A 55844-nucleotide genomic window follows, 5' to 3' on the forward strand; every position below is an offset into this window, starting at 1 on the left:
CGCCGCCGCTGCCTCGGTCGGCGCGGCAGCGGGCGGCGCCGCTTCCGGGGGCGGCGCGGCGGCGCTCGGCACGGCGACCGTCGCCGGCCTTGGCGCGGCCTCGGCCTCGGCTTCGGCCAACCTCACCCAGGGCAGCGCCGGGGCGCAGGCGCTGGAGGCGCTGGGCCAGGACGCGCTGGCGCAGGCGGAACTGCTCGGCCAGATGCCGCGCAACCCGCTGGATTCCTGCGCACTGTCGGTGTTCAAGGAAATGACGCGCAGCTCCGGCTTCGCGGTGGCGCAGAGCTGGGTCCGCGACCTGACCCGAACGGCGACGGATAGCGGCGACGCGGTGGCGCTGGGCGGGGTCTTCACCCTGGTGGGCCAGATCCGCGGCGGCGTCCGCCGGCTGGAGGATTCGGTACGGACCACGGTGCTGGAGACGCTGGACCTGCCCCGCCAGGTGGAGACGCGGGACGCCTTCACCGCGGCCTCGGACCTGGACAACCTCTGCCCCGCCGGGGTGATGGGAAGGCTGGCGGAGCTGACGCTGGACCAGGGCGCCTGACGCAGCGCTGATTCCCCCCCGGGCTGCCAGGCGGCGGCGGCTCGGGCATGATGGGGGGATGAAGGTCTATCTCGCCGGTCCCGATGTCTTCCTGCCCGACGCCGCCGCCATGGCGGCGGAGAAGAAGCGACTCTGCGCCCGGCACGGGCTGGAGGGCGTCTTTCCCACCGACCCACGGCCGGACCCGGCGGCGGATGCGCAGGCCGACCTCTGGTACGCCATCTACCTGCGGAACGAGGCGCATATCCGCGCCTGCGACGCGCTGGTGGCCAACCTGACGCCCTTCCGCGGCCCCTCCGCCGATGCCGGCACGGTGTATGAGCTCGGCTTCATGCGCGCCCTCGGCCGGCCGGTGGCCGGCTACAGCAACGACGCGCTGGGCTTTTCCGACCGCACGCGCCGCTTCCTCGGCCAGGGGCTGGCCCGGCGCGGCGAGCGGGACGTGGATGCGGAGGGCTTGGCGCTGGAGGATTTCGGCCTGGCCGACAATCTGATGATCGATGGCGGCATCCGCGCCGCCGGCGGGCTGCTGGTGCGCAAACCGGTGGCGCCGGCACGCCGCTGGCAGGACCTGGAAGGCTTCGAGGCCTGCCTGAAGGCGCTGGCCGCCGGTTGAGCCCGGCCGGCGCTTCCCGGTTGACAGGCGCCGCCTGCCGCGCCGAGCCTGGGAGGGCTGGCCTGCAACCTGCCGAAAGCCGCCCATGACCCAGACCCTTCCCGGCCGCCCCACCATCAGCGGCACCCGCCACGCCATCAGCGCCGGGCATTACCTGGCGGCGGCGGCCGGATTTGCGGTGCTGGAGGCCGGCGGCAACGCCGTGGATGCGGGCTGCGCCGCGGGCCTCGCGCTCGGCGTGCTGCAGCCGGACCTGGTTTCCGTGGCCGGCGTGGCGCCGATCCTGATCCGCCTGGCGGATGGGACGGTCGAGAGCATCGCCGGCCTCGGCCACTGGCCGCGCGCCACGCCGCCCGACGTCTTCATGCGCGAGCATGGCGGCAGGATGCCCTCCGGCGTGCGGCGGATGGTGGTGCCGGCAGCGCCCGATGCCTGGATCCAGGCGCTGGCCCGGCATGGCACGATGACCTTCGGCGATATCGCCGCCGCCGCCATCCGCTTCGCGGCGGAAGGCTACGCCATGTACCCGCTGCTGCAGGAGAGCATCACGGCGCATGAGGCCGAGTATCGCCGCTGGCCGCAGAACGCCGCCATCTTTCTGCCCGGCGGCGGCATCCCGGAGATCGGCCGGCGCTTCGTGCAGGCTGATCTGGCGCGCAGCCTGGGCTACATGGTGGACCAGGAACGCGCCGCCGGCGGCGACCGCCTGGCCGGCCTCGAAGCCGCCCGCGCCGCCTTCTACAAGGGCGATCTGGCGCGGGAGGTGGTGCGCTTCGTGCAGGCCGAAGGCGGCTTCCTCTCGGCCGAGGACATGGCGCAGTTCCGCTCCCGCATCGAGCCGGTGGTGGCGCGGGACTGGCGCGGCCACACGCTGCTGACCTGCGGCCCCTGGTGCCAGGGCCCGGCCCTGGCCGAGGCGCTGCTGATCGTGGAGCGGCTGGGCCTGGATGGGCTGGCGCACAATTCGGCCGCCTATATCCACCGGATCGTGGAGGCGCTGAAGGGCGCCCTGGCGGACCGGGAGTACCATTTCGGCGACCCCGCCATGGTGGATGTGCCGCTGGAGGCGCTGCTCTCCCCCGGCCATATCGCCGCCCGCGCCGCGGCCATCGACCTCATCCGCGCCCATCCCGGCCTGCCGGAGCCGATTCTCGGCCGCGGCAACCAGCTGCCGGCGGCCACGCGGGCCGACCTGCCGAAGGTGGAGGCGGATACCAGCTACGTCGCGGTGGTGGATCGCTGGGGCAATGCCTTCTCCGCCACCCCCTCCGACGGGTCCTGGAACGTGCCCGTGGTGCCGGGCACCGGCCTGGTGATCTCCGGCCGCGGCTCGCAGAACCGGCCGGACCCGGCGCACCCGGCCGGCGTCGCGCCCGGCAAACGGCCGCGGCTGACGCCGAACCCGGCCATGGTGGTGACGAAGGACGGCGGCGTGATGCCCTTCGGCACGCCGGGCGGCGACGTGCAGATCCAGGCCATGCTGCAGGTGATGCTCAACATCCTGCATTTCGGCATGGAGGTGCAGGAGGCGATCGAGGCGCCGCGTGTCGCCAGCTATTCCTTCCCCTCCTCCTTCGCGCCCTATGAGTATTTCCCCGGCCGGCTGGCCGTCGAATCCCGCATCCCGGCGGAGACCCGCGCCGAGCTGGCGGCGATGGGGCATGAGGTGAAGGACTGGCCAGGGATGACCTGGCTGGCCGGCAGCGTGGAGGTGGTGCTGCACGATGCGGCGGCCGGCCTCAAGCGCGCCGGCGCCGATCCGCGCCGCCCGGCCTACGCCATCGCCTCATGATCCTGCCGCGTCGCGCCCTGCTGGCTGCGCCTGCCCTGGTCGCCGGGCGCGCGGCCGCGCAGGGGGCGGCCGTCGACCTGCTGCTGGTGTTGGCGGTCGATGCCTCCGGCTCCATCGACGTGGATGAATTCGCCCTGCAGCGGGACGGGCTGGCGGAGGCCATCGCGCACCCCGCCGTGCTGTCGGCCATCCGTTCCCGCCCGCTCGGCGCGATCGGGGTGGCGATGGTGGAATGGGGTTCGCCCGGCGGCGCGGCGACGGTGGTGGACTGGATGCGCGTGGCGGATGCCGAGGGCGCCCGCGCCGCCGGGGCGGCGATGCGCGATGCGCCGCGCTCCCGCCAGTCCTACAACGCCATCGGCGACGCCATCCTGCACGCCACCGCGCTGATCGCCGCGGCCCCCTGGGCGGCGGAGGCGCGCACCATCGACCTGTCCGGCGACGGGCCGGACATCCGCAGCCTGGTGCCGGCCGCGGAGGCGCGGGACCTGGCGGTGGCGCAGGGCATCGTGGTGAACGCGCTGGCGATCGAGGCCAGTTCCGCCTGGTCCGGCGGGCGGCTGGAGGCGGCCTACCGGCGCGATGTCATCGGCGGTGCGGGCGCCTTCGTGATGGTGGCGGAGGACCGGCGCGACTTCGCCCGCGCGCTGCGCGCCAAGCTGGTGCGGGAGTTGGCGCTGCACCCGGCGGCGGCAGGCGCCGCCCATGCGGCGGGCATCCCGGCGCCGGCGGCCGATTCCACGGCCCTCGCCGCCCCTTCCCAGCCGCGCGCAATTCCCCCAAGGTCGTGAACAGGACAGGGGATGCTGGATCAAACAAGGTGACCGAACCCGGCCGCGCCTTCGACGAGATGCATGAGGCGGACCAGGTCCGCCCGGCCTATGCCGGGATCGACGCCTGGCTCAAGGCGCATGGGCGGGAAGCCCTGGCGGCGAAGCGCGCGGAGGCGGAGGCGCTGTTCCGCCGCGTCGGCATCACCTTCGCCGTCTATGGCGAAGGCGGCGACCCGGAACGGCTGATCCCCTTCGACGTGATCCCGCGCATCCTGGCCCGCGCCGAATGGAACCGCCTGGCCACCGGCCTGACCCAGCGGGTGCGGGCGCTGAACATGTTCATGGCCGATGTCTATGGCAAGCAGGAGATCCTGGCCGCCGGCCTGATCCCGCGCGCCCTGGTGCTGGAGAACGAGGCCTATCGCCCGGAGATGGCCGGCTTCCGCCCGCCCGGCGGCATTTACAGCCACATCTCCGGCATCGACCTGGTGCGTACCGGGGCGGATGATTTCTACGTCCTGGAGGATAATTGCCGCACACCCTCCGGGGTCTCCTACATGCTGGAGAACCGGGAGGCGATGCTACGGCTGTTCCCGGGGCTCTGTGCCAACCATCGCCTGGCGCCGGTCGGGCATTATCCGGAAGACCTGCTGGAGACGCTGAAGGAAGCCGCGCCGCCGAACTGCCCGGGGGAGCCCAGCGTCGCCATCCTGACGCCCGGCCATTTCAACAGCGCCTATTACGAGCATTGCTTCCTGGCGGATGAGATGGGCGTGGAGGTGGTGGAGGGCGCCGACCTCTTCGTGCGCGACGACGTGGTCTACATGCGCACCACGGCCGGGCCGCGGCGCGTCGATGTGCTGTACCGGCGGATCGACGACGAATACCTCGACCCGACGGTGTTCCGCCCGGACAGCATGCTGGGCGTGCCGGGCATCTTCGCCGCCTATCGCGCCGGCAACGTCACCCTGGCCAATGCGCCGGGCGCGGGCATCGCCGACGACAAGGCGATCTACCCCTTCGTGCCGGAGATGATCCGCTTCTACCTGGGCGAAACGGCGCTGCTGCAGAACGTGCCGACCTTCCTCTGCGAGCGGGAGGAGGAACGCGCCTATGTGCTGGCCAACATGGCGGAGCTGGTGGTGAAGCTGGCGCGCGGTTCCGGCGGCTACGGCATGCTGATCGGCCCGCACAGCACGCCGGAACAGCGCGAGGAATTCGCCCGCCGCATCCTGGCCCGCCCGGCCGACTACATCGCCCAGCCGACGCTGGCGCTGTCCACCGTGCCGACCCTGGCGGGCGATTCGATCGCCCCGCGCCATGTCGACCTGCGGCCCTATGTGCTGACCGGGAAGGAGGTGCGGATCGTGCCGGGGGGGCTGACGCGCGTGGCGCTGCGGGAGGGTTCGCTGGTGGTCAATTCATCCCAGGGCGGCGGCACCAAGGACACCTGGGTGGTCGATCCCTCGCCGCCCCCGGGCCAGAGCCAGTCGCAATCCCAGCGCGGCGCCGGCCAGTCGCAGTCGCAATCCCAGTCCCAAGGCTGACGCCCGATGCTCTCCCGCACCGCGGACAGCCTGTTCTGGATGGGCCGCTACACCGAACGCGCCGGCAACCTGGCGCGCGGGATGCAGGTGGCGCTGCGCATGTCCGGCCTCGGCAGCAGCCTGGGCGGGCCGGAGGAGGGGCTGCTCAACGAATGGCACAGCCTGCTGGTCGCCGCCGGCGCCGAGCCCGGCTACCGCGAACACCATGCGGCGGTGACGGCGGAAGCGGTGATCCGCTGGCTGGCGCTGGATGCGCGCAACCCGTCCTCCATCGCCGCCTGCATCGAGGCCGCGCGCGGCAATGGCCGCGCCGTCCGCACGGCGCTGACCGTCGACATGTGGGAAGCGCTGAACGACACCTGGCGGGAGATGCGGCTGCTGGCGCCGACCGCTGCGGATGCGGACCGGCTGCCGGGATTCCTCGACTGGGTGCGGGCGCGCGCGCATCTGTTCAACGGCGCTGCGGCGGACACCATGCTGCGCGACGAAGGGTGGCTGTTCGTGCATCTCGGCGTCATGCTGGAACGCGCCGACAACACCGCGCGGCTGCTTGATTCGAAGCATGACGCGCTGGCCGGCCCGGGCAGCGAGGGGGCGGTGGCCTATGCGCAGTGGCAGGCGCTGCTGCGTTCCGTCTCCGCGCTGCGGTCCTTCCAATGGCTGTACCACACGCGGCTGCGGCCGGGGCTGGTGGCGGAGATGCTGGTGGTGCGGCCGGAACTGCCGCGCTCGCTGGTTTCCTGCCATGGGCGCGTGCTGCATGCGCTGGAAGGCATCGCCGAGGCGACGGGCGGCCGCCGCGGCGACCCGCAGCGCATCGCGGCGGAGATCCAGGACCGGCTCGCCAAGGGCCGCATGGAGGACATCCTGGCGCGCGGCCTGCACGACTGGCTGACGGCGCAGATCAACCGCAACATCGAACTCGGCCGCGCCATCCAGGCGCTCTATCTCTCCGGCTGAGAGACCGGTTGAGCACGCCGGCGGCGGAGGGGCGGCAGGCGATTTGTCGGCCCTGCAGGGCGCCGGGCGCCGCCGATGCTGGTTGCATCGGCAAGGTCGGCGACGCCGCAGGGGCGCAAAGGCGCCGCCGAACCGACCCGCCGGTATTCTCACACCCGGCGCAGGAAGGTTTCGCCTTCGTGCGCCTCAACCGCCGGGCGGTCCGCGTCCGCGGCCCTTGGCTTCGCGGCACTGGCCGCGGCGCCCGCTCGGCCCCTCGGGCCGCAGGTCGGGACTTCCTGCGCGAGGCATCAAACGGCCTCTGAGCGGCGCTGTTCCCCCGGGAACAGGGGCCGCGGTGCCGCCGCGGCATACTGGGCGCATCACGAACCCTGGTGAGGAGCAGCCCCGATGTCCAGCAACAGTGTCACCGTCACCTACAGGCGCGGCAGGAGCTACGTGCAGAACCGCTACCAGGTGAAGGGCCCGGACAAGCAGCCGCTGGTGAAGGATGGCCGGCCGGTGATGCAGACTGCGCATGGCCTGGTGGGCGAGCTGTGGGTCCACGGCCTGATGTTCGAGACGATCGAGCGCATGGACGGCTACATGCACATGAAGGGCGGCCAGACCTACCGCAACTCCACCATCTACTGGAACGGCCATTACGGTTCCTATGTGATCAACCCCTGGCTCGGCCGCAAGGCGGAGGAGAAGCAGGGCAACATCCTGATGCACCCCGCCAACCATGCCTCCCACCTCGAGGGCTGCGTCTCGGTCGGCTTCCTGAACCCGCAGGGCAGGCTGGAGGACAGCAAGTACAGTTTCGACGTGCTGTGGGACCAGTGCGGCGGCGCGGCAGGGGCGCAGCAGGGCCAGGTGGTGCTGAACCTGGTGGTGGAGGGCGACATGCCCGCGCGGTCCGCCTGCACGGCGTGGTGCTATACCGGCTGAAACGCGCATGACCATTGACCGCGGGCCCGGCGCCGGGCCTTCTTCGCGGCCATGACCTATTGCGTCGGATTGCTGCTGGAGGATGGGCTGGTGATGCTGTCGGACACCCGCACCAATGCGGGCGTCGACAACATCTCGGTCTTCGGCAAGACCTACCTGCACGAACAGGCCGGGGAGCGTGTGCTGGCCCTGCTGACGGCGGGCAACCTCGCCGTGACGCAGGCAGTCTGGAACCGGCTGCAGGAAGGCGTGCGGCTGGATGGTGTGGCGACGACGCTGGCGCAGGTGCCCAGCATGTTCCGCGCCGCCCAGCTGGTCGGCGCCGCGGTGCGGGAGGTGTTCGAGGCCGATGGGCCCGGCCTGCGCGCCCAGGGCATCGGCTTCGATGTCGCCATCCTGCTCGGCGGGCAGATCGGCGCCGCGGCGCCGCGGCTGTTCCTGGTCTATGCCGCCGGCAATTTCATCGAGGCGACGGCGGATACGCCCTTCCTGCAGGTGGGGGAGCACAAATACGGCAAGCCGATCCTGGACCGCGTGCTGAACCCCACGACGCCGCTGGCCGATGGGGTGACGCTGGCGCTGATCAGCATGGACAGCACGCTGCGATCCAACCTGACCGTCGGCCTGCCGATCGACCTGACGGTGATCCGCCGCGATGCGCTGGCCGTCGCGCTGAAGCGGCGGATCACGGAGGATGATCCCTATTTCGCCTTCCTGCGGCAGCGCTGGTCGGAAAGCCTGCGCGAGGCCTACCAGGCGCTGCCGCGGCCGGACTGGCTGGGCTGACTATTCGAGGATTTCCTCCACCTCCGGCGCATCGGCCTGGCCGTACAGGTAGAAACCCTGCTTGCGTTCCGGGGTCCAGTCCGGGTCGTCCCAGGCGATCATCTTGCCGGGGTTCAGCAGGCCGTGCGGGTCCGCCACGCGCTTGAAGTCCAGCTGCTCGGAATCGATCCGCTTCATGCCGCCTTCCTCCAGCGTGAAGGCGTGCGGGTTGAAGATCGGCGCGCCGGCATCCTCATGGATGCGGATGATCTCGCGCAGCCTTTCCTCCGTGGTGTAGCGCACCAGCTGCAGGCCGAAGCAGGACACCACGCCGCCGAGCCGGACGAACTCCAGGTGCTGCATCACCTCCTCGCCGAACAGCGCATCCATCTTCGCCACGAGGTCAAAGTGGTGCGGCGCGGGGAACAGGGTCTGCAGGTAGGTCAGGCCGCGATCCACCTTCAGGGCCTGCAGCGTGGTGTGGTTCCAGGTGAATTCGTACAGCGGCGTCTCCGCCTGCTCGGTCGGCACGGCGTACAGGCGCCGCCCACCGAAGCGGTCCAGCAGTGGCGCCAGCAGGTCCAGGAAGGGCTCCGCCACCATCACCAGCGCGGCGGCGCGGCCCGGCGGCAGCATCTGCATGAAGGGCTTGAAGTAGCGCTGCGCCACGCCGGGCGCGACCACGCCGGCCATCTTCTTGGCGATGCCGTCGCTGGCCACCAGCGCTTCCGCGAACCGCGCCGCGGCGATGGTGTCCGGGAATTCGGCCAGCACATCCACCCAGTCCCAGGCCGGGGCGAGGGGCATCTCCACCTCGGTGATGATGCCGTTGGTGCCGTAGGCGTGGTTGGCCTTGTCGATGTCGGTGCCGCGCAACTCCAGCACGCGCGGCGTGGCTTCCATGGTGATGACGCGCAGGCCCAGGATGTTGCCGGCCTCGCGCAGCTTGCCATAGGTGCAGGACCCGATGCCCGAGGACCCGCCGGCGATGAAGCCGCCGAGGCTCGCGGTGCGCCTGGTGGAGGGGTGGAAGCGCAGTTCGCCCCGCACCTCCCGCCGGGTGATCGCATCCAGCTCGATCAGCTTGATGCCGGCCTGGGCGCGCACCACGCCGGGCTTCACCCAGACCACGCGGTTCAGCCCCATCAGGTCCAGCACCACGCCGCCCTTCAGCGGCATGGCCTGGCCGTAATTGCCGGTACCGGCGCCGCGCGGCGTCAGCGGCACCTGGTGCTTCACGCAGGCGGCCATCACGGCGATGACCTCCGCCTCATCCCTCGGGCAGGCCACCGCTTCCGCCGTCACGCCGTTGAGCTGGCGCTTCAGCACGGGGGAGTACCAGAAGAAGTCGCGCGACCGCTGGCGCACCAGGGCCGGGTCGGTGATCCATTCGATGGCGGGGGTTTCCGCCATCACGGCTTGCACGGTCATGCGGCCTCCACGGGTGCGTCCAGGGGCGTGAAATCGCGCATCTTGCCGGGGTTGAGCAGGCCCAGCGGATCGACGCGCTGCTTGAAGCCGAGCTGGTCGCCCGGCACGCGGCGGTAGTTGCTGCCTTCCTCGATGGTCAGGACATGCGGGTTGGCGATGCCGATGCCCTGCGCCTCGAAGGCGGCCATGATTGCCGCGAGCCGTTCCGCATTGGTCCAGCGGATGACGGGCAGGGCGGACATGGTCAGGCGGCCGCCGAAGCGGACGCATTCGGTGTGCATCCAGACCTCCTCGCGGAAGGGAATGCGCACGGCTTCCAGGGCTTCCAGCGTGCCCTCGAAGGGGAAGCGGCATTGCAGGTAGGTGACGCCGCGATTCTTCTTCAGCACCTGCAGCGTGGTGTGGTTCCAGCAGTATTCGTAGAAGGGCGTGGCATCGCCATCGCGCTCCGCCGCCACGGTGGACTGCTCCGCGACGATGGTACCGCCATGTTCGGACGCCAGTTCGCGCAACGCCAGCAGCGCCCCGGGCGCCACCATCACCAGCGCCAGCGCATGCCCCGCCGGCACCGCATCGGCCAGGCCGCGGAAGAAGGGCGGCAATTGGCTGTCGAAGACGCCGCACATCTTCTTCGGGATGCCATCCGCGAAGGACAGCTCCAGCGCAAAGCGGCTGGCCTGGGTGAAATCCGGGAAGGCGATGGCGACGTCGCGCCAATCCTGCGCCGGCGTCAGCGGCACGCGGATGCGCGTCAGCACGCCGGTGGTGCCGTAGGTGCGGTTCACCGGATTGGCCGCAATGCCCTCCAGGTCCAGGATGCAGGGCGGGTCCGTCATCGTGGCGATCCGTGCGCCGCAAAAGTTGCCGCGCTCGCGCATCGTGCCGTGGTGGATGCCGCCCACCCCGGCGCCGCCGCCGGCGACGAAGCCGCCGATGGTCGCGGTGCGCTTGGTGGAGGGCCAGAGCTTCAGCTCCCACCCCCGCTCCCGCGCCCAGAGGTCGAGGTCGATCATCTTCGCCCCGGCCTCCACTTCCACCACCCCATCGGTGATGCCGATCGGCGCGGCCATGGCGGTCATGTCCAGCACGATGCCGCCTTCCAGCGGCACGCATTGCCCGTAATTGCCGGTGCCGCCGCCGCGTACCGTCACCGGCACGCGGGCCGTGCGGGCGGCGACAAGGATGCGCAGCACCTCCGCCTCGTCGCGCGGCCGGGCGAACAGCTCCGCCGCCTTGCCGTCCAGCTGCGCCTTCAGGATCGGGCTGTACCAGTAGAAGTCGCGCGATTTCTGCCGCAGCAGGGCGCGGTCGGTGGACAGCTCAATCCCCGAAAGCGTTGCGGCCAGCGCCGCCATGTCAGCCATGGGCGGAGGGCTCGTTGGCCAGGAAACCTTCCGCATCGAAGGCGGCAACCTGTGCCCAGAGCGTCGCCATCTTCTCCGCCGCAAAATCCAGCAGCTGCTCGCCGATCTCGGCAGTGGCCAGCGACGCATCGCCGACGGCACCGGCCGGGTTGAGGTCCTGCGCCTGCCAGGCGAGAGGCGCGCCGGCATCGGGGGCCATGTTGGGCGCGCTGTTCGCCACGCCCTGCCAGCGGCTGACGAAGTTCCTGGCGTTGTCCATGTGGACCAGGTGCGGTGTCAGGGCGAGCATCACGCTGGTCTCGTCACGGCCGGCATGGATGCCGTATCTGCCCTCCACCGGGTCGCGCAGCGCCTCCGGTTTGCCCATGCGCGCCCACATGGCGTTGATCGCCAGGATGCCGTGCTGGATGCGGATGCGTCGGGCCGCGATGTCGAGCACGGAGACATTGCCGCCATGGCTGTTGACGATCACCAGCCGCTTCACGCCGGCGCGTGCCACGCTGGCGCCGATATCCGTCACCAGGGACAGCAGCGTCTCCGGGCTGGTGGTGACGGTGCCGGGGAAGCGCAGATGCTCCACCGAACAGCCCACGCATTGCGTCGGCAGCACCAGCACCGGCAGATCGGCGGCCGCGACCTTCAGCGTGCGGGCGATGACGCCCTGGTTGATCGTGGTGTCCACGGAGACCGGCAGGTGCGGCCCGTGCTGCTCGATGCTCGCCACCGGCAGCACGGCCACGGTGTTGGCCGGCAGCGTCTTGAAGGCCGGCCAGGGCAGGTCCTGCCAGTAGCGGGTCGGAAGCGGGGCCATGGCGGGACCTTTCGTGGCGGATCGGGACATGGGGTGATATCGCGCCGGCGCGAGGGGGGCGAGGGGCCATCCGCCGTCATGCCCTGCCCATCCGCGGCGATGCCTGCCCAGGATGCGGGCAGCCTGCCGTCGAAGACAGCGAATCCGCGCCACGCGGCGCCTGGCTGCCGCCTGCCTCGGCCCCGCGCCGCTTGAACCGCCGCGGCGGCTTTCGCAGGCTGGCGGCAGCAAGGAGCACCCAGCCAATGCGCCCCACCGAGACCCCTCTGCTGCGCCGCTTCTGGTATCCCGTCATGCCGGTGGGCCATCTGGCCGAGGGTCCGAAGCCCTTCCGCCTGCTCGGCCAGGATCTGGTGATCTGGCTGGATGGCGAGGGCAGGGCGGCGGCGATGGATGACCGCTGCTGCCATCGCACCGCGAAGCTCTCCAAGGGCTTCTACACCGCCGGGCGGCTGGCCTGCGGCTACCATGGCTGGGAGTTCGCGGCGGATGGCCGCGTCATGCGGGTGCCGCAGCGCCCGGTGGACCGGCAGGGCGCCACCAACATGCGCGTGCCGTCCTACCCGGCCGAGATCCGCTACGGCCATGTCTGGGTGGCGCTGGAAGACCCGCTTTATCCGCTGCCGGATTTCGAGGAGGAGGGCCTCGGCTTCCGCCGCATCGACGAATTCTACGAGGTCTGGACCTGCGCCGGCCTGCGCCTGATGGAGAACAGCTTCGACAATGCCCATTTCGCCTTCGTGCATCGCACGAGCTTCGGCGACCAGGGGCACCCCGAGCCGGCGAGGCTGGAGATCGAGGAGCATGCGGACGGATTCATGATGATCACGGAGGTTCCGGTGCGGAATCCCGAGATCCAGAAGAAGGTCTTGAACATGGACAGCGACACCACCGTCCGCCACATGCGCGGCCGCTGGTACGCGCCCTTCCTGCGCAAGCTGCGCATCCAGTATCCGAACGGCCTCAGCCACTCCATCGTCACCTGCGCCACGCCGATCGACGATGCGTCCTCCATGGTGGTGCAGTTCGTGTTCCGCAACGACACCGAGGAACAGGCCAAGGCGGCGGATGTCATCGCCTTCGACCGCATCGTGACCGATGAGGACCGCGACATCCTGGAAAGCACCGACCCCGACGTGCCGCTGGACCAGACGGGCATCGAGATGAACATGCCCTCCGACCGCCCCGGCGTGCTGATGCGCCGGATGCTGGCCCGCATGATCGCACGGGAGCGGGAGACGGTGGCGGCCGAGTAGCTAGACCTCCGCCCGGAATCCCGGCGGCAGCCGTGCGGCGATGCGCCCGGCGGCGGCCACCAGCAGCGGCGCCAGCGCCAGCAGCGCGGCACGGTCGCGGCGGAAGGCGGGCACGGTCAGGCTGATGGCGCCCTGCGGCCGGCCCTGGCGGTCCAGGATCGGCGCCCCCAGGCTGCGCACCTCCGCCGCCTGCTCGCCATCATCCAGGGCGAAGCCCTGGGCGCGGGCGGCCACCAGATCCTGCTCCAGCGCCGCGCGGTCCACCAGCGTGCGGGGCGTGTGGCGTTCCAGCGGCACGGCATCCAGCAGCGCGGCGCGCTGCGCCGGGTCCAGGAAGGCCAGCACCGCCTTGCCGGTGCCGCTGCAATAGGCCGGGCCGCTGGCGCCGACGCGCAGCCGGAAGCTCACCGGCTCCGGGCTGTCCAGCTGCGCCAGGTAGAGCATCTCCGTCCCGCGCAGCACGGCGAGCCGCACCGTCTCCCCGGTCGCGTCGCGCAGCGCCGCCATCTCCTCCGCCGCGGCCTGCGGCAGGTCCAGCCCGAACCAGGCGCGGCTGGCGAAGTGCACCAGCCGCAGCCCCGGGCGCCAGCCGCCGCGCGGGTCCGGCCGCACCAGGCCTTCCTCCTGCAGCGCGGCCAGGATGCGGTGCAGCGTCGCCTTGGAATGACCGGTGGCGGCGGCAAGGTCCCCGAAGCGCGGCGGCTCGGCGGCCTCGGCGATCAGGGCGAGCACCTCGATGTGGCGGGCGAAGACGCTGCGGGGCGGCTCGGGGGCGGGCCGGTTGACGGGTTGGGGCGGGACCATGATGAAGTGAAACATGGTTCCGACCATCGGAACACCATCCCCGGAGCGCGCATGGCAAAGCCCGAGATCCTTGTCCTGACCCCGATGGTCCAGCCCGCCGCCCGCGCGGCGCTGGCCGAACGCTTCACCGTGCATGGGCCGGACCAGGCCGAGGCCGCGCTGGCCAGCCACGGCCCCGCCATCGCCGGCCTGGTCGCCACGGGGCGGGAGAGGGTGGATGCCGCGCTGCTGGACCTGCTGCCGGGCCTGCGCATCCTGGCCTGCTTCAGCGCCGGCACGGACAACATCGATGCGGCGGCGCTGGCCGCGCGCGGCATCCGGCTGACCACCACCTCCGCCGTGCTGGCGGAGGAGGTGGCGGACCTCGCCATGGCGCTGCTGGTGATGGCGCGGCGGCGACTGGTGGCGGCGGATGCGCATGTGCGCGGCGGCGCCTGGGCGGCGGGGCAGGGCTTCCCCTTCGGCCGGTCCATCCAGGGCAAGCGGCTGGGGCTGCTGGGCTACGGCCATATCGGCGCCGCCATCGCCCGCCGCGCCGCGGCCGCGGGCCTTGCGCTGCGCTACTGCGCGCGCAGCCTGCGCCCGGGCCTCGACATCCCCTTCCACGCCACGCCGCTGGCCCTGGCGCGGGACAGCGACCTGCTGATGGTCGCCTCCTCCGGCGGCGCGGCCAACCGCAACCTGGTGGATGCGGCGGTGATCCGGGCGCTGGGGCCGGCGGGCACGCTGGTGAACATCGCGCGCGGCGAGGTGGTGGAGGAAGCGGCGCTGCTGGCGGCGCTGGAGGATGGCGGGCTGGGCAGTGCGGGGCTCGACGTGTTCCAGGATGAGCCCCGCGTCGATCCCCGCTTCGCCGCGCTGCCCAACGTCGTGCTGGCGCCACACATCGCCAGCGCGACGGTGGAGACGCGGGACGCGATGGGCGCGCATGTCGTGGCATCCCTGACCGAGGCGCTGCTGCAAGGAAAGGCTTGACCCGGCGGGCACGCGGGTCGCATCCTCTCATCCAACAAAACCAGGTTTCATTAAATGAAACTTGGGTGGGATGGAGGAAAGCCTGTGTCCACCCTGCCGCGCCAGTCCGGCGTGCACCCGATCCTGTACGCCTACTACACCGCGGATGGCCGGCTGGACCGTGCCGCGCTGGAACGCCAGGTGGATGTCTGCCTGGCCGCCGGCTGCCAGGGCATCGCCGTGCTCGGCCTGGTGACGGAGGTGTTCCGCCTCTCCACCGCCGAACGCCTCGACATCGTCGAATGGGCCGCCGCGCGCATCGCCGGGCGCGTGCCGCTGATGGCGACGGTGGCGGAGGTCTCGGTCCACGGCCAGCTCGACTTCATCGCGGAAGCCAAGGTGCGCGGCGCGGATTGGGCGGTGCTGCAGCCGCCGCCGGTGAAGGGCGTGGCGGAGGCCGAGATCCTGCGCTTCCTGGGCGAGGTCGCTGACCGTGCCGTGCTGCCCGTGGGCATCCAGAACAACCCGCTGAACATGGAGGTCTCGGTCTCCTCCGCGGCGCTGCTGGCGCTGCACCGGCGGCACCCGAACATCCGCCTGATGAAGGCGGAAGGCCCGGCCGTCTCCGTCGCCGATTTCGCGCAGGAGGCGGCGAAGACCTGCGACGTCTTCGCCGGCCATGGCGGCATCGAATGGCCGACGGCGCTGCGCAGCGGCTGCCAGGGGCTGATCCCGGCGCCGGAGCTGATCGACGCGCAGGTGGCGGTGTTCCGCCTGTGGCAGGCTGGCGAGACCGAGCGGGCGGAGGCGCTGCACCGCGCCGTGCTGCCCGTCATCGTCTTCATGTCCCGCTCGCTGCCGCTGCTGCTGGCCTATGGCAAGCGGCTGATGGCGCTGCGCATGGGGCTGGAAGCGGTGCATCCGCGGCTGCCGGAGCCGGCGGTGACGGCGTTCGGGATGGCCGAGATCGCCCGCTTCGCCGCGCTGCTCGGCCCGCTCTCGGTGCGGCCCGCGCCACTCTCGCCGGCGCTGCGCCGCCTCGCCCATCTCGACTGAAGCAAGGGAGGAGAAGAGGATGAACATCACCCGCCGTGCCCTGGCCGCGAGCCCGCTCGCGGCCCTGCTGCCACGCCCGGTCCGGGCCCAGGCCGCCTGGCCCGACCGCCCGCTGCGCCTCATCGTGCCGCTGACCGCCGGCGGCATCGCGGACCTGCTGGCGCGGCAGGTGGCGGAACACCTGCAGGGGCGCCTCGGCAAGCCCGTGGTGGTGGAGAACCGCGCCGGCGCCGGCGGCTTCATCGGCATGGACCTGGTCGCCCGCGCCGCGCCGGATGGCCACACGCTGGGCATGGGCAACATCGCCGCCAACGCGATCGGCCCGGCCCTGCAGCGCGACCGCGTGCCCTACGACCCGGTGCGCGGCTTCACGCCCATCTGCCTCGTCGCCATCACCCCCTCCGTCCTGGTGGTGAACCCGGCGCGCGTGCCGGTGGCGAACCTGGCGGAATTCATCGCCCATCTCCGGGCCAATCCGGGCAAGCTGAACTATGGCTCCTCCGGCGTCGGCACCAGCCTGCATCTCGGCATGGAGATGCTGATCCAGGCGACAGGCGTGCCGATGACGCATGTGCCCTATCGCGGATCCTCGGAGATGATCCCGCAGCTGCTGGCCGGCACTGTGGACCTGGCCATCGACGGCTTCGCCACCGCCTGGCCGCATGTCCAGGCCGGGCGGCTGCGCGCCATCGCCGTGCCGACGCCGCAGCGCCTGCCCTTCGCGCCGGACCTGCCGGCGGTGGCGGAACAGGTGCCGGGCGTGGGCCTCAGCCCCTGGCACGGCATCATGGGCCCGGCCGGCCTGCCGGCGCCCATCGTGCAGCGGCTGAATTCGGACATCGTGGCGCATCTGCGCGACCCCGCGGTGGTGCAGCGCATGGCGGGCCTCGGCGCCGTCGCCGCGCCCAATACGCCGGAGGCCTTCGCCACCATGATGGCGCAGGAGGCCGCGACCTTCCGCGCGCTGATCGACCGCACCGGGATCACCGCCGGATGACCGAGCGCATCGCCCGCGTCGAGGCCTTCCGTGTGGTCGTGCCGCGCGAGGTGCCCTATCTCGGCCCGCTCCGGGCCGGGGAGGCGGTGAATGAGCGCGGCTACTTCATCCGCGCCGGCAACCGCAGCGTCTATCCCACCACCGACACCTCCGTGCTGGTGAAGCTCACCACGGAGTCCGGGGCCGTGGGATGGGGGGAGTGCTACGCCATCGTCGCCCCCGGCGCGGTGGCGGAGATCATCACCGACCTGCTCGGCCCGCTGGCGATGGGCCGCGACCCGCGCGACCCGGTGCCGCTGCACGAGGATCTCTACGACACGATGCGTGTGCGCGGCTTCTTCGGCGGCTATTTCGTCGATGCGCTGGCCGGGCTCGACATCGCGGTGTGGGATGTGGCGGCGCGGCTGGCCGGGCTGCCCCTGGCGCGCCTGCTGGGCGGGCGGCGCCACGGCACGCTGCCGGCCTACCTCTCCGGCCTGCCGAAGCCGAGCCTGGCGGAGCGGGTCGCCTTCGCCGAGGACTGGGCCGGGCGCGGCTTCACCGCGGTGAAATTCGCCGCCGCGGTGGCGGAGAGGGGGGAGGTGGCGGAGATGGCGGCGCTGCGCCGCGCGCTCGGCCCCGACATCCGCATCGCCTGCGACATGCACTGGAAGCACACCGCGCTGGCGGCCACCCGGCTTATCGACCGCATGCACGCGCATGACCTCTGGTTCGCGGAAGCGCCCGTGCAGGCCGAGGACCTGGAGGGGCAGCGCGAGGTCGCGGCCAAGGCCCGCACCTCCATCGCGCTGGGCGAGGAATGGCGCACCGCCTTCGAATACCGCCCGCGCCTGGTGGCGCGCTGCATGGACATCGTGCAGCCGGAGATGGCGCATACCGGCGTGACGGAGTTCATGAAGATCGGCCGGATGGCGGAAGCCTTCCACTGCCGGGTGATCCCGCACGCCTCGATCGGCATCGGCATCTTCCAGGCCGCCAGCCTGCAGGCCTCCGTCGCGCTGCAGCATTGCGACGGGCACGAATACCAGCACTCGATCTTCGACCGGAACCTGCGGTTCCTCGACGGCGACATGGCCTGCGAGGCCGGCGAGTACAGGCTGCCGGAGGGGCCGGGGCTGGGCGTCGTGCCGAACGCGGCGGTGTGGCAGCACGCCACAAGCCACTGACCCGGAAAGCCCTCTCCCCCCGCCGGGGGGGAGAGGGTTGGGTGAGGGGGCCCTACAGCCCCGCCTGGGTCACGAACTTCGTGTTCAGATAGGCCTCGATCGCCTCCGACCCGCCTTCCGAGCCGTAGCCGCTGTCCTTCATGCCGCCGAAGGGCACTTCCGGCAGCGCCAGGCCGAGATGGTTGATCGTCATCATGCCCGACTCGACGCGGGCAGCGATGGCATTCGCCGTCTTCGCGCTGCGGGTGAAGGCATAGGAGGCCAGGCCGAAGGGCAGTCGGTTGGCTTCCTCCACCACCTCGTCCAGGTCGCTGAAGGGGGCGATCATGGCAACGGGGCCGAAGGGCTCCTCGTTCATCATGCGGGCGTCCTTGCCAACGCCGGTCAGCACCGTGGGCTGGTAGAAATAGCCCTTGTTGCCCAGGCGCTCCCCGCCCGTGTGCACCTCGGCGCCGCGCTGCCGCGCATCGGCCACCAGGCCCTCCACCCAGGGCACCCGGCGTTCATGCGCCAGCGGGCCCATCTGCGTGTCGCCATCCATGCCGGCGCCGACCTTCAGCGCCTTGGCGATGGCGGTGAAGCGCTCGACGAATTCCGGGTAGGACTTCTCCTGCACCAGGAACCGGGTGGGGGAGACACACACCTGCCCGGCATTGCGGAACTTGGCGCCGGCCAGGGTCTTGGCCGCATGTTCCAGGTCGGCGTCGTCGAAGACGATCGCCGGCGCATGGCCGCCGAGTTCCATCGTCACCCGCTTCATGTGCGCGCCGGCCAGCGCGGCCAGGTGCTTGCCGATCGGGGTGGAGCCGGTGAAGGTCACCTTCCGGATCACCGGATGCGGCACCAGGTATTCGCTGATCTCGGCCGGCACGCCGAAGACCAGATTCGCGACACCCGCCGGCAGGCCGGCATCGGCAAAGGCGCGGATCAGCTCGGCCGGGGAGGCAGGGGTTTCCTCCGGCGCCTTGACGATGATGGAGCAGCCGGTCGCCACCGCGGCGGACAGCTTGCGCACCACCTGGTTGATCGGGAAGTTCCACGGCGTGAAGGCGGCGACGGGGCCGACCGGCTCCTTCACCACCAGCTGGTAGACGCCCTCGGCGCGGGCCGGGATGACGCGGCCATAGGCGCGGCGCGATTCCTCGGCGAACCAGTCGATGATGTCGGCGGCGGCCAGCACCTCCATCTTCGCCTCGGCGAGCGGCTTGCCCTGCTCCAGCGTCATGTACTGCGCGATCGTGTCGGCGCGGCCGCGGAAGATGTCCGCCGCCTTGCGCATCAGCTTGGAGCGCTCATAGGCCGAGACCTTCTTCCACAGCGCGAAGCCCTTCGCCGCCGCCGCCAACGCCTCGTCCAGGTCGTCGGTGGAGGCATGCGCCACCTGGCCGATCACCTCCTCCGTCGCCGGGTTCAGCACGGGCAGGCTGCGGCCGCCGCGCGCGGGGCGCCAGGTGCCGTCGATGAAGAGCTGGGTGTCCGGATACATGCGCTTCTCCCTTGCTGTGCCCGCTGCCGTCCGCACCGCCGACCTGATCGCCTTCGTCGCGGCGCGGGTTCGGCGCCGCATCCCGTGGCGGCGGCCCGTTTTGACACCCGGGCGGGGCGCGTGCAAATTCGGTGGGCGCGGCTGCCCAGATCAGCTCTGTCAACTCATGATCTGGTGTGGTTCGGGGTGCCGGGCTAATGCATTCGGGCCTGGAACCGGACTGGGATGATCGCTGGCAATGACCGAGCCGTTGGACGAGATCGCTGGGCTGGATCGGGCGGTCGAAGACGACGGCCAGGATGACCGGATGCTGCGGCATTTCGACGCCTATTTCTACCGGAGCGCCTACCCGGACCTGGCCCATCTGGACGACAGGGCAGCATTGGCGCATTTTCGTGCCATCGGTTGGCTCGAAGGCCGCAATCCGAGCGCCAGTTTTGAAACGAACGGCTATCTGATGGCCAATCCGGATGTCGGCCGGCTCGGCATCAACCCGCTTCTGCACTACGTTACGGTCGGGTTTGCCGAGGGGCGGAACTTTTCACCGGGGATACCGATTGCGACGCTGAACGAGATGGCCTTCGGCCGCTCGAGCATGGACTGGGTGGCGATGGCCGCGCCGGTGGTCGATGCACGTCACTACAGTGCCGGTCTCGGCTTCCGGCCGCCGCCGAGGTTCAGCGCCGCGGCACATTACTGCTTCCGTGGCTGGCTTGAGGGAAGGCTGCCACGCCCCGGCTATGTCGCACCCTGTGGGGAAGCGCCGGCGGGCGTGCTGGGCCGCCTGCCGCCGCCGATTGCTGCCATCGCGATGGCACAACGTGCGAAGGCCGCAGCGATCGCGCAGGTCGCGGCAGGTGCGCAGGGCATTTCGCGCCGGCGCCGCTCCGGTTCCGCGAACGAGCCGCAGCGCCCGGCGCCAGCCGCACCGCTGCCGGCCGCCGCCGGGCCGGACCCGGCCGCGCCACCCCAGCCGGCAGACGAGTCGCTGCGCCTTGAGCGGCGGCTGATGATGCTGGAATGGCAGTCCGCGATGGCTTCCTTCCTGGCCGCGCCGCCAGAACTGCCGCGCGTGCGGGTGCCGGACCCCTTGCCGGAGGATCCGTCGATGGCAGCCATGGCTGCCCATTTCGACGCCGATTTCTACCTTGCGGCCAATGGCGACGTGGCCGCTTCCGGAATCGACCCGCTGCGCCATTTCGCGGAAACCGGCTGGACCGAAGGCCGCGACCCGGCGCCCTGGTTCAGCACCGGCTACTACCTGCAGACCAACGAGGATGTGGCCGGGCAGGGGATCAACCCCTTCCTGCACTTCCTCCTGCACGGGCGGCGCGAGGGCCGCCTGCCGAAGCGGCTTGGCGACGCGCGCCGGCGCCTGCTGGACACGCTGCTGCCGCCCGAGCGCAAGACCGACCATTACGTGACACCCGAGCATGATCGCCTGGACCCGGCGGCATTGCGCCGCCGTCTCGCCGCGGTGATCCTCGCTGCCCGTGGCGTGGTGCTGTCGGTCAGCCATGACTGCTACCCCCTGGTCACCGGCGGCACGCAGATCTTCATCGCGGATGAACAGCAGCGCTTCAACGAGCGTGGCTACGCCTACATCCACCTGTCGCCCCTGCGCGGCGGGTTGACGCTGCGCGGCGCGCCGGCCGAGGAGACGTTGACCCGCCTTGTGCTGGATGGCGAGGTTGCGGGCGTTGCGACGGATGCGGAAATCGCCGCGACGCTCGCCGACCTGCGCGCGGACATGCCGGCGGAGCGCTTGGTCGCCATCCACTGCGCCCTGGGTCATTCCATCGAGGGATTGCTCGGCGCCTGCCTGGCGCTGCAGCCGGGCCGCGCCTTCTACTGGGTGCATGACTATTCCTCGATCTGCACCGGCTTCAACCTGCTGCGCAACGAGGTGGCGTTCTGCGGCGCCCCGCCACCCGATTCGGTGGCCTGTTCCGTCTGCATCTTCGGTGAGTCGCGGCCGCCGCACCTCGCTCGGATGCGACGGCTGTTCGATGCGCTGTCCTTCACCGTGGTCGCCCCCTCGGATGCGGCGCGGGAGGTCTGGCTGCGCGGCAGCGACCTGCCGGCCGCCGCGGTCGTGACGGTGGAGCATTGCCGGCTCTCCGCCGCCAGCGCGGCACGCGATCCGCGCCCGGCGGAGGCAATCGGCACGGCTGCGCATCCGGTGCGGGTCGGCTATATCGGCTGGCCCGGCGTGCACAAGGGATGGGACGTCTTCGTGCAGGCGGTGGAAGCGGTCGGTGCCAACCCCGGCTACGACTTCTACCATTTCGGCACGCCCTCCGCCTTCACCAGCCATCCGCCCTTGCAGCGCGTGCCGGCGGTGGTCAGCCCGCAGGACCGCAGCGCCATGGTGGGGCTGCTGGCGCAGCACGCCATCGACCTGGTGGTCATCGCCTCACCCTGGCCGGAAACCTTCTCCTATGTGGCCTATGAGGCGCTGGCGGCGGGGTGCGATGTGATCACCGTGGCCGACAGCGGCAATGTCGCGACAACCATCCAGCGCACGGATCGCGGCCAGGTGTTGCCCGATGGCGACGCGCTGGTGGACTTCTTCCGCAGCGGCAAGGCCATCGCCTATGCCCGGCTGCGTGCCCGCTACATGCAGCCGCGCGGCACGCTTTCCCATGCCGGGACGACAGCGGCGCTGGTGTTCCGACCGCAGGCGGTGGAGTAGGTCGCATGGCCGATGTGCACGCCTATACCAGTTTCACCTACGCCTATCTCTCCCGCGCCCGCACGCTGGCTGCCAGTCTGCGCCGCCGGCACCCGGACTGGACGCTTTGGGCCGTGATGGTGGACCGTCCGCCACCCGGCTTCGACAACAGCGCCTGGGCCGGCGAATTCGACCACGTGATCGACGCAGAGGACCTATACCCGGACGGCTGGTCCGGCTGGATCTTCCGCCACGACATCGTCGAGGCCTGCACCGCGGTGAAGGGCCGGGCCCTGCAGCACCTGCTGGCCAGCGGTGCGGAGAAGGTCATCTACCTGGACCCCGACATCGCCGTGTTCCACGACCTGGCCCCGATCGTGCGCCGGCTGGACACCGCCTCCATCGTCCTGACGCCGCACCAGGTGGAGCCCAACGCGACGGACTGGGCCTTCGCCGACAACGAGCACACCTCGATGCGCTATGGCATCTTCAACCTCGGCTTCCTCGCGGTGCGCAACGATGCCACCGGCCGGGCGATGGCCGATTGGTGGGCCGGCTGTCTGAAGCGCGCCTGCTATGACGACGTCGCCAACGGTATCTTCACCGACCAGAAATACTGCGACCACGTGCCCGGCCTGTTCCCGGACGTGCATGTGGAACGCGACCCCGGCTTCAACGTGGCCAGCTGGAACCTCTCCCGCCGTCGGCTCAGCATCGAACGGGGCGGCGACATCCTGGTGAACGGCGCGCCGCTGCGATTCTACCATTTCACCAAGATCGGCTCCGCCGGCGATGTGATGACCGACCGCTACGCCCGTGGCAACCTGGCGGTATTCGAGGTCTGGACCTGGTACAAACGCGCCATCGCCTCCCGCGCCCTGCCGGGCATACCGCGTGGCTGGTGGACCTATGGCACCTTCTCGGACGGCACGCCGATCCCCAAGGCGGTGCGGGTGCTGTACCGCACGCGGCAGGACCTGATGAACCATTTCACCGATCCCTTCACAGTGACCGACGACGGCTTCCTGCCCTGGCTGCGGGTGGAGGCGCCGGCGCTGCTGGCCTGAAGGGGAGGAACGGGCGGATGATCGAGACGATCGCCACGCGCTACGGCCCGATGCTGTGCTTCGCGGCGGATCGCGTGATCTCACGTGCGCTGCGCCTGTACGGCGAATGGGCGGAGCACGAGGTGCATCTGCTGTCGGCGCATATCCGGGCGGACGGGCTGGTGCTGGATGTCGGTGCCAATATCGGCACCCACACGCTGGCCTTCGCCCGTCGTCACCCCGCCGCCCTGGTCTGGGGGTTCGAGCCCCAGCCGCAGGCCGCGGCGCTGGCGCAGGTGAACTGTCTGGTCAACCGGGCCGGCAATGCCAGCATCACCCAGGCCGCCTGCGGGTCCACCCATGGCGGCGTGATGGTGGCGCCGGCCGCCTCCGTCGCCGACAACAGCGGCGGCTACAGCCTGGTCCAGGCCGCGCATGGCGCCATTCCCGTGGCCTGGGTGCCTGGCCAGCCCGTGGCGCTGCCACCGCCGCCCAGCGCGCTGGTGCCGGTGCTGCCGCTCGATTCGCTGGCCCGCCCGCGCCGCACCTGCCTGCTGAAGATCGACGTGGAGGGGATGGAGGCCGCGGTGCTGGCCGGCGCGCGCCAGCTGATCGCGGAAGACCGCCCGGCGATCTTCTTCGAGGTGGTGCAGACGAATGGACTTGCCGAGTCGCTGGCGATTCTCTCGGCCCTTGGCTACGCCTGCCACTGGCTGGAGACCCACCCCTTCAACCGCGCCAACTGGCGGGGCGAGGAGCAGAATGCCTGGTGGCGCACGGAGATGGGCGTACTGGCGCTGCCGGAGCCGGGCCGGGCGCCGGACCTGCCGGAGGTGACCGGGGTGCCGGAGGCCGCGCCGCACCGGTTGGATTCCCGCGCAGGTATCGCTGTGCCAGTTTGGCAGCCCGAGTGAAAAAGTGTATTCCCTCGTAAAACAGAAAGACCATCGATGAATTACACGATCAGCGATCCATCGATGCACGTCAAGGTCAACGAATTGGCCGACCACATCGCGAGCTGGACTTCTGTGCTCGGTGACCTGGACGGTAAGCGCATCCTCGATTTTGGCTGCGGGGGCGGGTTTACCGCCTTCGGCATGGCGACGCGGTTTCCGAACGCCACGGTAATCGGAATCGATGTCAATTCCGAAAGCGACCAGCTGCTACAAAATCTACAGAAATATTCCAGCCTGACCGAGCTGCCGCCCAACCTGAAATTCTATACGATCCGCCCGGGCGAAAAAATCCCAGACCGCCCCTACGATATGATGTTCAGCTGGTCTGTTTTCGAACATGTCCATCTCTCCATCTTGGATTCAATTCTCCAGGATATGAATGATGCCCTAAACAGCGACGGTGGGCTATTTGTCCAGATTGCTCCATTGTTCTTCTCTCCGGAAGGTTCTCATCTCTGGGAAATCGGTCTGACGCACTGGCAGCATCTGGAATGGCAGCTCTCCGATCTTGAAGGCGCGATCCGGCACAGCCCAAGAATTTCCCGCGAGCGGTCGCAGCAGTTGTGGAGCATGTTCAGCACTCTCAACCGTATCACTCCCAAGCATCTCCTCAGCCGGGTGACCGCTTCCGGCTTCAAGCTCGTCCGGGAACAGCAGAATAAGACCGATGCCAAGATACCGGATGCACTGTCGGAAGTTTACGCCGAGGATGTGTTGCGGACCTTCCAGATCGTCGCTCTCTTCCGGAAGATGAATTCAGCGGATGCATCGGGAACATGACATCGCCTAGAGGCCGTGGGTTCGGGCGGTTCACGTTGCCTGCGTGGGGATTTGATCTAAATTGCAGATCCTCAGTCTTCTGTAGAGATTTTCGTAAAATATGATATCGTCATCCGGCGCTATGGCGCTGGAGCTCACGATATAACCTTCGAGGCTCGAGCGTATTTTCTGGTCGAGGTAGCCCAGCACGCGCTCGGTTTCCTCGCTCGGTTGTGATGAGAGAAACGAGTCGAAGCTGGACGTGATCTCTGTCCTGAGTTGATCGATCATTGGCGAGTTGACATCGACCGATCTTGATTTTGCCTCGGCTTGGCAAATGATTCCCAAGGATGTCGCGAAGGCCAGGGACCGAGGTGGGGTTCGGTTTGCTCTTATATCCGGCGCCGATACAGTGATTCCGAGGGCATCAAAAAAACATTGGATCAACCCGCCATTCTGCCCCGCGAGTTCAAACGAAACTGAACAGACCCGTTCGGGGAGGTTCCAGAACGATTTCGCACACGCGATCCACCATGGGGCCAATCGGTTGTCGGACAGCGACAGGGAGCCGTTGTAGATAATCTGCTCCAGATAGGAACGCAGGACGTCAGTTAACGAACGACTGACCATGATGAATTCAACCGTATCTGCGTTGCCTCTGAGGGCATCAAGAAGCCCCTGAAATTCATCAGGGTGCCCCGCAATGGAAAAAATGCGCTCTGCCGACAGCATGACGGTGCTGCAGCCGTGCCCAATTGCCTGTTCTGCCCTCCTGCTCAGCAAATCGTTCAGGCACTTTGCGTCGCGGCGCATAGCAAGGTCGTAGATCAGGTAATCCGATGCGACAGACGGATCTGCGACGTTGAAGTAAATTCCTTGTTCGATCAAGGAGTCGCGGGCGCTCGCCAAGGCGAGTTGGATCGAAGTCGATCCAGCTTTCGGCATACCGACGTGGAAGACTATCTTCATTTGGCATGCCAGATGTCTTTGATAGGACAAATCGCTTTATCGTTCCGTCGACGTGCATCTTTCATCGAGTGTCCATCGTTCAAAGAACCGTACCACCCTGGCACTGTCGGGGAATGGCCCCAATAGCCGCCATGGTTGCGAAGCCGAGACGGCACCTGTCGCGTCGCAGACTGGACCGCTAAGCTGGAGCCGCAGGGTCGCTCAGCTGTTCGGCCCCCGTTCCATCGCATAGGGCTGCCACCGGCGCAGCCCCGAACCCGGCAGCACCGTCGGGTTCACGCAGGACATCGGCCAGCGGCCCGACAGCACCAGCGCCAGTTCCTGCCCCGCGCGGCGCTTGCGCGCCTCGTCGAAGCGGGCGGAGGCACTGGCATTGTGCGGGCTCAGGATCACATGCGGCATCGCCAGCAGCGGATTGCCGGGCTTCGCCGGCTCCACCTCGAACACATCCAGCCCGGCGCCGGCGATCCGCTTCTCCTCCAGCGCCGCGATCAGCGCCGCCTCGTCCACCGTGGGGCCGCGGCCGGTGTTGATGAAGATGGCGTTCGGCTTCATCCGCGCGAAATGCTTGGTGGTCAGCATGTGCCCGGTCTCCGGCGTCGCCGGCGCGTGCATGGAGACGAAGTCCGACTGGCTCAGCACCTCGTCCAGGCTGGCCGGCACCACGCCGAGCGCGGACATCGTCAGCTCGTCCACGAAGGGGTCGTAGGCCATCAGGCGCAGTCCGAAGGCCTTGGCGCGCAGCGCCACCAGGCGGGCGACGCGGCCGAAGGCGACGAAGCCGAGCGTCTGGCCCATCAGCCGCGGCACCTGCAGCAATTGCGGCCGGCCCTCCGCCCAGCGCCCCTCGCGCACCATGCGGTCCTGCTCGATGCAGCGGCGATGGGTTGCCAGCAGCAGCATCATGGCGTGGTCCGCCACCTCCTCGATGAAGGTGTCCGGGCAGTTGGTGACGGGGATGCCGCATTCGGTGGCGGCGACGACGTCCACGTAATCCACGCCCACCGTCGCGCAGGCGATCAGCTTCGCTTTCTTCGCCGCCTGGATCATCGGCGCGGAGAGGCGCATGCCCTTGGCGTAGATCGCATCGGCATCCCCGACCGCGGCGATGAAGTCGGCCTCCGTCGCCGGGCATTCCACGATCTCCGCGCCCAGGCGTTCCAGCGCCTCCATCTCCAGGTCGTAGCCGCCGCCGGCGACGGTGAAGGATGCGCCCGCGGGCGTCAGGATCCTCGGCTTGCTCATTCGTGCGTTTCCCCTTCTGTGCGCAAAGACTCGCACGCGTTCCGGGGGCCGACAAGCGCGCGCGGCGCTGCTAGCCTTCGCGACCGGCATGGGAGAAGCGACAATGGCACGTTTGACGGGCAAGGTGGCGTGGGTCACCGGCGCGGGCAGCGGAATCGGCGAGGCCGCGGCGCTGGCGCTGGCGGCGGAAGGGGCCGAGCTGGTGTTGACCGGCCGCCGCGTGGCACCGCTGGAGGATGTGGCCGCACGCATTGCCGCCGCCGGCGGCACCGCGCATGTGCAGGCGGCGGACATGATGGACGCGCAGGCGGTGAAGGCGGTGGGCGCCTTCCTCGCGGAGACCTTCGGGCGGCTGGACATCCTGGTGAACAATGCCGGGCTGAACATCCAGCCCCGCCGCTGGGCGGTGCTGAGCCCGGAGGGGGTGGATGAGCTGGTGCGCGGCAACCTCAGCTCCGCCTTCTACGCGGTGACGGTGGCGCTGCCGCTGATGCGGCCGCAGAAGGACGGCGTGATGATCCACACCGCCTCCATGGCCGGGCGCAACATCTCCATGCTCTCGGGCGCCGGCTACACCGCGGCCAAGCACGGCGTGGTGGCGATGAGCCACACGATCAACATGGAGGAAGGCATCAACGGCATCCGCAGCTGCGCCCTGCTGCCGGGGGAGGTGGCGACGCCGATCCTCGACAAGCGCCCGAATCCGGTGAGCCCGGAGGAACGCGCGCGGATGGTGCAGTCCGAGGATGTCGGCGACCTGGTGCGCTACATCGCCCTGCTGCCGCGGCATGTGACGATCAACGAGGTCTGGATCACGCCGACGCACAACCGCAGCTATGTCGCGGCGCTGAACCAGAAGCTGTAGCCGGGCCATGGAAGCCCTCTCCGCCCGCAGGGGGGAGAGGGTTGGGTGAGAGGGGGCGTGCGAAGCAGCGACGTCCTTCCCAGCGCGTTGCCGCCCATCCCGACAGCGACCTAATCGGGCTGCCCCGGATAGGGCGCGGCCTGCAGCAGCCCTGCCAGATGGGTGGCGCTGGCGGCGAGCATCGCCGCCGTCTGCGTCACCTTCTCCGGCACCGGGTCGAGATCCTTGAAGTCCACGGCGCCCATCGCCTCTCCCACCCAGTAGCAGGCGGCCGAGGGAGGGATGGTCCAGCCGACATCGCTCAGCGCCTGGTAGATCGCGGCGGCGGAGGCATGCGCGCCATCCTCGTTGCCGACGATGGCGGCGACGGCGACCTTGCCGTAGCTCGGCATGCGGCCCTGCGCATCGGTCTCCGCGATGAAGGCATCCATGCGTTCCAGCACCCGCTTGGCGACGCTGCTGGGCTGGCCCAGCCAGATCGGCCCGCCGAGGATCAGGATGTCGTGGTCCAGGATGCGCTGCCGCAGCGCCGGCCAGGCATCGCCCATGCCCTCGTCGGAGGTGACGCCCGGCTTGATGTCCAGCGCCGCGACGCGGATCGATTCCGTCACCGCCACGCCCTGCGCGGCGAAGGCCCGGCGCAGCACCTCCAGCATCGCGTCGGTGGAGGAAGGCGTTCCCGTGGCGGCCTTCAGCGTGCAGTTCAGCGCAATGGCCTTGATCGGCATGGCGGGGTCTCCGGCTGTGGCTGCACAGCGCCGAAGCCCCCGCCGCGGTTCCCTATTCCTTCACCGCACCAGTCAGGGAGGAGACGTAGTAGTCGACGAAGAAGGAATAGAAGATCGCCACCGGCAGGGACCCCAGCAGGCTGCCCGCCATCAGCGCGCCCCATTGGTAGACGTCGCCCGTCACCAGCTCCGTCAGGATCGCCACCGGCACGGTCTTGTTCTCGCTGCTCTGGATGAAGGCCAGGGCGTAGATGAACTCGTTCCAGGACAGGGTGAAGCTGAAGATGCCGGCGGAGATCAGGCCCGGGATCGCCAGCGGCAGGGTGATCTGCCACAGGATCTGCAGCCGCGTCGCGCCGTCGATCAGCGCGCATTCCTCCAGCTCGAAGGGGATCGACTTGAAGTAGCCGATCAACAGCCAGGTGCAGAACGGGATGAGGAAGGTGGGGTAGGTGAGGATCAGCGCGAAGGGCGTGTCGAACAGGCCGAGCTGGAACACCATGGTGGCCAGCGGGATGAACAGGATGGAAGGCGGCACCAGGTAGGCCAGGTAGATCGCCAGCCCGACATAGCCCGAGCCCTTGAAGCGCAGCCGCTGGATCGCGTAGGCCGCCAGCGTGCTGGCGAACAGCGACAGCACGGTGGAGCACACCGAGACGAGCATCGTCGTCATCAGCCACTTCGGATAGGCCGTGTTGAACAGCAGCAGCCGGATGTGGTCCAGCGTGGGGGAGCTGATCCAGAACGGATTGTGCTGCGCGAAGTCGTACAGCTCGGCGTTCGGTTTGAAGGCCGTCACCGTCATCCAGTAGAACGGGAACAGCAGTATCAGCAGGAAGCAGCCGAGCGGCACATAGAGCAGCGCGACGCGGCGGGACCGACTGTCCCAGCTCATCATCTCCGCCTGCGCGGTGGAGCTGTTGGTCTGCTTCGGGGCGGGCGCGTTCACGGCGGCGGCCTCAGTCATTGCCCTCTCCCTGCTGCCACTTGCGCCGTGCCAGGCCGAAATAGCTGAACAACGTTGCGAAGACGAGGAAGGGGATCATCGAGACGGCGATCGCCGCGCCCTCGCCCAACTGCCCGCCGGGGATGCCGCGCTGGAAGGCAAGCGTCGCCAGCAGGTGGGTGGAGTTCACCGGCCCGCCGCGGGTGATGGCGTAGACCAGCTGGAAGTCGGTGAAGGTGAAGATGATGGAGAAGGTCATCACGATGGCCAGGATCGGCAGCAGCATCGGGAAGGTGATGTGGCGGAAGCGCTGCCAGCCGCTGGCGCCGTCCAGCAGCGCCGCCTCGTACAGCGAGGGGGAGATGGTCTGCAGGCCCGCGAGCAGCGAGATGGCGACGAAGGGAATGCCGCGCCAGATATTGGCCGCGATCAGCGACCAGCGTGCCGGCCAGGCGGTGTTGATGAAGTCGATATTCGTGTCGCGCACCCCCAGCACATCCACGAACAGGTAGGAAATGATGGAGAATTGCGGGTCGTAGATCCACCAGAAGGCAATGGCGGACAGCACGGTGGGCACGATCCAGGGCAGCAGGATGATCGCGCGCAGCAGCGACTTCATCGGCAGATGCTGGTTCAGCAGCAGCGCCAGCCACAGGCCCAGCGCGAACTTCCCCACCGTCGCGACCGCCGTGTAGAAGACGCTGTAGAACACGGCGTTCCAGAAGATCGGGTCATCCGCCAGCCAGATGAAGTTCTCGAGCCCGACCCAGATGCCGGACCGGCCGATGGTGGTGTCGGTGAAGGCGAGATAGATGCCGAGCCCCAGCGGGTAGGTCAGGAAGGTCATCAGCAGGCCGATGGCCGGCAGCAGGCAGATGAAGGCGAGGAACGGCTTCCAGTCGAACAGCCGCGTCAGCGCGCCCTGCTTCGGGCGCATCTTGGTCCAGACCGGCGCGGCGGTTGTCGCGGACATGTGGGGTTCCCGGATGAGAGGAGCGTGGCGCCCGCACGATGCGGGCGCCACGCGTCTGGATTAGCGGCGGGAGCGGAAGAAGCGGCGGGCGCGGCGCTCGGCCTCGGCCGCCGCCTGCTGCGGCGTCGCCTGGCCGGAGGCGACGGAGGCGCACATCTGCACCATGACGTAGTCGGCATTCGCCGCCGCCGACGCCTCGCTGATCGGGCCCTTGTAGCCGGCGTAGAAGGTCGTATCCATCACGCCCTTGAACACCGAGATCTTCGGGTCGCCGCTGCTCCAGGTCGCGCTTTCATTGTAGGCGTTCAGCGGCTGCGACCAGTAGCCGAGGTTGGCCTGCAGCCACGGGTCGTACTGCGGCGCCTCCAGCATGAACTGCAGGAAGGCCTTGGACGCGTTCGGGTAGCGGCTGTGCTTGAACACCATGGCGTTCAGCGTCAGCCCCGCCATCGGCGAGGTCTGCTGCGTGCCCTTGGGCAGCAGGGTCATGAAGGTGTCGTCGGCGATCGCCTTCATCGCCGGGTCGTTCTTCAGCGAGAAGTACAGCGACACGCCATTGGCCGTCAGGTGGCATTCGCCGGCGGAATAGGCGCGGTTGTTGCTGATGTCGCCCCAGGCGATGGTGCCGGGGATGAAGGTGGCATAGAGCTCCTTCAGGTATTCCAGGGAACGGATCGTCTCCGGGCTGTTGATGGCGACGTTGTTGTTCTCGTCCACTAGGTAGCCGCCGAAGGACCAGACCAGCCACTGCGCGAAGCCGTTGCCGTCGCCCACCGCATTGCCCAGTGCGAAGCCGGACGGCTTGCCGACGCGCTTGAGTTCCTGCGACAGCTTCAGGTAGCCGGCATGGTCTTCCGGCGGGGCGTCGAAGCCCACCGAGTTCAGCGTGGATTTGCGCCAGACCAGCGGGCCGCCGGAGGCACCGAAGGGCAGGCCCACCCACATGTCGCTGTTCGCACGCTTGCCGTAGCGCTGCGCCATGGCCTTCCAGCCACCGTATTTCTGGCCGAGATAGCCGGCGACATCGGCCATGTCGACCAGCTTGTCGGCGTAGATGTGCGGCGCCTCGTTGAACCCGATGATGAGGTCGGGGCCGGCGCCGGTGTTGGCGGTGACCGCGGTCTGCTGGGTGATGTCCTCCCACCCCACGAAGTCCACGCGGACCTCGACGCCGGTCTGCGCGGTGAAGCGCGCGGCATTGGCGCGGAACACCTCCTCATCCGGCTGCACGAAGCGCACCGGGCGCAGCATGCGCAGCGTGGCGCCACGCTCGATCGGCAGGGAAGGGGCGCTGGCCGACTGCGTCGGGATGTTGGACTGCGCAAAGGCGCGCGGTGCAACGAGCGCGGCGCCACCCAGGGCGAGGGCCGCGCGGCGGGTGATGATATAAGCCATTTCTTGTCGTTTCCTCCTTGTTTGTCGTTCTGGTTGGGCGCGTTCAGCCCGACAGGCGGGCACCGTCCGGGCCGAACAGGTGGACGACGGACAGGTCCGGCATCACGCGCAGGCTGTCGCCGGGGCGGCCCTTCACGCGTTCGCGGAAGGCGCCGGTCAGCAGCGTCTCGCCGATGCGCAGCGTCACCTGGGTCTCGGACCCGGTGGGCTCCACCAGCACGATGGTGCCTTCCACGCCATCCTCCGCCAGGCTCAGATGCTCCGGGCGGATGCCGTAGGTGGCGGCCTGGGCGGGGCCGCCGGGGGGCATCGGCAGCAGCGCGCCGCCATCGGTGCGGAAGCCGCCATCGGCGACGCGGCCCGGCAGCAGGTTCATCGCCGGGCTGCCGATGAAGCCGGCGACGAACAAATTCGCCGGCCGGTCGTACAGCGCCAGCGGCGCGCCCGCCTGTTCGATCCGCCCGCCATTCATCACCACGATCTGGTCGGCCATGGTCATGGCCTCGATCTGGTCGTGGGTGACGTAGATGGTGGTGGTGGCCAGGCGCTGCTGCAGTTCCTTGATCTCGGACCGCATCTGCACGCGCAGCTTGGCATCCAGGTTGGACAGCGGTTCGTCGAACAGGAAGACCTGCGGGTGGCGCACGATGGCGCGGCCCATGGCGACGCGCTGGCGCTGGCCGCCGGAAAGCTGCCGCGGGTAGCGGTCCAGCAGCGCATCCAGGCCGAGGATCTTGGCCGCGCGCTGCACCTCCTCCTCCATGATATTGGCCGGCGCCTTCGCCAGCTTCATGGAGAAGGCCATGTTCTGCCGCACCGTCATGTGCGGGTACAGCGCGTAGTTCTGGAACACCATGGCGATGTCCCGGTCCTTGGGCGGCACGTTGTTCACCACCCGCCCGCCGATCGCGATCTCGCCGCCGGTGATGTTCTCGAGCCCCGCGATCATCCGCAGCAGCGTGGATTTTCCGCAGCCCGAAGGGCCGACGAGGACGACGAATTCGCCATCCGCGATCTCCACATCGACGCCATGAAGGATGCGGGTGGTGCCGAAGGACTTGAGCGCCTGCCGCACCGAAACCGTTGCCATGCTTTTCCCCCCTCGCGCGCCACCTTTCCGGGGCTGCGCGCCGGAAAGCTACACATGCATGGAGCAAGCGCGCAACCTCGCCCCTGCCGTGGCGGGGTTGGCTTCGCCGGGCTAATCGCGGCGCCTTGCATGGCGGACCCGCCGGATTGCGCGCTGGACGCGATGGCGGCGCAGGATTACCCAAATGCTGCAGAGCAGCAAAGGCGCGGGACCAGGATGCCAGAGCATTACCGGCGGCTTGCGGCGCTTCTCGGCGCGCTGACCGCGCTGGGGCCGCTGGGGGTCGACATGTACCTGCCGGCCTTCCCCGCCATCGGCGAGGCGCTGGGCGCCAGCCCCGCCGCCATCCAGCGCACGCTGGCGGCCTTCCTGCTCGGCATGGCCGCGGGCCAGCTGGTGTATGGCCCGCTGTCGGACCGGCTGGGGCGCCGGCTGCCGCTGTTCGCCGGCATGGGCGTCTACACCCTGGCCTCCATCGGCTGCGCGCTGGCGGCCTCGGCCGAGGCGCTGGTCTGGCTGCGGCTGGCGCAGGCGCTCGGCGGCTGTGTCGGCGTCGTCGTCTCGCGCGCCGTGGTGCGCGACCTCTGCGACGAGCGCGGCGCGGTGCGCATGATGTCGATGCTGATGCTGGCGATGGGGGCCGCGCCGATCCTGGCGCCGATGCTGGGCGGCTGGCTGCTGGCGGCACTTGGCTGGCGCGCCATCTTCTGGTTCCTGGCCGCCTATGGCGGGCTGGCGATGCTGGTGATGTACCACTGGCTGCCGGAAAGCCTGCCGCCGGAGCGGCGGCGCCAGGATGGCTTCGTCGCCGTCATGCTGGTGTATCTGGCGCTGCTGAAGGACCGGCGCTTCCTGTCCAACGCGCTGGCCGGCGCGCTGCCGATGGCGGGGCTGTTCGCCTATCTGGTGGGCTCGCCACACCTGTTGATGCAGGTGCACGGGCTGGGGCCGGTGGAATACGGCATGGCCTTCGGCTTCAACGCCTTCGGCCTGATCCTGGCAAGCCAGGTGATCGCCCGCCTGGTGCGGCGCACGGCGCCGGCCGTGCTGCTGCCGCGCGCGCTGGGGCTGCTGGCGCTGGCAGGTGCCGGCGTGGTGCTGGCGGTGGCGGGCGGCGCGCTGCTGCCGCTGCTGGCGGCCTTTTTCCTGTATCTCGCCCTCATGGGATCGGTGCTGCCGCTGAGCTCCGCCCTGGCGATGGCGCCGATGGGGCGGATGGCGGGCAGCGCCTCCGCCCTGATGGGCACCATCCAGTTCGGCGCCGGCGCGCTGGTCGGCGCCGTGCTCGGCGCCTTCGGCGGCACCTCGGCGCTGGCCATGGGCGCGCTGATTGCCCTTGCCGGCCTGTCCGGCCTGGTGGCGCATCTGGGGCTGCGCCGGCCGGGCTGACGGGTCCATACCCGACGCACGAAGGCTTCACCTTCGTGCCCCCCAAGCGCCGGGCGGGCGGCATCCGCGGCCCTTGGCTTCGCCGCGCTCGCCGCGGCGCGCATTCGCGCGCCCGGCCCTTCGGGCCGCAGGTCAGAACCTTGTGCGCCGGCCCTCAGTCCCGCATCAGGGCTTCCGCCGCCGCGACGATCTTCGCGGTGTCCACCTTCAGCTGGTCCTCCAGCGGTGGCGCGAAGGGCACCGGCACGCGCGGCTGGCCAAGGCGCGCCACGCGGCGCAGGCCGGCGGGCCCCAGCCGTTCCACCACGCGCGCCACCACCTCCGCCCCGAAGCCGCCGGTGGTCACCGCCTCATGCACCACCAGCAGCCGCCCCGTGCGGGCGACGGAGGCGACGACGGCTTCCTCGTCCCAGGGCCACAGCGTGCGCAGGTCCAGCACATCCGCGGCGATGCCGCGCGCTTCCAGCATGGCCGCCGCCTCCTCCACCTGCGGCACGATGGCGGACCAGGTGACCAGCGTCAGGTCCCCGCCCATGCGCGCGCGCCGCGCCTGGCCGAAGGGGATGGGCGCGATCTCCGCCGCCACCGGGCCGGTGACGGGGAACAGGTTCTTCGGGTCGAAGAACAGCACCGGGTCGTCGCTGCGGATCGCGCTCACCAGCAGCCCGGCCGTGTCCGCGGGGGTGGAGGGCACGGCGACCACCAGGCCGGGGATGTGGGTGAACCAGGATTCCAGCGTCTGGCTGTGCTGGGCCGCGGAATTGCGCCAGATGCCGTGCGGCATGCGGATCACCACGGCGGGCCTGGCCTGGCCGCCGAACATGTAGCGCACCTTGGCGATCTGGTTCACCAGCTCGTCCATCGCGCACATCACGAAGTCGAAGATCCGCATCTCGATGATCGGCCGCGTGCCGACCAGTGCGGCGCCGAGGCCCGCCCCCATGATGACGCTTTCGCTGATCGGGGTTGAGACAACGCGGGCCGCGCCGAATTCGTCGAGGAAGCCGCGATACTGGCCAAACAGGCCGCCGCGGGCGACATCCTCGCCCAGCACCCACACGGATGGGTCGCGGCGCATCTCCTGCAGCGCGGCGCGGCGCGCCGCTTCCACCAGGGTGATCGTTTCCATCCCGGGCGTTTCCATCTCAGGCCATCCCCTGCGCGGCGCCGGCATCCTGCACATCCTCCCAGGCCGCGGCCGGGTCCGGCCAGGGCGCGGCCAGCGCCGCGGCGCGGGCTTCCGCCATCTCGGCCATCGCCTCGCCACGGATGGCCTCCAGCTCCGCCATCGGCACGCCCTCGGCCAGCAGGCGTTCCCGCAGCCGCCCGATCGGCTCCGCCGCGCGGGCGGCCTCCACATCCTGCGGGTTGCGCCAGGCGGCGGGGTCGGTGCTGGTGTGGCCGGTGATGCGATAGGTCGTGGCGTGCAGCAATTGCGGCCCGCCGCCGCCGCGGATCTCCGCCACCAGCCGCGCCGCGGCGGCATCCACCGCGGCGGCGTTGTTGCCGTCCACGCTGGTGGCCGGCACGCCGAGCGATTCCGCGCGCGCGGCCACCCCCGGCCCGGCGGTGACGCTGGCGGTCGCGGTGAAGGCGGCCACGCCATTGTCCTCGCACACGAACAGCACCGGCAGCCGGTACAGCGCCGCCCAGTTCAGCCCCTCCAGGAAGGGGCCGCGGTTGATCGCGCCGTCGCCGAAGAAGCAGGCGACGATCGAATCCCGCCCCAGCAGCTTCAGCCCCTGCGCTGCGCCCACGGCGATGGGGATGCCGCCCGCCACGACGCCATTGGCGCCCAGCATGCCGACGCTGAAATCGGCGATGTGCATGGACCCGCCCTTGCCGCGGCAATGCCCGCCGGCGCGGCCGAACAGCTCCTCCATCATCCCGGCGACGCCGGCGCCCTTGGCCAGGGCATGGCCATGGCCGCGGTGGTTGGAGGTGATGCGGTCGTCGCGGCGCAGGTTCAGGCAGATGCCCGCCGCCACCGCTTCCTGGCCGACGGAGACATGCAGCGGCCCGGGGATTTCCCCGGCACGATGCGCCGCGAGCGCCGTGTCCTCGAAGGCACGGATGCGGCACATCGTGGTGTAAAGCGCGACCAGCCGCGCGCGGTTGTCGCCCAACCTGCTCATCCAGTGTCTCCCCCGCGCCCCCTTCTGACCCGGGGGGCTTGCGGAGCATGCGTCAGCGAGCGACAGAATCAAGCCGGGGGGACACCGAATGAAGCCGGACACCGCGGCGCTGGTGCTGGACAGCGTGACGCAGCTTGGCGCGGGGGCGCGCGGCCGGGTGGCTTGCTGCGCCAGCCATGGTGGCGTCTATGCCGCCTGGTACGCCGCGCGGCTGGGCCTGGCCGGGCTGGTGCTGCACGATGCGGGCATCGGGCGGGAGGAAGCCGGCATTGGCGGCCTGGCCTGGCTGGCGCATCGGGGCGTGCCGGCCGCTGCGGTGGCGCATGACAGCGCCCGCATCGGCGATGGCGCGGACATGCTGGCGCGCGGCCTGCTGTCCAGCGTGAATGCCCCGGCCGCCGCGCTGGGCCTGGCGCCGGGCATGGCTGTCGGCCGGGCGCTTGGCCTGCTGCAGGCGGCCGGCCTGCAGGCACCGGCGGCGCCCGGCGCGATGGACGAGGCACGGCGGCTGCTCTCCGACCAGGGCCCGGTGCGCGTGGTGGCGTTGGATTCCAACGGGCTGGTCGGGCCGGGCGATGCCGGGCAGATCGTCGTCACCGGCTCGCATGGCGGGCTGCTGGGCGGCCGCGCCGCCACGGCGGTGAAGGCCGATGTGCTCGCTGCCCTCTACAACGACGCCGGCATCGGCATCGACCGTGCCGGACTCTCCCGTCTGCCGGCGCTCGATGCGCGCGGCATCGCCGGGGCCACCGTCTCCTGCTTCTCGGCCCGCATCGGTGATGCGATGAGCAGCTGGCAGGATGGCTACGTCTCTGCCGTCAACGCCACCGCACGCGCCCGTGGCGGGCGCATCGGCCAGTCCACCCGCGACCTCGTCGCCCGCATCCTGGAGAGCCTGTGACCATGCCAGCCAATGCCACCCGCCGCATGACCGGCGGCGCCGCGCTCGCGGAAATGCTGAAGCTGCACGAGTCCGGGCCGATGTTCGGCATGGGCGGCTTCCAGCTCCTGCCCTTCTACGAGGCCTGCCGGGTGCTGGGCGTGCAGCACTACCTGATCAACGACGAGCGCTGCGGCGCCTTCGCGGCGGATGCCTATGCCCGTGTGACGAACCGCCCCGGCCTGGTGGACGGCACCTTCGGCCCGGGGGCGACCAACCTGGCGACGGGGCTGGCGGAGGCGTTCAATGCCGGCATGCCGATGGTCGCCATCATCGGCGACGCCAATCGCGAGCACGCCTGGAAGAACATGACGCAGGAGGCGCGGCAGTTCGACGTGCTGCGGCCCCTGGTGAAGGAGGCGATCCGCGTCGAGGTCATCTCCCGCATCCCGGAACACCTCCGCCGCGCCTTCGCGGTCGCCACCTCCGGCCGGCCCGGCCCGGTGCTGATCGCGGTGCCGGAGGACATCGCCCATGGCGAGCATGACTTCGACGCGGCGGATTTCTGGTTCGACCCGGGCACGCTGCGCGCCCAGGCGCGGCGCTCCCGCCCGGCACGGGACGACCTGGCCCGCGCCGCGGCGCTGCTGGCCAAGGCAGAGCGCCCGCTGATCCTGGCCGGCGGCGGCGTGCACATCAGCGAGGCCTATGAGGCGCTGGCCGCGCTGGCGGAGGCGCAGGGCATTCCGGTGGCGCACACCATGTCCGGCAAGGGCGCCATCGGCTGCAACCACGCGCTTTCGGCCGGCGTCTTCGGCCGCTATTCGCGCATCGCCAACGACCTGATCGGGATGAGCGACTGCCTTCTCGTGGTCGGCTGCAAGCTGGGCGAGATCGCCACCAAGCGATTCTCCCTGATGCCATCCGGCGTCCCGCTGATCCACCTGGATGTCGTCGCCGAGGAAATCGGCCGCACGACCCGCACCGAGGTGGCGCTGGTCGGGGATGCGCGCTGCGGGCTGGAGGATCTGCTGGCCGAGCTTGGCCCGCGCCCCGATCGCCGCGCCGATTGGTGTGCGGAGGTGCCACGGCGCATGGCGGCCTGGCTGGAGAGCGCGAAGGACCGGCTGGAATCGGTGGAATCCCCGATCAATGTCGGCCGCCTGATGGGCGAGTTGAACAAGGGCATGCCGGCGGATGCGGTGCTGGTGGCCGATGGCGGCTTCGCCGGGCATTGGGGCGGGCTGCTGTTCGACACCAAGCGCGCCGGGCGCGGCTTCGTCGCGGATCGCGGCTTTGCCTCCATCGGCTATGGCGTGCCGGGTGGCATCGGCGCGCAGATCGGCGTCGGCAAGGGGCGGCGCGTGGTGGCGATGACCGGCGATGGCGGCTTCAACATGTCCATGGGCGACCTGGAGACGGCCCGGCGCATCGGCGCGCCCATCGTCGCCTGCATCTTCAACAATGCGGCGTCCGGCTATGTGAAGGCGCTGCAGCACGCGGTCTTCGGCCCCGGCAGCTACCAGTCCAGCGACCTGGTGGAGATGAATTATGCCGATATTGCCAATGCCATGGGCTGCCAGGGCATCCGCGTGGCGGATCCCGAGAAGCTGGCCGGCGCCATCCAGGCCGGCCTGGAGAACACCGATACGCCGACGGTGCTCGACATCGTGGTGACGCGGGACCCCGCGAAAATGCTGCCGGCGGCGGATAACCGGACGCTGAAGGTGGCCAAGGGCGACCGCCCCGTGTGACGTTTCGCGGCGTTGTCACGGAAACGTCGTAACGGTTTCGCGAGGTCGGCCGAATAGGCTGGCAGAGCCCGGAGGACGTCCATGCAACGCAGCCGTATCCTGATCCTGTCGCCGCGCTACATTACCCTGACCACGGTGGTGGTCGCGGCGCTGGCCTGTGTGCTCGGCCTTCTCCTCGCCCCCGGCGCCTGGCCCTGGCTGCTGCCCCTGCTGGCGCTGTTCGGCGGGCTGGTGGCCCTGGGCTTCCGGGACCTGTTCCACCCCACCCATTCCATCCTCCGCAGCTATCCCATCGCCGCGCATCTCCGCTTCATCATGGAGGAGATCCGGCCGGAGATGCGGCAGTACTTCTTCGAGGATGAGAAGCACGGCACGCCATTCTCCCGCGACAAGCGCGCGGTGGTCTACCAGCGCGCCAAGAACCAGCTGGACAAGCGCCCCTTCGGCACCCAGTACGATGTCTACCAGGACGGCTTCGAATGGCTGCACCATTCCATGGCGCCGCGGCCGGTGGCGCATGAGCCGCCGCGCGTGCTGGTGGGCGGGCCGGATTGCACGCTGCCCTACAGCGCCAGCCTGCTCAACATCTCCGCCATGAGCTTCGGCTCGCTTTCCGCCAGCGCCATCCGGGCGCTGAACCAGGGCGCCAAGGCCGGCGGCTTCGCGCATGACACGGGGGAGGGCGGGCTCAGCCCCTATCACAAGGAAGCCGGTGGCGACCTGATCTGGGAACTGGGCTCCGGCTACTTCTCCGCCCGCGACGCACAGGGGCGCTTCGACCCGGCGCTGTTCGCGGCGAATGCGACGCTGCCGCAGGTGCGGATGGTGGAGCTCAAGCTGAGCCAGGGCGCCAAGCCCGGCCATGGCGGCGTGCTGCCGGCGGCCAAGGTCAGCGCCGAGATCGCGGCGACGCGCGGCGTGCCGATGGGGGTGGATTGCATCTCCCCCGCCGCCCATGCCGCCTTTTCCACGCCGGTGGAGATGCTGCACTTCATCGCCGAGATGCGGCGCCTGTCGGGCGGCAAGCCGGCCGGCTTCAAGCTGTGCATCGGCCATCGCTGGGAGTTCCTGGCGATCTGCAAGGCGATGGTGGAAACCGGCATCACGCCCGACTTCATCGTGGTGGATGGCGCGGAAGGCGGCACCGGCGCGGCGCCGCTGGAATTCATGGACCATCTCGGCATGCCGATGCGGGAGGGGCTGAACTTCGTGCACAACGCGCTGATCGGCGTGGGCCTGCGCGACCGCATCCGGCTCGGCGCCAGCGGCAAGATCGCCAGCGCCTTCGACATGGCGCGCGCGCTGGCCCTCGGGGCCGATTGGTGCAATGCCGGGCGCGGCTTCATGTTCGCGCTGGGCTGCATCCACTCGCTCTCCTGCCACACGGATCGCTGCCCGACCGGTGTCGCGACCCAGGACCCGACGCGGTCCCGCGCCCTGGTGGTGCCGGACAAGGCGCAGCGCGTGGCGCAGTTCCAGGCGGCGACGGTGGCTGCGCTGGCCGAGCTGGTGGCGGCCGCCGGGCTGGACCACCCCGGCCAGCTTCGCCCGCATCATTTCTTCCGCCGTGTCTCGGCGCAGGAGGTGCGGAGCTTCGCCGAGCTTTTCCCGGAACTGACACCCGGCGAATTGCTGGCCGGCACCGCCGATGCCCGCTTCCGCGAGGCCTGGGCGATGGCCGATGCGCACAGCTTCGCGCCGCGCATGCCGGTGACCCCCCGGCTGGAGCCGGAGGCCGCCTAGCCCCTATCCTGCACCCCAAGCGATGGGGGGCAGGGGATGGCGACGGCGATGAATCTCGGGCGGCTGCTGACGCAGGCAGCGCGCCGCGTGCCGGGGCGGCCGGCGCTGGTCTGGCGCGAGCGGCGCTGGACCTACGCCGAGCTGGATGCGCGGGTGGACCTTCTGGCGCAGGCACTGCGCGGCCTCGGCGTGGGCAAGGGCGACCGGGTGCTGGTGCATGCCCGCAACGGCAATCCGATGTTCGAAAGCCTCTTTGCGAGTTTCAAGATCGGCGCCGTCTGGGTGCCGACCAACTTCCGGCTGACGCCGGCGGAGGTGGCGTATCTCGGCGCCTCCTCCCGCGCCGTGGTGATGCTGCGCGACCAGGGCTTCGGCGGCCACGCCCAGGCGGTGCGGGAAGCCAGCCCGCATCTGCGGCACGTTGTCGCCATGGGGGATGCCGGGCCGGGGGAGCTGGACTACGAGGCGCTTCTGGCGGCCGCCACGCCGCCGCCGCCGGACCATGAGGCGGCGGTGGTCCATGACGATCCCTGCTGGTTCTTCTACACCTCCGGCACCACCGGCCGGCCCAAGGCCGGGGTGCTGACGCATGGCCAGATGGCCTTCGTCGTCACCAACCACCTGGCGGACCTGGTGCCGGGCACGACGGAGCAGGACGCCTCGCTGGTCGTGGCGCCGCTGTCGCATGGCGCCGGCATCCATCAGCTCGGCCAGGTGGCGCGCGGCGCCGCCACCATCCTGCTGGCGGGCGAGAAGCTGGACCCGGCGGAGGCCTGGGCGCTGGTGGAACGGCACCGCGTCTCCAACATGTTCACCGTGCCCACCATCCTGACCGCGCTGGTGCGCCATCCGGCGGTCGACGCGCACGACCATGCCAGCCTGCGCCATGTGATCTATGCCGGCGCGCCGATGTACGAGGCGGATCAGCGGGAGGCGCTGCAGAAGCTCGGCCCCTGCCTGGTGCAGTATTTCGGCCTGGGCGAGGTCACCGGCAACATCACCGTCCTGCGCCCCGACCAGCACACGGCCGAGAATGCAGGAAGCTGCGGCATGGCGCGCACCGGCATGGACATCGCCATCCTGGCGGAGGACGGCACGCGCCTGCCGCCCGGGGCGGTCGGCGAGATCTGCGTGCGGGGCCCCGCCGTCTTCGCCGGCTATTTCGAGAATGAGGAGGCGAACCGGAAGGCTTTCGCCGGCGGCTGGTTCCACACCGGCGACCTCGGCCGCCTGGATGCGCGGGGCTTCCTGTTCATCACCGGCCGGCAATCCGACATGTACATCTCCGGCGGCTCCAACGTGTATCCGCGGGAGGCGGAGGAAGCGCTGCTGACGCATGCGGCGCTGGCGGAAGCCGCGGTGGTCGGCCTGCCGCACCCGAAATGGGGGGAGGCGGGTGTCGCCTGCGTCGTGCCGCGGGACGGGCAGGCGGTGACGGAGGCAGCACTGCTGGCGCATCTCGCGCCGCTGCTTGCCCGCTACAAGCAGCCGCTGCGCATCCTGGTCTGGGAGTCGCTGCCGAAATCCGGCTACGGCAAGGTGCCCAAGGCGCTGATCCGCGCGAAGCTGGCGGAGCTGGGGGTGGCTTTCTGACCAAAAGCTGGGCGGGGCCTTACCACGCCGTCATGGCTGGCCCCCGTATTTTGCATCTGCAAGCGCCATGCTGCAGTGCAATATCCGTGGCGCAACAACAGGGCGGCGTCGGTCGCCCAGGAAGCCATGGAAGACACCTTCGAGATTCTGGACTGGCTGTGGCTGGTCCTGCCGCCGCTCTGGCTTGCCGGCCTCGCCGCCGTGCTGCGCGACTGGCGCCAGGCCAACCCGGCGGGCGTGGAGCAGGCGCGCTGCGGCCTGCCGCGCCAGCCGCTGGCACCGCCGCCCGCCGCCGGGTGGCTGCGTGGCTTCGGCGGCGGGTTTCAGCGCCGCCGGCCGGCGATGTGATCGCCGCCGTCTCCCGCCACGCGCCGGGAGGCGGCGGCGGGGCTGCCGATCGGCCTTCTGCCCGCCCCCTCCCTTGCCGCCAGCGGCAGCCGGGTTAGCCTGCGGGCCATAACGCCCGGAGACGCCAATGACCGCCACCCTCTTCGCCAATGCCCGCATCCTCGATGGCCGAATCGATGGCGGGATCGAGGGGCACGTCCTGGTCGAGGAGGGCCGGATCAAGGAGGTCTCGGACAAGCCCATCGCCGCCCCCGGCGCGCGCCAGGTGGACCTCGCCGGCCGCACGCTGATGCCGGGACTGATCGACGCGCATGTGCATGTCATCTCCACCACGGTGAATTTCGGCCTGAATGCGCTGCTGCCGGATGCGGTGATCGCCTTCCGCGCCGCCCGCATCATGAACGGCATGCTGCTGCGCGGCTTCACCACCATCCGCGACCTGGGCGGTGCCACGCAGGGGCTGCGCGTGGCCTGGGAGGAGGGCGGCTTCGACGGGCCGCGCTTGGTGCTCTGCGGCAAGGCGATTTCCTCCACCGGCGGCCATTCGGATGGCCGCGGGCGCTACGATGGCCGGGACATGCGCTACCTCGAATCCCGCCTCGGCTGCCTCGGCCGGATCGCCGATGGCGTGGATGCGGTGCGCCGCGCCTGCCGGGAGGAAATCAAGGCCGGCGCCGACTACATCAAGATCATGGCCAATGGCGGCGTCGCATCCCCCACCGACCCGATCGCCTTCCTCGGCTATTCCATGGACGAGATGCGCGCGGCGGTGGAGGAGGCGCAGATGGCGCAGACCTATGTCGCCGCCCACCTCTACACCGATGAGGCGATCAGCCGCGCCGTCGATGCGGGCGTGCGCAGCCTGGAGCATTGCAACCTCATCGAGGAAGCCACCGCCCGCAAGGCCGCCAAGGCCGGCGCCATCGCCTGCCCGACTCTGGTGACCTATGAGGCGCTGAAGAACGAGGGCGCGCGCTACGGCCTCGGCGCCGAGAGCGTGGCGAAGATCGACACGGTACGCCTGGCGGGCCTCGCCAGCCTCGAGAAGATGCAGCGCGCCGGCCTCACCATGGCCTATGGCAGCGACCTGCTGGCCGAGATGCACCGCCACCAGTCCGACGAATTCGTCATCCGCGGCCGCGTGCTGCCGGCGATGGAGGTGATCCGCTCCACCACGGTCCACGCCGCCAAGCTGCTGCGCATGGAAGGCCAGATCGGCATCGTGGAGCCGGGCGCCCATGGCGACCTGGTGGTGGTGGAGGGCGATCCGCTGAAGGACCTTTCCCTCCTCACGGGTCAGGGCAAGCACCTGTCCGCCATCATGCAGGGCGGGCGCTTCATCAAGGACCAGCTGGCGGCCTGACCTGGAGCCGTTTCACCGCGAGCGAAGGCGGTGAAACGGCACCAGCTTGTTGTTTCGACGCATTTTCCGAGTCGCCTTGCGCAGCCGCAAGGCTTGAAAATGCGTTAGGCCGCCTCGGCCATCGGCACGAAGGCGATGCCGTGGCGGGCGCAGGCGGCGCCGATCCGCGCCATGTCATCCGGCCCCGGCGGGCCCTGCATGGGGGGCGGCGCGCCGAGGTCGCGGAAGAAGGCGGCCATGGCCTGGTCCAGCACGGCCAGCAGCGTCGCCGGCGTCTGCCCCGCATTGCGGTAGCCATGCGGGACATGCGGCGGTACGCGCAGCACATCCCCCGGCCCGGCCCGGCGGGCGGTCGGGCGGCCATCCTCCAGGCCCAGGAAGTCGAAGGCGCCGGAGAGCACGCGGAACAGCTCCGGCGAGGCATGGCTGTGCAGCGGCGTGCCGGCGCCGGGCGGCACCACCACCTCCGCCACCACCACCGCCGTCCCGGGCAGGCTGCCCAGGAAGCGAACCCGATCGGCGAGGACCCAGAGCGTCTCCTGGTCCTCCGCCGTGGTCAGCGAGAGGGCGTCCGGCGATTCCGTCATGGGTCCTGGTCCTTGTGCGGGAGGTCACGGGTTGCGGCATCCCGCCGCAGGGTGTCGATCAGGGCGCCGATGGCCCAGGAAACGGCCTCCCCGGCCTGGCGGCCATCGAGCTGCCAGTAATCCTTGAGGCTCTGCCAGGCGCCGGCGCTGTAGAGCAGCTGGATGACCGCGGCCGCCTGTTCCGCGCGTTCCGGCGGCACGCCTTGCGCCACCTCGGCCAGGCTGGTGCGGAAGGCGCGACGGCGCTCCTCATTCGCCGCCAGGCGCATCTCGCGGCCGGCGCCGGAGGCGAGGGCGGCGCGGATCACCCCCTCATGCCGGTCGAAGCCGGCGAAGGTCTCGGCCGGCAAGGTGCGCAGATCCGCCTCGTTCTGCGGCCAGGTGCGGAGTGCCACGCGCTGGTTCATCCCTTCCCAGAAGGCGGCCAGCAGCGCCGCCTTGTTGGGGAAATGGCGGAACACCGTGCGCCGCTCCACCCCCGCCTGGGCGGCGACGGCATCGAAGGACAGCGGGGCCTCCGGCATGGCCTGCAGCAGATGCTCGACCGCCTGCAGGATGCGCGCGCGCGTGTCGCTGGCCTGGGCCTGGCGGAGGGGGCTGTCATAGCGGCGCACTGTCAGTGTATTCATGACATTAAAAGTGACATCAAATATGGGGAGGGTCAAGCGCCTTCGGTTGGCGCGCGGCGCGGCGCGGCCTAGCCTGGGGCCCTGCCGCCAGGGGATTTCGATTCCATGCACGCTGCGCACCGCGTCCATCCTGGCGGCCGATCGGCATGACCCGCGTGATCCCGCCGGAGGACCGCTACCCGCACGCGCCGCTGCCCTTCCGGCCCAGGCTCACCTGGCCGGGGGGCGCGCGGCTGGCGGTCTGGGTCTGTCCGAATATCGAGCATTACGAATTTTTGCCGGCCCAGCAGGGCAGCCCGCGCGACCCCTGGCCGCGCACGCCGCATCCCGACGTCCTGTCCTATTCCCTCAAGGACTACGGCAACCGCGCCGGCGTCTGGCGGATGATGGAATGCCTGGACGCGCATGGCATCCGCGGCAGCGTCTCCTTCTCCATGAGCGTCGGCGACATGTTTCCCGAAATCCTGGACGGGATGCTGACCCGCGACTGGGACGTGTTCAGCCACGGGCTGTACAACACCCGCTACCACTGGAACCTGCCCGAGGATGCGGAGCGCGCCGAGATCGAGGCCAGCGTCGCCGCCTGGAAGCGGCTGACCGGCAGGCAGCTGCGCGGCTGGTTCTCCCCGGCTGCGTCCAACACGCTGGTCACGCCGGACCTGGTGGCGGAGGCCGGCATCTCCTACCTCTGTGACTTCTACCATGACGACCAGCCGACGCCGATTTGTGTACGAGGTGGCCGGCTGGTCTCCATCCCCTATACGATGGACCTGAACGACGCGGTGATGATCGGCGCCGGCGCGGCGGAGGGGGCCGATTTCCTGCGCGCCGGACTCGACATGTTCGAGACGCTGTATGCGGAGGGTGCGACGCAGCCGCGGGTCATGTGCATCGCGCTGCACCCCTACATCATGGGCCGCCCGCACCGAATCCGCTTCCTGGACGCGCTGCTCGGGCATATCCGGCGGCATGAGGGGGTGTGGTTCACGACCGGCGCCGAGATGGCCGATTGGTACCTGGCGAACCACCACGACGCGGCGATGCGCGGATGATCGAACGCGGCATGGATCATGCGATCCACCCCTACAGTGCCCAGCCGGACCGGCCGGATTTCCGCTGGCCCGGCGGCAGGCGCGTCGCCGTCTATCTGCTGCTGCACCTGGAACACACGGAGATCCAGCCGCCGGAGGGCTCGCATCGCGACCCGCGCTTTCGCGGCGCCTTCTTCAGCGGCAATCCGGACTGGACCACCTACACCCAGCGTGACTACGGCAACCGCATCGGCGCCTGGCGCATCCTGGACCTGCTGGACCGCCTGCGCCTGACGGCCAGCGTCGCCGTCAACCTGCTGGCCGCGCAGCGCCATCCGGAACTGGTCAGCGCGTATCGCGACCGGGGCTTCGAGCCGGTGGCGCATGGAATCTCCGCCAGCCGCATGGTGACCAGCCTGATGACGGAGGCGGAGGAGGCGGCGGAGATCGCCCTGGTGCGGGATGGGCTGGCAAAGCTATGGCCCGGCGCCACCGGCTGGCTTGGCCAGGACCACGGCGCCACGCTGCACACCTCTCGGCTGCTGGCGGAGGCCGGTTTTGGCTACAGCCTGGACTGGGCGAATGACGACGAACCCTATCGCCACGCCTCCGGCCTTCTGGCGCTGCCGCCGCCCGGGGAATGGGACGATGTGCAGACCCTGTGGCTGCGCCGCGTGCCGGTGACGCGCTGGCCGGGGCTGGTGGCGGAGGCGCTGGACCGGCTGCTGGCGGAACCCCGCGGCGGCCGGGTGCTCGGGCTGGGCATTCATCCGTGGATGCTCGGGGCGCCGCATCGGGTGCGCTACCTGGCGGAGGCGCTGGAGGGGGTCGCCGGCCGGGGCGATGTGCATATCGCCACGGCGGGGGCGCTGGCCGCGGAGGTGTCCTCGTTCGGGCGCTGAACCCTCAATTCATCTGGAAGCGCCGACGCAGCGCGAGGCCTGCCAGGAAAGCGAGCGCCAGGGCGAACAGGGATTGCAGCGTGCCGAGGGTGCGGATGGCGAAGCCGAACAGCGAGCCGGGCGTGCCTTGCAGCGCCATCTGGACCGGGTTGTTTGCCATTTGCGTGGGCGTCAGCGTCCAGGGGCCGAAGGGGAAGACGCGCTGCATGGACAGGTGGAGGCATTCCACCCAGACCTGGAGCGGCGGCACGCCGGGAAGGGTCCCGGCGCGCCAGCCGAAGACGAGGGCCGCATAGACGGCGGTGAACAGCGGGATCAGCAGCGCCAGCCAGAACAGGGGCTGGCCGATGGAGCGGCCGTAGTCGGCCACGATGCCATAGAGCCTTGAGAATTGCCGCTCCCACCAAGGGGTGCCGCGCTGGTGGCGGCGCGCCATGAGTTCGAAGGCGTAGAAGACCTGCTCGCGCGACTTGTTGGCGGATTTTTCCATGGCCTGCTTGAGGACGCGGCAGCCGCCTTCGAGCTGCCGCAGGGCTTCTTCTGGGTTCTGCAGGGCGGATGCCTGGGCGCGCTCACGCTGGAAGGTGGCATTGGCGCTTCGCTCATCCGTGTTGTCGAGTTGCAGGCCGCCTTGCAGGATGGCCCCATCGAAGGCGGCGAAGCGGGAGAGGCCGGCACCCTGGAAACTGGCGAGGTCCTTGAACACGGCTTGGTTGAACATGCCGTGCCAGTTGGCCGGCTTGTCTGGCCAGATGATGTCGCGAAAGGATGCGAGTCGGGCAAAGACGGAAGCGCCGAACTCTGTGCGGGTGGCGAAGCGGGCGCGGTCGAATTCGGCCACCCCGCTGAAACGCCATCCTCGGAAGGTGACGACGTGCTGGACTTCGCGCTTGCCCACTGAGTGGAACTTCGCCGCGAAGAAGGACATGAGAAGTTTCGATTCGCCGCTGTCGAAGCTGGCGTCTCCGGAGAAGGTTGCGCCGTAGAAGCTGGCGTATCCGGAGAAGGTTGCGCTGTCGAAGCTGGCGTCTCCGGAGAAGGTTGCGCTGTAGAAGCTGGCGTCTCCGGAGAAGGTTGCGCTGTCGAAGCGGGCGTATCCGGAGAAGGTTGCGCTGTTGAAGCTGGCGTCTTCGGAGAAGTTTGCGCTGTAGAAGCTGGCGTTTCCGGAGAAGGTTGCGCTGTCGAAGCTGGCGTCTCCGGAGAAGGTTGCGCTGCCGAAGCGGGCGTGTCCGGAGAAGGTTGCGCTGTAGAAGCTGGCGCTTCCGGAGAAGGTTGCGCTGTGGAAGCTGGCGTCTCCGGAGAAGGTTGCGCTGTCGAAGCGGGCGGCTCCTGAGAAGGTTGCGCTGTCGAAGCGGGCGTATCCGGAGAAGGTTGCGCTGTTGAAGCTGGCGGTTCCGGAGAATGTTGCGCGCGAAAAATCCGCGCCCTTGGAAAAATTTGCAAATTCGCAACGAAATCCAGCACCCCAGTTCGAAGCGGCAGCCCCTTCCTGCGGCAGGAGGGTGCGGTCGCACACCGCATGGACAACATGATCAGGTCCATCCGGATGGAAGAGCCCCTGGGTCAGGACCGCGCCGGAGAGTTGCGTCCGGCCATCCGGCACTTCTGCATAGCAGAAATGATCGGTCACCGTTTCCGCAGCCGCAGCGATGCGACGGCCGATCACCCCCGCCAGTTTGCCCCGCGCTGCCTCATTCCACCCCGCCTTGGCCGGGGCGCCGCCCTGCCAATGCCATGGCAGATGCGCGATGTGCCAGACCCGCCCATCCGGCCCGGCCACCAACTCCCCCGCAGCCCGCATCGCGGCATCGTCGCGCACCGCGCCCGTCGCCGGGTCGCGCCGCCAATAGGCTTGCAGGTCCATCTCCCCATGCAGGCCGCCATGCACCACACCGCCATTCTTGCCGACCGGATGCTTCATCAGCCCTGCCCAGCAGAAATCCGCCGCCCACCAGCGTGCCCACCATTCGGCCTGCACTTCCGCCGCGCTCTTCGACATGCCCAGCCCGCCCGTCCCGCGACCGCATCTTATCACGATGTCGGATCGGATGGATGCCGTGGGCGGAGGCACGCGGTGGCTTTGCCCATTCGCGTCCCGGCGGGCGGAGGATCAACCCCCCGCCATCGCCGGCCGTGGCCTCTCAGCCACGATGGAAGCGATGGTGCCGCGGCCGCCCCATCATCCCCATCGCCGCCACGCCCGCCGCCGCCAGCACGCCCAGCGTCGTGCCCGGGTTGCGCAGCGCCCTGTTGTACAGGCTGTGGCTGAACTGGTGCCCCTGGTCGCCATAGCGGTGCCCGTCCTGCCCGGCGCTGTGCAGATTGTCCGGCGTGTCGCGCGGCGGGCGGCCGGCCTGCTTCGCGGTCTTGAAGTAGGCGTAGGTGAAGATCCGGTCCGTCAGGCTCGGCACGGTGCGGGCGGCGGCCACCATGCCGCGGCCCCAGCCGCCGACGATCCGGTTGCGGGTCGGGTGTTCCGCCGCATGCAGCACGGCATTCGCCACCACCTCCGGCGCATAGACCGGCGGCGGCACCTGGCTCGCCTCGTCCATGTAGTTCTTCGCGTGCTCGCCGAAGGGCGTGTCGATGCCGGAAGGCTGGATCAGCGTGATCGAAACCGGCGCCCCCTCATGCAGCATTTCCATCCGCAGACTGTCGGTGAACCCCTTCACCGCATGCTTCGTCGCGGTATAGGCGCCGAGCAGCGGGGAGGGCATGTCGGAGGAGATGGAGCCGATGTTGATCAGCGCGCCGCCCCGCCACTTCAACTGCTTCAGCGCCGCGAGCGAACCATGCACCACGCCCCAGTAATTGGTCTGGAAGATGCGCTCATGATCCTCCGGCTTCATCTCCTCCAGCGTCGCATAGACGCCGATGCCGGCATTGTTCACCCAGGTGTCGAAGCCGCCGAATTCGGCCCGTGCGACCTCCGCGATCCGGTCCACATCCCCCCGCACGCCGACATCGGCGACGACGGTCGCGCAGCGCCCGCCCTTGGCGCGGATGCCGGCGCAGATCTCGGCCAGCGCCTCCTCGTTCCGCGCCGCCAGCACCACGGCGGCGCCGCGCGCGGCGGCCTTGCAGGCGGTGGTGAGGCCGATGCCGGAGGTCGCGCCGGTGATGACGATGACCTGCTCGGCCAGCGGCTTGAGGCGGTTTGTCATGGATGTCTCCCGTGTCATGCGGGGGACTCAACCGGTCAGCGCCGCCGATGTTGCCCGTCCTGAACGCCTCGTGAGCCTGGAACCGCCCGGGTCACGCCCTGTCCTGGTTCTCGATGGACCTGGTCAGATGAACTGGCCGCGCAGGAAGCCCAGCGCGGGCAGGGGGCTCCAGGCCTTGGGCAGGTCGGCCCGGCGAATCGGCGCCACCGAGTAGTGCGGCACGGGCTGCTTCGACCGCCGCAGGAAATCCTCATAGGCGGAGACCTGCTGGGCCCGCCACGCCCGGTCCTCCAGCGCCGCCATGCGGTTGCGGTAGACATTGGCGACGCGCGACAGGCGCCCGGCGGTGGCGATCACCGCCCAGAGCGTGTCGTCGTCTCGGCCGCCCGATGAAGGGGTGGCGACAGGGGCGAGGTGCTGCACGGGCCTCAGATCAGCAAACCCGCCGGCTTTGGGTCAAGTGCGGCGTGTGTCACCAGGCCGGCTCTTCCCCGGAATCCCGCTTCATGGGATCAAACCTTCCGGCAAGGAGACGTATCGCCATGATCGACCTCTACACCTGGAACACCCCGAACGGCCGCAAGATCTCCGTGGCGCTGGAGGAGATGGGGCTGCCCTACACCGTGCATGCGGTGAACATCTCCAAGGGCGAGCAGTTCGAGCCCGCCTTCCTGAAGATGTCGCCGAACAACCGCATCCCCGCCATCCACGATCCGGAAGGCCCGGACGGCCAGCCGATCAGCGTCTTCGAATCGGGCGCCATCCTGCTGTACCTGGCGGAGAAGACGGGGAAGTTCCTGCCCGCGGATGCGCGCGGGCGGGTGGCGGTGATGGAATGGCTGATGTGGCAGATGGGCGGCTTCGGCCCCATGCCCGGCCAGGTGCACCACTTCCTGATGCAGCCGGAGGGTCCGGCACGGGATTACGGCTTCAACCGCTACCACACCGAGACCAAGCGCCTGTACGGCGTGCTGGACCGCCGCCTGGCCGGGCGGGACTTCGTGGCGACGGATGGCGAGCCCAGCATCGCGGATTTCGCCATCCTCGGCTGGGCCTGGCGGCATGAACGCCACCAGGTGCCCTTCGACGACCTGCCGAACGTGGCCGCCTGGTACGAGCGGATGATGGCCCGCCCGGCGGTGCAGCGCGGCATGGAGGTGGCGCTGTCCTGAGCCGCGCAATCCGGCCGGCCGGCGCGCTTGCCCCCTGCCGCCCGGCCGGCTAAGGAGAGGGCTGCATACGTCGTGCAACTTCACACCCTGAGGAGGGGTGGCCGAGTGGCTGAAGGCGACGGTTTGCTAAACCGTTATAGGGGTAAAACCCTATCGAGGGTTCGAATCCCTTCCCCTCCTCCAGTCCCTGCGGAATCGTCACGGTAGGCTGCGCCACGGTCCGCAGCCAGCGCCTGGCGCAGACGGGCGTGGATCGCCTGCGTTCGGCCGGGAACCAGCCCATGGCGCCAGCCGGCGCCCCGGGCCCGCCGCCCCCCGGGCTTGCGCCCTGGCTGGGGCGCCGGGCAGTCTGCCGCGCATGACCCCCTCCGACACCGCCCTTTTCACCCCCTCGCGCCAGATCGCGGTCCGCCCCTCCTGGCTTGCGCAGGTTCAGGAGGCGGCGCTGGACCCGGGCCTGCCGATCGTCGATCCGCACCATCACCTCTGGGACCGGGAGGCGGAGCGCTACCTGCTGGCGGACCTGCTGGAGGACACGGCCTGCGGCCATGACATCCGCGCCACCGTCTTCATCCAGTGCGGCGCGATGTACCGCCAGGATGGGCCGACGGAGGCGCGTTCGCTGGGTGAGACGGAGTTCGTCAACGGCATCGCCGCCGCCAGCGCCAGCGGCACCTATGGCCGGCTGCGCGCCTGCGCCGGCATCATCGGCTTCGTCGACCTGACGCTGGGCGACCGCGTGACCCCGCTGCTGGAGGCGCATCTGGCCACGGCGCGGGACCGCTTCCGTGGCATCCGCAACCGCACCGCCTGGCATCCCGCGCCAGCGGTGCGGTCCAACCTGCTCGGCCCGCCGCCGGGGCCGCTGGAGGATCCGCGCTTCGTGGAGGGCGCGCGGTGCCTGGCCCCGCTCGGGCTGGTGCTGGATGTCTGGGCCTACCAGACGCAATTGCCGCTGGTCGCGGCCCTGGCGCGGGCGATCCCTGGCCTGACGGTGGTGGTGAACCATTGCGGCGGGCCGCTCGGCGTCGGCCCCTTCGCCGGGCGCCGCGCGGAGGGCTTCGCCGCCTGGCGGGCGGAGGTGCTGGCACTCGCCGAGTTGCCCAATACGGTGATGAAGCTGGGCGGCCTGGCGATGGAGATCGGCGGGTCCGACCACCACCGGCGCGACCGGCCGCCAGGGTCGGAGGAATTGGCGGCGGAATGGCGCCCGGTGGTGCACACGCTGATCGAGGCCTTCGGCGCCGGGCGCTGCATGTTCGAGAGCAACTTCCCGGTGGACAAGGGCATGGTCGGCTACGGCGTGCTGTGGAACGCCTTCAAGCGCCTGGCCGAGGGCGCCGGGGCGGCGGAGCGCGCGGCGCTGTTCGCCGGCACCGCGACGCGGATCTACAGGCTGGACGAAGCGCCCGGCTGCGACGGGTTGCGGGCGCTGGCTGCGGGCGCCTGAGCCCCTCGAGCATTCTCACCGCAAGCGAAGACGGTGAAACGGCTCCAGCTTATTGTTTCGACGCATTTTCCGAGTCGGCTTGCGAAGCCGCAAGGCTTGAAAATGCCCTAGCCTCCCGGCACCAGCCGCGCCCGTTCCGCCAGGGCTTCCGGCGCATTGGGCCAGGGGTAGAGCCGCAACCCGCAAAAGCCATCGGCCGCCGCCGGCGTGCGCAGTGCCTCGGGCAGGGTGGCCAGGGCGGCATCCTCCGGCGGGCGGGTGGCCCATTCGGTCAGCAGCGCCAGCGGGGGGCGGTCCGTGGTGCCGGTCGGCGTGTCGCGCCCGCGATGCAGCAGGCGGATGCCCTGGGCGCCCAGACCCCGCAGGGCTTCTGCGCCGCCTGCCGAGAGCCAGGCCGCCGCCGCAGCCTCCGCCGCCGCCGGCAGGCGCCACAGCAGCACCCAGTCCGCATCCAGCGGCGCGGCGGCGTCGGTTTCGGCGTCCGGGGCGGGGCCGGCCGGATGGTGGTGGTGGTGGTAGACGGTGCGTGGATTGGCCACCTCGGCCAGCACCGGCGGCCGATGCGCATCGGCCGCGGCCAGGCGGCGGTAGCGGGCGAAGGCCGGACTCTCGAACACCGACCAGCCCGGCGCCTGGTAGATGTCCACGACCGACAGCCCGCCCGAGACTGCGAGGTAGGAGGCGCAGCTGGTGAAGCCGCCCTGGAACAGGTGCGGCGCATGCGCCCCGGCATACCAGCGCGTGAAGCCTGCCAGCGCCTCTGCCGGCAAGCCAAGCTCCACGATGTAGACGATAGCCCGCTGCATGCGCCGTCCTTTCCCGATTCTGTGCCGGCGAGGCATCCGCGCGACGCGGATCGCTTGCTGCGCCGACCGGCCCCGCCCTCGGTCACGCGCGCCGGCCCGGTGCCGTTGCCGGCCCGCGCGGCCAGCGCGGCGCCGGGCTTCACGGCACGCCGATGGCCAGCCCGTCGCGCTGCGGGTCGGCCCCGCCGCGGAGGGTCCCGTCCCACAGGCTGATGCCATGCACGCCGGCGAAGGCGTAGCTGAGCGGCGAGCGGCGCACCCGGTAGCCCATTGCCTCCAGCGCCCTCTGCTCCGCCCGGCCGATGCGGTTGGAGATGTCGATCGCGTCCGAGGTGGCGGAGAAGCGCGGCGCCGAAATCGCCTCCTGCATCGCCATCCCCCAGTCCAGCATGTTGAGGATGACCTGGGCGATGGCGACCGCGATCCAGGCGCCGCCGGGCGCGCCCAGCGTCGCCACCGGCTGCGCGCCCTCGAACAGGATGCTCGGCGCCATGGTGGAGAAGCGCCGCTTGCCGGGGGCGATGGAGCCCGCCCGCCCGGGCCGCGGGTCGAAGGCGTTCATGCCGCCATTCAGCATCATGCCGGTGCCGGGCGGGATGACGCCGGAGGGCAGGCCGAGCGTGTGGGTCAGCGACACCACCATGCCCTGGGCATCGACGCAGGAGACGGTGGTGGTGTCCTTCGCATCGCCGCCCCCGCGCGGCAGCGCGGTGCGTTCGCCGGCGCGGATCGCGGCGGCGCAGGCATCGGCATAGGCATCGGAGAGCAGGTGGTCGAGCGGCGCGGGGGCGAAGCGCGGATCGCCGATATGGCGGTCCTTGTCGCGCCCGGCGATCTTCATCGCCTCCGCCACCACCGCGATGGTGGCCGGCGTGTTGTGGCCAAGCGCCACCAGGTCGAAGCGTTCCAGGATGCGCAGGATCTCGGCCACCAGGATGCCGCCGGCCGGGGGCGGCGGCGTCGCCACGGTGAAGCCGCGATAGGCAACGCGCAGCGGCGCCCGCGGCTCCGGCGCATAGGCGGCGAGATCCGCCGCGCTGAGCAGCCCGCCGGCCGCTTCCATGTCCGCCACGATCCGCCGGGCGAGTTCGCCGGTGTAGAGCGTCTCCGCCCCCTCCCGCGCCACCAGCGCCAGGGTGGCGGCGAGGTCGGGGTTGCGCACCGTGGCGCCCAGCCGCTTCGGCGTGCCATCGGCGGCCAGGTACAGGCGGCGGCCATCCGGGGTGAAGGCCAGCTTGTCGCGATAGCTGAGCCGGCCATAGGCGCGCTCATCCATGTGGAACATGGTCGCGACATGCGGGCGGACCAGCCAGCCTTCCTCCGCCAGCCCGATCGCCGGGCCGAACAGCGCGGCCCAGGGGGTGCGGCCGAAGCGGGCATGCGCCAGCCCCAGGGTGCGCAGGATGCCAGGCACCGTCACCGCCCGGTGGCCCAGTTCATTGGCGTGGCCGCCGATGACGTAGCCGAAGCCGTCCGGGCATTCCCGCTCGAAGCGGTCGGCCCACATCGATTCCGTGCAGGCGGCGGGGGAGACCGAGAGCCCGTCCAGCACCAAATCGGTGCCGCTGGCCGGGTCATGCAGGTGCAGCACGCCGAGCCCGCCCAGGCCGCACATCATCGGATCCACCACGCCCTGCGCCAGGGCGCAGGCGATGGCCGCATCCAGCGCATTGCCGCCGGCGCGCAGGATGGCGGCGCCGGCCTCCGCCGCTTCCGGCTGCGGCGCGACGATCATGGCGCGGGGTTCGGGGAGGCGGCGCTGGGGCTGGGGCATGCGGGTCCTCCGGTCAGGGCGGACGCGAGAGTGGCGCCGCCGGCGCCGCGCCTCAAGCCCAGCCTGCTGCCCGCCTGCCAGGGTGGCGGCCGGATGGCGGCATCAGAAGGTATTGATAAGAGTAAACAAATCGGCGGCGCCGATTCCGCGCCCCGGCCCGATGGTCTACAACCCTCGGGCAACTTTCCAGGCGGGGCGGCAGGCGGCATGACCATGGAGCGGA

Annotated in this window: 51 protein-coding genes and 1 tRNA gene (1 of these 52 running past the window's edge); 31 read left to right on the forward strand and 21 right to left on the reverse strand. The window is 70.1% G+C overall.

The window, feature by feature from the left end:
* The 8 genes from HEQ75_RS06815 to HEQ75_RS06850 form a co-directional block, all read left to right on the forward strand.
* Positions 1-547, forward strand: a 547-nt coding sequence (locus HEQ75_RS06815) for a hypothetical protein (RefSeq protein WP_209318390.1), incomplete at its 5' end; no start/stop codon positions are given.
* A gap of 58 nt (positions 548-605) precedes the next feature.
* Positions 606-1163 carry a nucleoside 2-deoxyribosyltransferase gene (locus HEQ75_RS06820; RefSeq protein WP_168028585.1) on the forward strand — a complete coding sequence of 186 codons (558 nt, stop codon included), beginning with the start codon at positions 606-608 and terminating at the stop codon, positions 1161-1163.
* 85 nt (positions 1164-1248) lie between these two features.
* The gene (locus HEQ75_RS06825) at positions 1249-2955 is read left to right on the forward strand and encodes a gamma-glutamyltransferase family protein (RefSeq protein ID WP_168028587.1); all 1707 of its coding nucleotides are present in this window, start codon (positions 1249-1251) and stop codon (positions 2953-2955) included.
* A complete protein-coding gene (locus HEQ75_RS06830; protein WP_168028589.1) occupies positions 2952-3746 on the forward strand; it encodes a DUF1194 domain-containing protein in 795 nt (264 codons plus the stop codon). Before HEQ75_RS06825 ends, HEQ75_RS06830 begins: the two co-directional genes overlap by 4 nt.
* A gap of 29 nt (positions 3747-3775) precedes the next feature.
* Positions 3776-5275, forward strand: a complete 1500-nt coding sequence (locus HEQ75_RS06835; RefSeq protein ID WP_456237384.1) for a circularly permuted type 2 ATP-grasp protein — start codon at positions 3776-3778, stop codon at positions 5273-5275.
* 6 nt (positions 5276-5281) lie between these two features.
* Positions 5282-6235, forward strand: a complete 954-nt coding sequence (locus HEQ75_RS06840; protein ID WP_168028591.1) for an alpha-E domain-containing protein — start codon at positions 5282-5284, stop codon at positions 6233-6235.
* A gap of 390 nt (positions 6236-6625) precedes the next feature.
* Complete coding sequence (locus HEQ75_RS06845) at positions 6626-7165, forward strand: hypothetical protein (RefSeq protein ID WP_168028593.1); 540 nt, start codon at positions 6626-6628, stop codon at positions 7163-7165.
* Between the two features lie 51 nt (positions 7166-7216).
* Positions 7217-7951: a proteasome-type protease gene (locus tag HEQ75_RS06850; protein ID WP_168028595.1), complete on the forward strand. Its 735-nt coding sequence runs from the start codon at positions 7217-7219 to the stop codon at positions 7949-7951.
* On the opposite strand, the gene HEQ75_RS06855 is transcribed toward HEQ75_RS06850, so the two are convergent.
* Genes HEQ75_RS06855 through HEQ75_RS06865 form a run of 3 tightly spaced genes read right to left on the reverse strand, consistent with a single transcriptional unit; the run spans position 7952 to position 11536 of the window.
* The gene (locus HEQ75_RS06855; RefSeq protein WP_168028597.1) at positions 7952-9361 is read right to left on the reverse strand and encodes an FAD-binding oxidoreductase; all 1410 of its coding nucleotides are present in this window, start codon (positions 9359-9361) and stop codon (positions 7952-7954) included. It lies immediately after the preceding gene.
* A complete protein-coding gene (locus HEQ75_RS06860; protein WP_168028599.1) occupies positions 9358-10725 on the reverse strand; it encodes an FAD-binding oxidoreductase in 1368 nt (455 codons plus the stop codon). The genes HEQ75_RS06855 and HEQ75_RS06860 overlap by 4 nt, the downstream gene beginning before the upstream one ends.
* A complete protein-coding gene (locus tag HEQ75_RS06865; RefSeq protein ID WP_168028601.1) occupies positions 10718-11536 on the reverse strand; it encodes a creatininase family protein in 819 nt (272 codons plus the stop codon). The genes HEQ75_RS06860 and HEQ75_RS06865 overlap by 8 nt, the downstream gene beginning before the upstream one ends.
* 245 nt (positions 11537-11781) lie before the next feature.
* On the opposite strand from HEQ75_RS06865, the gene HEQ75_RS06870 reads away from it, so the two are divergent.
* A complete protein-coding gene (locus tag HEQ75_RS06870; protein WP_168028603.1) occupies positions 11782-12792 on the forward strand; it encodes an aromatic ring-hydroxylating dioxygenase subunit alpha in 1011 nt (336 codons plus the stop codon).
* On the opposite strand, the gene HEQ75_RS06875 is transcribed toward HEQ75_RS06870, so the two are convergent.
* Positions 12793-13623 carry an IclR family transcriptional regulator gene (locus tag HEQ75_RS06875; protein ID WP_168028605.1) on the reverse strand — a complete coding sequence of 277 codons (831 nt, stop codon included), beginning with the start codon at positions 13621-13623 and terminating at the stop codon, positions 12793-12795.
* Positions 13624-13647: 24 nt separating this feature from the next.
* Between HEQ75_RS06875 and HEQ75_RS06880 the strand changes: the two genes are divergently transcribed.
* From HEQ75_RS06880 to HEQ75_RS06895, 4 genes are all read left to right on the forward strand, one after another.
* Positions 13648-14571, forward strand: a complete 924-nt coding sequence (locus HEQ75_RS06880; RefSeq protein ID WP_168028607.1) for an NAD(P)-dependent oxidoreductase — start codon at positions 13648-13650, stop codon at positions 14569-14571.
* A gap of 84 nt (positions 14572-14655) precedes the next feature.
* A complete protein-coding gene (locus HEQ75_RS06885) occupies positions 14656-15606 on the forward strand; it encodes a dihydrodipicolinate synthase family protein (RefSeq protein WP_168028609.1) in 951 nt (316 codons plus the stop codon).
* 19 nt (positions 15607-15625) lie between these two features.
* Entirely contained in the window at positions 15626-16603 is a 978-nt protein-coding gene (locus tag HEQ75_RS06890; RefSeq protein WP_168028611.1) for a Bug family tripartite tricarboxylate transporter substrate binding protein, read from the forward strand.
* Complete coding sequence (locus HEQ75_RS06895; RefSeq protein WP_168028613.1) at positions 16600-17769, forward strand: mandelate racemase/muconate lactonizing enzyme family protein; 1170 nt, start codon at positions 16600-16602, stop codon at positions 17767-17769. The genes HEQ75_RS06890 and HEQ75_RS06895 overlap by 4 nt, the downstream gene beginning before the upstream one ends.
* Positions 17770-17821: 52 nt before the next feature.
* Here the strand turns inward: HEQ75_RS06895 and HEQ75_RS06900 are convergent, their stop codons facing one another.
* The gene (locus tag HEQ75_RS06900; protein WP_168028615.1) at positions 17822-19255 is read right to left on the reverse strand and encodes an NAD-dependent succinate-semialdehyde dehydrogenase; all 1434 of its coding nucleotides are present in this window, start codon (positions 19253-19255) and stop codon (positions 17822-17824) included.
* A 238-nt stretch (positions 19256-19493) separates the two neighbouring features.
* On the opposite strand from HEQ75_RS06900, the gene HEQ75_RS06905 reads away from it, so the two are divergent.
* From HEQ75_RS06905 to HEQ75_RS06920, 4 genes are read left to right on the forward strand one after another with little or no spacing between them, the layout of a single operon-like run.
* On the forward strand, positions 19494-21950 hold the full coding sequence (locus tag HEQ75_RS06905) for a glycosyltransferase family 4 protein (RefSeq protein ID WP_168028617.1): 2457 nt from the start codon (positions 19494-19496) through the stop codon (positions 21948-21950).
* A gap of 5 nt (positions 21951-21955) precedes the next feature.
* Positions 21956-22996 (forward strand): glycosyltransferase family protein, encoded by a 1041-nt coding sequence (locus HEQ75_RS06910; RefSeq protein ID WP_209318391.1) that lies wholly within the window; start codon positions 21956-21958, stop codon positions 22994-22996.
* A gap of 17 nt (positions 22997-23013) precedes the next feature.
* Complete coding sequence (locus tag HEQ75_RS06915) at positions 23014-23889, forward strand: FkbM family methyltransferase (protein ID WP_168028619.1); 876 nt, start codon at positions 23014-23016, stop codon at positions 23887-23889.
* Between the two features lie 36 nt (positions 23890-23925).
* Positions 23926-24711 carry a class I SAM-dependent methyltransferase gene (locus HEQ75_RS06920; RefSeq protein WP_168028621.1) on the forward strand — a complete coding sequence of 262 codons (786 nt, stop codon included), beginning with the start codon at positions 23926-23928 and terminating at the stop codon, positions 24709-24711.
* A 30-nt stretch (positions 24712-24741) separates the two neighbouring features.
* Here HEQ75_RS06920 and HEQ75_RS06925 read toward each other — a convergent pair whose 3' ends face one another.
* Positions 24742-25659 (reverse strand): hypothetical protein, encoded by a 918-nt coding sequence (locus tag HEQ75_RS06925; RefSeq protein ID WP_168028623.1) that lies wholly within the window; start codon positions 25657-25659, stop codon positions 24742-24744.
* Between the two features lie 201 nt (positions 25660-25860).
* A complete protein-coding gene (locus HEQ75_RS06930; protein ID WP_168028625.1) occupies positions 25861-26904 on the reverse strand; it encodes a C-terminal binding protein in 1044 nt (347 codons plus the stop codon).
* 103 nt (positions 26905-27007) lie between these two features.
* Between HEQ75_RS06930 and HEQ75_RS06935 the strand changes: the two genes are divergently transcribed.
* A complete protein-coding gene (locus HEQ75_RS06935; protein WP_168028627.1) occupies positions 27008-27769 on the forward strand; it encodes an SDR family oxidoreductase in 762 nt (253 codons plus the stop codon).
* Positions 27770-27879: 110 nt separating this feature from the next.
* Here the strand turns inward: HEQ75_RS06935 and HEQ75_RS06940 are convergent, their stop codons facing one another.
* From HEQ75_RS06940 to HEQ75_RS06960, 5 genes are read right to left on the reverse strand one after another with little or no spacing between them, the layout of a single operon-like run.
* Positions 27880-28497, reverse strand: a complete 618-nt coding sequence (locus HEQ75_RS06940) for a flavodoxin family protein (protein ID WP_168028629.1) — start codon at positions 28495-28497, stop codon at positions 27880-27882.
* A gap of 52 nt (positions 28498-28549) precedes the next feature.
* On the reverse strand, positions 28550-29464 hold the full coding sequence (locus HEQ75_RS06945) for a carbohydrate ABC transporter permease (RefSeq protein ID WP_168028631.1): 915 nt from the start codon (positions 29462-29464) through the stop codon (positions 28550-28552).
* Complete coding sequence (locus HEQ75_RS06950; protein ID WP_168028633.1) at positions 29457-30416, reverse strand: carbohydrate ABC transporter permease; 960 nt, start codon at positions 30414-30416, stop codon at positions 29457-29459. Before HEQ75_RS06950 ends, HEQ75_RS06945 begins: the two co-directional genes overlap by 8 nt.
* Positions 30417-30476: 60 nt before the next feature.
* Positions 30477-31811, reverse strand: coding sequence for an ABC transporter substrate-binding protein (locus HEQ75_RS06955; protein ID WP_168028635.1), 1335 nt, complete (start codon positions 31809-31811; stop codon positions 30477-30479).
* A 43-nt stretch (positions 31812-31854) separates the two neighbouring features.
* Complete coding sequence (locus tag HEQ75_RS06960) at positions 31855-32901, reverse strand: ABC transporter ATP-binding protein (RefSeq protein ID WP_168028637.1); 1047 nt, start codon at positions 32899-32901, stop codon at positions 31855-31857.
* Between the two features lie 216 nt (positions 32902-33117).
* Between HEQ75_RS06960 and HEQ75_RS06965 the strand changes: the two genes are divergently transcribed.
* The gene (locus HEQ75_RS06965; RefSeq protein ID WP_168028639.1) at positions 33118-34290 is read left to right on the forward strand and encodes a multidrug effflux MFS transporter; all 1173 of its coding nucleotides are present in this window, start codon (positions 33118-33120) and stop codon (positions 34288-34290) included.
* A gap of 154 nt (positions 34291-34444) precedes the next feature.
* On the opposite strand, the gene HEQ75_RS06970 is transcribed toward HEQ75_RS06965, so the two are convergent.
* Together HEQ75_RS06970 and HEQ75_RS06975 are read right to left on the reverse strand one after the other, a co-directional pair.
* Positions 34445-35419, reverse strand: coding sequence for an alpha-ketoacid dehydrogenase subunit beta (locus HEQ75_RS06970; RefSeq protein WP_168028641.1), 975 nt, complete (start codon positions 35417-35419; stop codon positions 34445-34447).
* A 16-nt stretch (positions 35420-35435) separates the two neighbouring features.
* Entirely contained in the window at positions 35436-36425 is a 990-nt protein-coding gene (locus HEQ75_RS06975) for a thiamine pyrophosphate-dependent dehydrogenase E1 component subunit alpha (protein ID WP_168028643.1), read from the reverse strand.
* Between the two features lie 88 nt (positions 36426-36513).
* On the opposite strand from HEQ75_RS06975, the gene HEQ75_RS06980 reads away from it, so the two are divergent.
* The 6 genes from HEQ75_RS06980 to HEQ75_RS07005 all read left to right on the forward strand — a co-directional run bounded on the left by HEQ75_RS06980 (position 36514) and on the right by HEQ75_RS07005 (position 44106).
* Positions 36514-37326, forward strand: a complete 813-nt coding sequence (locus HEQ75_RS06980; protein WP_168028645.1) for a hypothetical protein — start codon at positions 36514-36516, stop codon at positions 37324-37326.
* 2 nt (positions 37327-37328) lie between these two features.
* Positions 37329-39059 carry a thiamine pyrophosphate-binding protein gene (locus HEQ75_RS06985; RefSeq protein WP_168028647.1) on the forward strand — a complete coding sequence of 577 codons (1731 nt, stop codon included), beginning with the start codon at positions 37329-37331 and terminating at the stop codon, positions 39057-39059.
* An 81-nt stretch (positions 39060-39140) separates the two neighbouring features.
* A complete protein-coding gene (locus tag HEQ75_RS06990; RefSeq protein ID WP_168028649.1) occupies positions 39141-40802 on the forward strand; it encodes an FMN-binding glutamate synthase family protein in 1662 nt (553 codons plus the stop codon).
* Positions 40803-40838: 36 nt separating this feature from the next.
* Complete coding sequence (locus HEQ75_RS06995; RefSeq protein ID WP_168028651.1) at positions 40839-42395, forward strand: acyl-CoA synthetase; 1557 nt, start codon at positions 40839-40841, stop codon at positions 42393-42395.
* A 126-nt stretch (positions 42396-42521) separates the two neighbouring features.
* On the forward strand, positions 42522-42743 hold the full coding sequence (locus tag HEQ75_RS07000; RefSeq protein WP_168028653.1) for a hypothetical protein: 222 nt from the start codon (positions 42522-42524) through the stop codon (positions 42741-42743).
* Positions 42744-42870: 127 nt separating this feature from the next.
* Positions 42871-44106 carry a metal-dependent hydrolase family protein gene (locus tag HEQ75_RS07005; protein WP_168028655.1) on the forward strand — a complete coding sequence of 412 codons (1236 nt, stop codon included), beginning with the start codon at positions 42871-42873 and terminating at the stop codon, positions 44104-44106.
* Positions 44107-44210: 104 nt separating this feature from the next.
* On the opposite strand, the gene HEQ75_RS07010 is transcribed toward HEQ75_RS07005, so the two are convergent.
* Together HEQ75_RS07010 and HEQ75_RS07015 are read right to left on the reverse strand one after the other, a co-directional pair.
* Positions 44211-44693 carry a cupin domain-containing protein gene (locus HEQ75_RS07010; RefSeq protein ID WP_168028657.1) on the reverse strand — a complete coding sequence of 161 codons (483 nt, stop codon included), beginning with the start codon at positions 44691-44693 and terminating at the stop codon, positions 44211-44213.
* Positions 44690-45322 (reverse strand): TetR/AcrR family transcriptional regulator, encoded by a 633-nt coding sequence (locus HEQ75_RS07015; RefSeq protein WP_168028659.1) that lies wholly within the window; start codon positions 45320-45322, stop codon positions 44690-44692. The genes HEQ75_RS07010 and HEQ75_RS07015 overlap by 4 nt, the downstream gene beginning before the upstream one ends.
* A gap of 146 nt (positions 45323-45468) precedes the next feature.
* On the opposite strand from HEQ75_RS07015, the gene HEQ75_RS07020 reads away from it, so the two are divergent.
* Entirely contained in the window at positions 45469-46374 is a 906-nt protein-coding gene (locus HEQ75_RS07020) for a polysaccharide deacetylase family protein (protein WP_168028661.1), read from the forward strand.
* An 11-nt stretch (positions 46375-46385) separates the two neighbouring features.
* Positions 46386-47255, forward strand: a complete 870-nt coding sequence (locus tag HEQ75_RS07025) for a polysaccharide deacetylase family protein (RefSeq protein WP_168028663.1) — start codon at positions 46386-46388, stop codon at positions 47253-47255.
* A gap of 4 nt (positions 47256-47259) precedes the next feature.
* Here HEQ75_RS07025 and HEQ75_RS07030 read toward each other — a convergent pair whose 3' ends face one another.
* The 3 genes from HEQ75_RS07030 to HEQ75_RS07040 all read right to left on the reverse strand — a co-directional run bounded on the left by HEQ75_RS07030 (position 47260) and on the right by HEQ75_RS07040 (position 50842).
* Positions 47260-49254 carry a pentapeptide repeat-containing protein gene (locus HEQ75_RS07030; protein ID WP_168028665.1) on the reverse strand — a complete coding sequence of 665 codons (1995 nt, stop codon included), beginning with the start codon at positions 49252-49254 and terminating at the stop codon, positions 47260-47262.
* A gap of 142 nt (positions 49255-49396) precedes the next feature.
* A complete protein-coding gene (locus HEQ75_RS07035; protein ID WP_168028667.1) occupies positions 49397-50419 on the reverse strand; it encodes an SDR family oxidoreductase in 1023 nt (340 codons plus the stop codon).
* 123 nt (positions 50420-50542) lie between these two features.
* Positions 50543-50842 (reverse strand): hypothetical protein, encoded by a 300-nt coding sequence (locus HEQ75_RS07040; protein WP_168028669.1) that lies wholly within the window; start codon positions 50840-50842, stop codon positions 50543-50545.
* Positions 50843-50961: 119 nt separating this feature from the next.
* Between HEQ75_RS07040 and HEQ75_RS07045 the strand changes: the two genes are divergently transcribed.
* The 3 genes from HEQ75_RS07045 (at position 50962) to HEQ75_RS07055 (ending at position 53041) form a co-directional block, all read left to right on the forward strand.
* Positions 50962-51591: a glutathione S-transferase family protein gene (locus tag HEQ75_RS07045; protein ID WP_168028671.1), complete on the forward strand. Its 630-nt coding sequence runs from the start codon at positions 50962-50964 to the stop codon at positions 51589-51591.
* Between the two features lie 91 nt (positions 51592-51682).
* A tRNA-Ser gene (locus HEQ75_RS07050) sits at positions 51683-51774 on the forward strand.
* 175 nt (positions 51775-51949) lie between these two features.
* Entirely contained in the window at positions 51950-53041 is a 1092-nt protein-coding gene (locus HEQ75_RS07055) for an amidohydrolase family protein (RefSeq protein ID WP_168028673.1), read from the forward strand.
* Positions 53042-53148: 107 nt separating this feature from the next.
* On the opposite strand, the gene HEQ75_RS07060 is transcribed toward HEQ75_RS07055, so the two are convergent.
* Together HEQ75_RS07060 and ggt are read right to left on the reverse strand one after the other, a co-directional pair.
* A complete protein-coding gene (locus HEQ75_RS07060; protein WP_168028675.1) occupies positions 53149-53847 on the reverse strand; it encodes a hypothetical protein in 699 nt (232 codons plus the stop codon).
* A 139-nt stretch (positions 53848-53986) separates the two neighbouring features.
* Complete coding sequence (gene ggt / locus HEQ75_RS07065) at positions 53987-55621, reverse strand: gamma-glutamyltransferase (protein ID WP_235961363.1); 1635 nt, start codon at positions 55619-55621, stop codon at positions 53987-53989.
* 207 nt (positions 55622-55828) lie between these two features.
* On the opposite strand from ggt, the gene HEQ75_RS07070 reads away from it, so the two are divergent.
* Positions 55829-55844 carry the 5' end (the start) of a DUF3237 domain-containing protein gene (locus HEQ75_RS07070; protein WP_209318392.1) on the forward strand. It continues 455 nt past the right edge of the window, so the window shows 16 of its 471 coding nt (coding positions 1-16); its start codon is at positions 55829-55831; the stop codon falls past the right edge of the window.

It is taken from the genome of Falsiroseomonas selenitidurans, assembly GCF_012103215.1.
In the GTDB taxonomy this organism is placed as follows: domain Bacteria; phylum Pseudomonadota; class Alphaproteobacteria; order Acetobacterales; family Acetobacteraceae; genus Falsiroseomonas; species Falsiroseomonas selenitidurans.

Coding starts and splice junctions, on each gene's coding strand:
- HEQ75_RS06850 (WP_168028595.1), top strand. CDS start 7,217: ATGACCTATTGCGTCGGATTGCTGCTGGAGGATGGGCTGGTGATGCTG.
- HEQ75_RS07005 (WP_168028655.1), top strand. CDS start 42,871: ATGACCGCCACCCTCTTCGCCAATGCCCGCATCCTCGATGGCCGAATC.
- HEQ75_RS06860 (WP_168028599.1), bottom strand. CDS start 10,725: ATGGCTGACATGGCGGCGCTGGCCGCAACGCTTTCGGGGATTGAGCTG.
- HEQ75_RS06940 (WP_168028629.1), bottom strand. CDS start 28,497: ATGCCGATCAAGGCCATTGCGCTGAACTGCACGCTGAAGGCCGCCACG.
- ggt (WP_235961363.1), bottom strand. CDS start 55,621: ATGCCCCAGCCCCAGCGCCGCCTCCCCGAACCCCGCGCCATGATCGTC.
- HEQ75_RS06880 (WP_168028607.1), top strand. CDS start 13,648: ATGGCAAAGCCCGAGATCCTTGTCCTGACCCCGATGGTCCAGCCCGCC.
- HEQ75_RS06875 (WP_168028605.1), bottom strand. CDS start 13,623: ATGGTCGGAACCATGTTTCACTTCATCATGGTCCCGCCCCAACCCGTC.
- HEQ75_RS07000 (WP_168028653.1), top strand. CDS start 42,522: ATGGAAGACACCTTCGAGATTCTGGACTGGCTGTGGCTGGTCCTGCCG.
- HEQ75_RS06960 (WP_168028637.1), bottom strand. CDS start 32,901: ATGGCAACGGTTTCGGTGCGGCAGGCGCTCAAGTCCTTCGGCACCACC.
- HEQ75_RS06840 (WP_168028591.1), top strand. CDS start 5,282: ATGCTCTCCCGCACCGCGGACAGCCTGTTCTGGATGGGCCGCTACACC.
- HEQ75_RS06995 (WP_168028651.1), top strand. CDS start 40,839: ATGGCGACGGCGATGAATCTCGGGCGGCTGCTGACGCAGGCAGCGCGC.
- HEQ75_RS06975 (WP_168028643.1), bottom strand. CDS start 36,425: ATGAGCAGGTTGGGCGACAACCGCGCGCGGCTGGTCGCGCTTTACACC.
- HEQ75_RS06905 (WP_168028617.1), top strand. CDS start 19,494: ATGACCGAGCCGTTGGACGAGATCGCTGGGCTGGATCGGGCGGTCGAA.
- HEQ75_RS07045 (WP_168028671.1), top strand. CDS start 50,962: ATGATCGACCTCTACACCTGGAACACCCCGAACGGCCGCAAGATCTCC.
- HEQ75_RS07030 (WP_168028665.1), bottom strand. CDS start 49,254: ATGTCGAAGAGCGCGGCGGAAGTGCAGGCCGAATGGTGGGCACGCTGG.
- HEQ75_RS06820 (WP_168028585.1), top strand. CDS start 606: ATGAAGGTCTATCTCGCCGGTCCCGATGTCTTCCTGCCCGACGCCGCC.
- HEQ75_RS06990 (WP_168028649.1), top strand. CDS start 39,141: ATGCAACGCAGCCGTATCCTGATCCTGTCGCCGCGCTACATTACCCTG.
- HEQ75_RS06870 (WP_168028603.1), top strand. CDS start 11,782: ATGCGCCCCACCGAGACCCCTCTGCTGCGCCGCTTCTGGTATCCCGTC.
- HEQ75_RS06930 (WP_168028625.1), bottom strand. CDS start 26,904: ATGAGCAAGCCGAGGATCCTGACGCCCGCGGGCGCATCCTTCACCGTC.
- HEQ75_RS06955 (WP_168028635.1), bottom strand. CDS start 31,811: ATGGCTTATATCATCACCCGCCGCGCGGCCCTCGCCCTGGGTGGCGCC.
- HEQ75_RS07025 (WP_168028663.1), top strand. CDS start 46,386: ATGGATCATGCGATCCACCCCTACAGTGCCCAGCCGGACCGGCCGGAT.
- HEQ75_RS07010 (WP_168028657.1), bottom strand. CDS start 44,693: ATGACGGAATCGCCGGACGCCCTCTCGCTGACCACGGCGGAGGACCAG.
- HEQ75_RS06845 (WP_168028593.1), top strand. CDS start 6,626: ATGTCCAGCAACAGTGTCACCGTCACCTACAGGCGCGGCAGGAGCTAC.
- HEQ75_RS06865 (WP_168028601.1), bottom strand. CDS start 11,536: ATGGCCCCGCTTCCGACCCGCTACTGGCAGGACCTGCCCTGGCCGGCC.
- HEQ75_RS06890 (WP_168028611.1), top strand. CDS start 15,626: ATGAACATCACCCGCCGTGCCCTGGCCGCGAGCCCGCTCGCGGCCCTG.
- HEQ75_RS06895 (WP_168028613.1), top strand. CDS start 16,600: ATGACCGAGCGCATCGCCCGCGTCGAGGCCTTCCGTGTGGTCGTGCCG.
- HEQ75_RS06970 (WP_168028641.1), bottom strand. CDS start 35,419: ATGGAAACGATCACCCTGGTGGAAGCGGCGCGCCGCGCCGCGCTGCAG.
- HEQ75_RS06950 (WP_168028633.1), bottom strand. CDS start 30,416: ATGTCCGCGACAACCGCCGCGCCGGTCTGGACCAAGATGCGCCCGAAG.
- HEQ75_RS06935 (WP_168028627.1), top strand. CDS start 27,008: ATGGCACGTTTGACGGGCAAGGTGGCGTGGGTCACCGGCGCGGGCAGC.
- HEQ75_RS07055 (WP_168028673.1), top strand. CDS start 51,950: ATGACCCCCTCCGACACCGCCCTTTTCACCCCCTCGCGCCAGATCGCG.
- HEQ75_RS06980 (WP_168028645.1), top strand. CDS start 36,514: ATGAAGCCGGACACCGCGGCGCTGGTGCTGGACAGCGTGACGCAGCTT.
- HEQ75_RS06830 (WP_168028589.1), top strand. CDS start 2,952: ATGATCCTGCCGCGTCGCGCCCTGCTGGCTGCGCCTGCCCTGGTCGCC.
- HEQ75_RS06825 (WP_168028587.1), top strand. CDS start 1,249: ATGACCCAGACCCTTCCCGGCCGCCCCACCATCAGCGGCACCCGCCAC.
- HEQ75_RS06945 (WP_168028631.1), bottom strand. CDS start 29,464: ATGACTGAGGCCGCCGCCGTGAACGCGCCCGCCCCGAAGCAGACCAAC.
- HEQ75_RS07020 (WP_168028661.1), top strand. CDS start 45,469: ATGACCCGCGTGATCCCGCCGGAGGACCGCTACCCGCACGCGCCGCTG.
- HEQ75_RS06965 (WP_168028639.1), top strand. CDS start 33,118: ATGCCAGAGCATTACCGGCGGCTTGCGGCGCTTCTCGGCGCGCTGACC.
- HEQ75_RS06925 (WP_168028623.1), bottom strand. CDS start 25,659: ATGAAGATAGTCTTCCACGTCGGTATGCCGAAAGCTGGATCGACTTCG.
- HEQ75_RS07015 (WP_168028659.1), bottom strand. CDS start 45,322: ATGAATACACTGACAGTGCGCCGCTATGACAGCCCCCTCCGCCAGGCC.
- HEQ75_RS06915 (WP_168028619.1), top strand. CDS start 23,014: ATGATCGAGACGATCGCCACGCGCTACGGCCCGATGCTGTGCTTCGCG.
- HEQ75_RS06900 (WP_168028615.1), bottom strand. CDS start 19,255: ATGTATCCGGACACCCAGCTCTTCATCGACGGCACCTGGCGCCCCGCG.
- HEQ75_RS06985 (WP_168028647.1), top strand. CDS start 37,329: ATGCCAGCCAATGCCACCCGCCGCATGACCGGCGGCGCCGCGCTCGCG.
- HEQ75_RS06855 (WP_168028597.1), bottom strand. CDS start 9,361: ATGACCGTGCAAGCCGTGATGGCGGAAACCCCCGCCATCGAATGGATC.
- HEQ75_RS06910 (WP_209318391.1), top strand. CDS start 21,956: ATGGCCGATGTGCACGCCTATACCAGTTTCACCTACGCCTATCTCTCC.
- HEQ75_RS06920 (WP_168028621.1), top strand. CDS start 23,926: ATGAATTACACGATCAGCGATCCATCGATGCACGTCAAGGTCAACGAA.
- HEQ75_RS07035 (WP_168028667.1), bottom strand. CDS start 50,419: ATGACAAACCGCCTCAAGCCGCTGGCCGAGCAGGTCATCGTCATCACC.
- HEQ75_RS07060 (WP_168028675.1), bottom strand. CDS start 53,847: ATGCAGCGGGCTATCGTCTACATCGTGGAGCTTGGCTTGCCGGCAGAG.